Here is a 57671-nt window from a genome sequence, read left to right as displayed (position 1 = left end):
TTATTAATGTTGCTGTTGTTTATAAGACAATACAGACCAGACATTTATGACAATAACAATAAAATTACCTTCATATTTTTTAATATTCTGTTTCTTGTTTTCCTTACCTTATTGGTGCTAAGACTGGATACAGATTATGTTTACGTAGTTCCGTTGTGTATTCTGCCGTTGACTTTGAAGGCGTTTTTCGATGCGCGACTCGGTCTTTTTACTCACATGATTACTGTTTTGATTCTGGGTCTTATCGTACCCGATAGTTTTGAGTACATGTTCTTACAAATTATAGCTGGTATAGTTACCATTTTGACAGTTTCAGAATTATATAAAAGAGCTAATTTATTTATATCTGTTGTTCAAATTACGTTGGTTTATATTTTCGCTTACTTCGCTTTTAACATGATTAAAGAAGGAAGTATTGCTGAAATTAATTACAATAATTTTATTTATTTCCTCCTTAGTGGAGTAGGCTTACTTTTCGTTCAGCCTTTGATTTATGCTTATGAAAAGATTTTCGGTCTAATATCAGATCTTTCGCTTTTAGAACTTTCGGATACCAATTCCAAATTACTAAAAGAACTTGCCAATGTTGCTCCGGGAACTTTTCACCATTCTTTGAACGTGGCCAACCTTGCAGAAGCGGCCGCTAATGAAATAGGAGCTAATTCGTTACTCATTCGCGTTGGAGCTTTATACCATGATATTGGTAAAATGAAAAACCCTATCTATTTTACTGAAAATCAAACGACTTCCGTTTCCCCTCATGATGAACTTTCACCTCGGGAAAGTGCAGAAGTGATTATCAATCACAGATTGGAAGGGATCGAAATTGCAAAACGTAGGAATCTTCCAGATAGAATCATCGATTTCATAAGGACTCACCACGGGACGACTACAGTTTATTATTTCTATGCCAAGCAAAAAGAAGACGACGAAGGAGAGGAGATTACTGATAAAAAAGACTTTAGATATCCTGGTCCTATTCCTTTCAGTAAAGAAACGGCGATTTTGATGATGTGCGACTCTGTAGAGGCAGCAAGTAAATCGCTTAAAGAACCAAATACGCAGCTTATTGATGATTTTGTAGAAAAAATCATCAATAAGCAAATTCAAGAAGATCAATTTATAAATGCTAATATTACCTTCAAAGAAATTCAATCTATTAAAAAGATTTTGAAGGCTAAATTGAATAATATTTATCACCTTAGAATTGAATATCCAGATTAATATGAAATCCATCGTTATCGCCATAGACGGCCATTCTTCAACAGGAAAAAGTACCGTAGCTAAAAAGCTTGCCAGTGAACTGGGGTACAAATATGTGGATACTGGAGCTATGTACAGGGCAGTGACGCTTTTTGCGATGAGAAACAATTGGATTGTGGATGGGGAAGTCGATGATTCAAAACTCATTGATCACCTTCCTGAAATCAAAATTAATTTTGAATACAATCCTAAAGCTGGCAGCAATGATGTTTTACTGAATGGCGAAAATGTTGAAAAAGAAATCAGGACCATGGAAGTTTCAGGAAATGTCAGTTCTGTTGCTAAAATTGATGAGGTGAGAGAAAAACTAGTTCAAATTCAAAAGGAACTTGGAGAAGAAAAAGGGATTGTGATGGATGGCAGAGACATCGGTAGTGTAGTATTTCCTGAGGCAGAGCTTAAAATTTTCATGACTGCTAGTGCAAATATTAGAGCTCAGCGTCGTTATAATGAACTGAAAGAAAAAGGAGAAGACATTAACTTTGAAGAAGTTCTAAAAAACGTCCAGCACCGTGACGATATCGATTCCAATAGAAAAAACTCGCCGCTCATACAGTCGGAAGACGCAATCAAAATTGATAACAGCAATCTATCTCAAGAAGAGCAATTTGCAAAAATTTTGAATTTGGCGAAGGAAAAAATGATATCAGCTTAATTCATTTTTAAAATTAAGTCAATAAGGCGATTGCTGTAACCTCTTTCGTTATCATACCAGCCAATTAACTTGATTAAATTTCCACCAATAACAGAAGTCATTTCAGCATCAAACACACAGGAATAAGGATTTCCTACTATATCAATACTGACCAAAGGCAACTCAGAGTATTCTAAAATTCCTTTCAAATGAGTTTCTGAAGCCTTCTTAAAAAGAGCATTTACCTCTTCAATAGTAGTTGAAGTTTTCACATTTAAAGTCATATCCGTCAATGAACCATTAGGAACAGGAACGCGTATTCCACAACCTCCGATAACCTCGCTTAAGTCTGGAAAAATTTTCGTCAGAGCTTTTGCAGCACCGGTTGTTGTCGGTATAATAGATTGCGAAGCTGCTCTTGCGCGTCTCAAATCCCGATGAGGTTTATCATGCAAACTCTGATCAGAAGTGTAGGAGTGAACTGTAGAAATGTATGCCTGTTCCACTTCAAAAGCATCGTGAATCACTTTTAGCATAGGAGCTGCATTGTTGGTGGTACAAGAGGCATTTGAAATCATGACATCATCTTCTTCCAGAACCCAGTCGTTTACTCCCAAAACCACCATTTTTACAGAATCATCGCTAGGAGGAACACTCAAAATCACTTTTTTGGCTCCTGCTTCAAGATGATGTTGTAGTTGAGTCTTGGTTTTAAATTGACCTGTACATTCTATAAGGGTCTCCACATCGAATTTGCCCCAATTTAAGTCTTCAAGTTTTGGAATATTGACAAGCGGAAACAGCTTTCCTTCCACCAGAACACCTTCGTCGTTGTAACTGACTTTAAAAGGAAATTGACCGTGAACGCTATCGTATTTCAACAAATGTGATAATGTTCTCGCATCAGCAAGATCGTTGATGGCAACGATTTCAATTTGTGGGTGCTGATATAACAAACGAAAAAGGCTTCGACCGATACGACCAAAGCCATTAATTCCTACTCTTATTTTTTTACTCATTCTTATTCAAGATGTTTGTGGGCTTTGTAAGAAGATCTTACCAAAGCAGAACTTTCAACATGACGGAAACCTAATTCTTTTCCGATGGTTTCATATTTTTTAAATTGTTCTGGAGTAATAAATTCTTGTACTGGCAGATGTTGTTTACTTGGTTGTAAATATTGACCTATAGTTACAACATCTACGTCTACGCTCCTCAAATCTTTTAGAGTTTGAATCACTTCTTCCTCTTTTTCACCAAGTCCGAGCATGATTCCAGATTTAGTTCTTTTGATGCCCTGAGCCTTAAGATATCTCAAAACCTCCAAACTTTTATCGTATTTAGCTTGAATTCTTACTTCTCTGGTTAAACGTCTTACCGTTTCTATGTTATGAGAAACCACTTCAGGAGCTACTTCAATAATTCGATCTATGTTCCTGGTATTTCCTTGAAAATCAGGAATTAGTGTCTCTAAAGTAGTGTTAGGATTCATTCTTCTAATGGCATTTACTGTTTCAGCCCAGATAATAGAACCCATATCCTTAAGGTCATCCCTATCTACAGAAGTCACAACTGCATGTTTTACTCCCATTATCTTGATGGATCTTGCTACTTTTTCTGGCTCATCCCACTCCACATCTTCTGGTCTGCCAGTTTTTACACCGCAAAATCCACAGGAACGTGTACATATATTTCCAAGTATCATAAATGTAGCAGTACCTTCTCCCCAACATTCCCCCATATTTGGACAGCTTCCAGAGGTACATATTGTATGCAGGTCATATTTATCTACAAGATTCCTTAAGTTTCTATATTTCTTACCAGTAGGTAATTTTACACGCAACCATTTAGGTTTACCCGTTCTGGTTGTGGTTTTATTCTCGGTAGTCGTTTTATTTTTCTCTAATACTGCAGTCTCCATAATTTGCAATTTTGTACAAATGTAAGAAATAAAGAATAGTTTAGCTTCAGATTGCACCTCACAGACATCCAAAAACGGGAAATCTAAGACAAATTTAACCTAGGTTGATTTTTTCCTAATATCCCTGATTTTTTCTTCTGAATTTGCCATAGATAGATGAAAGAAGTAGAACAGTTTGGCCTAAACTCATAAGTAACTTTTAAGCTCCAGCTACTGAAAAATATATCATAAGAAAATGACTGAAACTTCCGAGCATCACAAATACATGCCATATCACATGATTAAAAGGGATAGATGTTTTGACATAAAAAAAAATTCCAACGGTATAAAAAAAGCCTCCAAGTAAAAGCATTGAAAGCTCAACTAATGAAAAGTTTTCAACAACTGCAAAACCATCAAAAATGATAAGCCAGCCCATAAGAAGGTAGAGCAGGAGCGATATTTTCTCAAATTTCCCAGTAAAAAAAAGTTTTAGAATTGTACCTAAAACGGCAATACCCCATACGGCATAAAATAGTAATTCTCCATGGCTATTTTTCAAAAGCGTAAGCACAACGGGACTATAGGTTCCAGCAATAAGGAAGTAAATACTAATGTGATCCAGAACTCTCAATCTTCGTTTTAATCTGCCATCCGAAACGTAATGATAACTCGTAGATGCTGCATAAAGTAAGACCAAAGACAACGCATAAAGAATTATACCTAGTGTAAGATAGTTTTCACTAAATTCAATCGTAAAAAATAATATACCAACACCAATACAAGCCAATAATAATCCAACTCCATGCGTAAGTGTATTCCAGAATTCTTCTTTTTGGGTTTGTAAAACTTCCATTGTAGGGTATGAGTCTTTGAATTTGCAAAGCTAACTCAATAAGTGATTTCATTAAAACTTCAATAGAAGATCATAATGAGATTAAAGAAATCAACTAATAAAGCTTTAAGTGAGTCTAGTAAGTGAAACAACCACAACGGTCCCTTCTGAAACGCTCCTTTGCCCTGAAATTGATCATGAACGAATGAATTCCACCATTGTATTGAGCAAAAGTAGTAATGGATGTATCATATGAGTATCCTGCCATGATCTGGTCAGTTATCCTTAGACCAATAAACGCTCCAGCAGTCACGTTATGCTCATAGTTGGCACTTGCGTAAATTTTATCTTTCCAGTCTAGGTTAAAAGAAACCAGGGCGCTGTAGGGAGCACCGTTAGCAACTCTAGCAAGGACAGTTGGTTGCAGATAGACTTCTCGTTCTAGTTCAAATCTGTAACCAGTAGTTAAATAATAATTTGGTGTCGTGTTCGCTAATGTGTTTCTAAATTCATCTATATAGCTGGTTGTTAAAAAATTTGGAATGGAAACGCCTACAAAAAAGTTTTCTCTGTGTAAAAAAATCCCTGTTCCAAAAATTAAACTAGTTCTTGACAAATCACCAAATGGATTACCAAACTCATTTGGATCTTCTATAGATAGTAATGAGTAATCTATAGCATAGTTATTTACTCCAAGTTTTATTCCTGTAGATAAAAGCCAGTTTTGAGAGAGCCTTAAGTGATAAGCTATATTTCCAACCACTCTATTTTCTGTACTCGCTCCAATTTTGTCACTCATAATATCAAATCCAGCTCCAAGGTTTGTGAGTCCTATTCTATCGTGGCCTGTCAAAATTAGTGTTTCTGGAGCCCCATCAAAACCAACCCACTGGGAGGTATAAAATCCTGTAGCACTATACCCATCAGAACTTCCTGCATAGGCAGGATTATAAATTAGGGGCGCAAATACAAAATTTGATAACTTCACATCCGTTTGAGCTTTGGCAAAAAAACCAAGACTCATACAAAGCAGGAGTGTTATGTTTTTTAGAAAGTTCATCATCTGTTATTATTATCAATTTGTACAAAACCTTTCTTGGTGTCATTTCTACACGGCGATTCATAATTCAATATGTAGAAATAAGTTCCTGTCGGTAAAAAATTTCCTTGACTGATTGTCCCTTCTACATTTGAGGCTCCTTTAAACGAATTATCTGTATTATTATATCCTGTTGTTTCCCAAACTAACTTACCATAGCGATTATAAATTTTCATTTCATTATTTGGAAATAAATCGATGTTGACAACATTTAGTTTTTCATTAAAACTATTCCCATTTACGGTGATGAAATTATTTACATCTATAATGCCTTCAATGATATTGACATCAACCCTTAAGAAATCACTGCTCAGACAACTCAGGCTAGCATCAAAATTTCTAGCGTATAAGGTTGTACTCGCCGTTATTAGATAATCTTCTGGTAGAGCTGCAGTATCGCTTGGCGATAAATACCACTTAATATCCATACCAGAAACACTGAGATCACTGACGGTGGGCTGGTCTTCAATGCAAAATTCTTGGTAAGCATCACCTGTTGGTGGAGCAATATTATTTATAAAGTCTTGTTCTATTTCAATTTTTAAAACCTGCATGCACCCATTGTCGTCCATAACTTCAATATCATAGCTGCCAGGAGAAAGACCATCAAAAAGAAAAGTTGAATCATCAGAACCAACAGATCCAAAATTGGAAGAGTAAGGAGGCGTACCGCCTTCAACAAATAAGGTTATGGTTCCATCATCAATTCCAAAACAGTTAGCTAGGGTGGTATTATAATTTACATCCAACACTTCCGGTTCAGTAATTTCCTGAACTAAATTGATTGAACAACCGCTCGCATCTGTGACATTCAAGGAATAAACTCCTTTATCGAGATTATTTAGGACGGGTTCAGAACTAGTAAATCCATCTGGACCTGACCATTGATAATTATAAGAGCCATTTGCAAATTTTCTTCCGCCCTCAACATCTACGCTTATAAAACCATCTGATGCATTGAAACAGCTTATGTTATCAGAAGTATAGTCTCCTACTAAAGCATCAACACCTTCTATTTCAACATCAATGGATATTTCACAATTATATTTATCAGTAATATTTGCAGTATAAGACCCAGGTTGCAACTGACTCAATTCTTTGCCGGATGCTCCATTGTTCCACTCTACATTGTAAGGAGCAGTTCCTCCTTCAATATCTAGTGAAATTTGACCATCTTCGCTGAAGGCGCAGGTCTCATCTCGGGAGCTAACCTCAATTTTGATAGGATCTGGCATGATCAACTCTACATCTTTTGAAGCAATGCAGGTAAGATTATCATATACATCCACACTATAAGAACCAGGACCAACACCAGTAAGATTTTTTTCTGTTGAAATGACTTGATTTACAGCGTTCTTCCATTCATATTGATAAGTAAATTCGTTTGGTCCTGTTTGCAAAGGTGTTCCTCCTTCTACAGAAATATTGATGAATCCATTAAATTCATCTCCTACAGTTTTAGAAGTTTCGTTTTTTGGAATGCTAATTTCATCCGTGCAAACTATGGCTGATTTTTCATGAACTTCGATTTCTATTGGAGCAGGTTCTGTGACTTCAAAATCTTTAACAACGGTGCAGTTATTTTGGTCTGTAGCAATGACTGTATAGTAACCTGCGCCGATATTTTCTAAATCTTGTGTTGTAGCAACCAGCATTCCGTCTTTTAGCCAAGAATAGGAGTAGTTCCCAGTGCCCCCAGTTAAAGAAATAAGAATTTTACCGGTAAATTCCCCATGGCATTGGATGTTTAGTACGGCATCTTCCGTGACAATAAGTTCTTCTGGAGCCTCAATTTCATAGCTGAAATTATAAACACAACCAAACCCATCTGTAATTTCAAGATCGTAAGTTCCTTGTCTTAAATTGAAAATATCTTCTTGATTGGAACTAAACCCGTTAGGACCAGTCCAATTATATCGGTAAGATTGATTAGCAGATATTGGCGTACCACCACTTGGACTTATTTGTATACTACCATCGTTTGCATCAAAACAGCTCGTTTGATTTCCATTGAAATTTGAAATGACCGCATTGTCAATCACCTCAGAAGGGACACTAATTGTGAACTGGGTGGTGCTTTGTCCACAAGGATCGCCACTAAAACTACTTTCTGATGTTACAGTAATGACAGCTGTTTGTGTTACACCAGTTGTATTCGTTGCAGTGAAGACCGGTATATTTCCAGTTCCATTAGCTGCAAGACCTATTTCTGGATTTGAATTTGTCCATTCATAAGACGTAATCATTGTTGGAGCAGTTGTTGAAAAGTTAATTCCACCAATCTCATCTCCTCTACACACCTCAATATCTTCAATAGGATTTATTTCAGCAAAAGGAACTACTATCAAAGTTGCAGGGTCAGAAACCACTGGTCCACAACTTGAATTATCAAAACTTACCACTGCATAATAGAATTGCTCACCAGCTACATCAGTTGGAGGTAGAAATGTAGGTTGGTTGGCGCCAGCAATAGCTGTACCCCCAATGTTACTACTTTCATCATTTTCAAACCATTGATAAGTCGGTGTTCCAAGGCTAAAGTTTAAATTAACCGATAATAAATTCGGTATTGCATTCAGACATAGTTCTTCCGACTGTGGTTGCTGATTGATTACCGGTTGTGGTTCAACTCTTATTCTTGCTGGAATACTTATAGTTTCACATCCTGCTGCCTCTTGAGAAATAACAACATAATAAAATAATATTCCTTCCTGATCTGTTGGAGGGGTGAAGCTAGAATTAGTTTCATCAGTAATCTCAGTACCAGTTGTCGTGTCTGCTGTAGTATTTACATACCATTGATAATTGAATGGTCCAACCCCACCAGAAACTTCAACGTTTAATTCGCTTGCAGGTGCATTGAGACACAATTCTTGGTTATCCAATGGTTGAACATCGATTACAGGATCTTCTAGTACCTCAACTTCAGAAACCTGACTAATCACATCTCCACATTGATCTCCTTCTGGACTTACGACTACATAAAAGAAATAAGTACCTGGAATATCAAAAGCGGGTGGGAGGTAGGTCGCATCTGTAGCTCCAGGAATTTCTGTTCCTCCGGCATTTGTTGGTGTTGTATTTCTAAACCACTGGTAAGTAGTTGAGGTGGATTCTCCACTTTCTAAACTTACGCCTAAAGGGGATATCTGTCCACCTTCACAAATCGTTTGAAAAGATTGTGGTTCTTCTTGAATAAGACCAGAGCTTTCAACAATAACTTCCACAGTAAAAGGATCTCCAACACAACTTCCAGATCGGGGAGTCACTGTATAAGTTAGGGTTGCAATATTTTCTGATGTATTTGTAACATTTTGACTGATTTCAGTTTGAGCCGAAGTCTCTGCAGCACCACCGGTAATTGCACCTGCAGGAACGCTTACAGGTTCTGTCCAGGTATAGGTAGTATTTACAGGTACTATATTGTTTCCTGTGTCTGAAGGGATAATAGAGAAGGTTCCACCTGTACAAATGCTCTCGGTAATTGGTTCAATAAAAGGTTTAGGCTCTACGATAACTTCAATAAAAAACGGCTCTCCAAAACATCCGTCATTTTCTGGCGTAACCTCATAAGTAACGACTACTTCTTCACTGCTGTTGCTTACGAGCGTTTGAGAAATTTCAGATTGTGGTGTTGTTCCTTCTGTTATGCCAGTAATTGTTCCTGGTATGGATACCGTAGGGGTTCCCCATGTGTATTGAGTTCCCGCAGGCACTCGGTTCGGTAAAATATCTTCAGGATCGACAATGAAATCTTCGTCGCTACAGATATTAAGGTTTATATTTTCAATGAAAGGTTCTGGTTTCACTTCGACATTTACTAAGAAAGGTTCACCTTCACAACCATTTAAATCCGGAGTTACTGTATAGGTAACGGTCGCAGTTTCACTGGTTATGTTTGTTAATTGCTGATCAATAGAAGTGGTGGGTAGAGATTCTGCAGTGGATCCTGTAATTGAACCTGCAGGATTCACAACTGGGAGGTCCCATTTATAAGTAGTTCCTGGCGGAATTTGATTTCCAGAAAAACTTTCATCAGGAACAATTGATAAACTTTCATCACTACAAACCTCAAGATTGATGTCTTGAACGACAGGCATATCATCAAAATTGACAGTTACTTTAAATGGATTCCCTTCACATCCTCCTAAAATAGGAGTTACTGTATATTCAATGGAAGCTGCATTAGTTGTAGAGTTTTCAATTGGCTGAGAAATACTGGTTTGTTCATTTATTTCGTCAGAACTTCCTGTTATTGATCCGGCAGGAGTTATAGATGAAACTTCCCAAGTGTAGGTCGTTCCAGTTGGTACAAAGTTTCCACCACCAGAGGTTGGCGTGTAATCAAATACATCTCCATTACACAAATCTATCGACGTGTCAAGAATAATAGGAGCAGGATTAACTGTGATGGTGAATGTCTCTGAGACTCCTTCACAACTGGTGCTGCCAGATTTGACGAATGGAGTGACAGTAACTGTAGCGATTATTGGGTCTTCAGTTAAATTCTCTGCTGTAAAACTTGGAAGGCTTCCTGTTCCTGAAAGTGGTGTCAACCCAATATTAGTGTCTATTTCCCATTCAAAATCAGTGGTGTTTGCTGTATTTGGCGAACTAAAACCAATTTCAGAAATCTCTTCGGTATTACATACTTCTAAATCTGGGATTGGTTCTACTTCACCAAGAGGAAGTACTTCTATTTCCACTGTGTCTGTTGTAGCTGGACAAGAACCAGCAGGATCGTCTGAAGTGATAGTTAAGGTAATAATACCAGTAAATCCAGCAGGAGGGGTGAAATCTGTAGATGGATCTGTTGGATCATCAAATGTGCCTCCATCCGAAGAAGTCCAGGTGATGCTGGATGCAGCACCTCCAAAACTACCATTGAGACTGATAGTACTATCTACGCATATAGGGTCATAATTTCCAGCGTCTACTTCTGGTCCACTGTTTACAGTCACTGTATGAGTGTCACTAGCTTCAGAGCATAGCGTTCCAGAATTGTCTGAGGTAAGCGTGAAAGTAATAGTTCCAACATAGCCAGCTGGTGGAGTATATGTAGGATTAAGTCCACTAGCATCTGTGGCAAAAGTTCCACCTGTAACACTTGCTGTCCAATCACCAAGCCCTGTTCCGCCTGATATGGTTCCATCCAATACAATTTCCTCATCAACACAAACTTCTGCTGGGCCATCTGCCTGAACATCTACAGGAGGTAATACTTCTATGTTTCCTGTATAAGTATTGGACCCGCATTCGTTGGTCACTGTTAAATCATAAGTATAATTACCTGGAGTATTATAAGAAATAGAGGGGTTAGGATCAGTTGAGTTTGCGATGGATGCTGGAGGAGAAGCCCCAAAATCCCAAGAATAAGTAGTTCCTACAGAGGTATAACAATCATAAACTATTGGGTCTATAGTAAAAGGTTCGTCCTGACAAACCACGAGATCAGCTAGTTCAGCTTTAGGCTTGTCTTTTATGGTGATGACTCTCTCAAAAACATCATCTCTACAGTTCTCTCCAGGTAAAATACTTTCTACAAAAACCTCTAACCGGATGGTGTAAATCCCTGGTGCATTAAATTGAAATTCTGGTTCAAAATCTTCAGGACCAGTTCCATTTGCAAATTCCCATGTTGGAGTTATAGGAGAACCAGATGGGGGACAGTCAGAATTTTCCCGTTCTACTTTCCATTCGTATTTTGGTGTAATACCGCATCCATCGGCCTGAGAGGTGTTTGTGGTAGATACAATTTGGTTGTCTTCAAAACAAGCTTCATCCTCACTTACTGTAAATTCTGATATCACTTCTGGTATAATGCATATATCTTTGGTGATTCTACTCTCACCACAAACGTTACGAGTAACTAAGGTGACTTCATAAACTCCTGGTGTATCAAAAATAACTCCGAGTACATCAGAACCTTGATTCCAATCTGTCCAGTCAATAGGATTTCCATTATCATCACCAATATTTCCATTAGCTATCGTTGTTCCTCCTACAGGACTTATTTCCCAGTATTTACCATATTTAGAATTACATTCACTTTCTGAGGTGTTTTCACCACCAAACGAATCATCAGTAAAATTAACTAGAGAGTTCACACAGGCTATAGGAGCGGGGACAATAAAATCAGCTTTAGTGGGTTCAGAAACTCTTATAGGTCCTACAGAGTTGAAATTTCCAGAAGTATCACATGGATTAGTGGCTCTTACAGTTATTGAAAAAGAATTGGGGGTTGGACTATTGTTTACCGTAGAGCTAACTCCACATGATGTGCTTGAAAAAGTATGTGTATAGGGTAAAGTAATATCGGCACCAATAGCTAAAGTATCTGAATCTATAACTATAGGAGCAGAACCATCATTTATATTAATTGTATACCTATTTCCAGGTTGATTATCTGTGATTTCAATACTGTAATCATATTTATTTGGTAAGCAATGATTATTTCCTGACAATTTAACACTTACAGATGGTGGAGTGTCCCCAACAAAAACTCTAAATATTGATGTTTCTGGGTTACTACCTGGAAGAGTTACGGTATATTTTATTGAGTATAATCCATTTGTATAGGAATGATCTTCAACTTGTGAACTGCTAGTTCCATCTCCCCATTCAAGTAGGAAAGTTGTGCCAGCAGGATAAGAACCTTCATTGGGGTCTTCAAATTTAAAATTACCTGAACCAACGTTTGTACATCTTAAAAATGTTTTTGTACCATTTTGGAAATCAACTCCATAGCCTGAAAATCCTCCTAAAGTATTTGTAATATCTAATTCTGGTGGTGCAAATGCAGACTTTGGCTGGTCGGTAAAAATTTCAAAAAAAGATTTGGGAACATCTTCTCTTTTTTCTGATTTACCTTTTCGCAACTCTGTATTTGCTGAGGCCATTTCGGTATCAGAAATGGAATTGCTATCGGAAAAGTTGTATACAGCTATCCCAACTAAAAGTGAACATCCAATTAAAAATGTAGAGAGTAGTTTTGTTTTCATTAGCTGTAGTTTTCACAAATTATTTACGGGGATGATTTCTTAAGGTTCACTTAAAACCCGCAAATAACGTGTAGAACTTAAACTACAATAATAGAAACAATAATTAAGATATTAAAGCAATATTAATGAAATTAAAAAGTGCTAATTATAAAAATGGCTTTCAATTTAATTTAATCAATTGATTTTCAATTGATTGAATTAAATGTTAAAAAAGCAAATTAAAAATAAATAACGCAATAATAATATATAAAAATAAAAATATTAAGGAACTTGTAGGGATATTACAATGAAAAGTTAATTACCACTCATTGTTTTCTTTGGTGATGTAACGGTAGAGGTTTGAATTCAAATTGTTTATAAATGCAGTAATTATAGATCGACTTTCTAGTAAATCTCTTTTGATAACATCATCTTTGATTAGATCTACATTACTTATCACCCTATATTCAGTGTAATATTTATAATATAATGCTCTTACTTCAAATCTGTATTTTTGATCTCTAAGAGAAATTTTGATATCATATTTCAGGTCCGTAGGTAGATTTTTTATTTTCAAAAATCTTATCGATTTCCCTGAAATTAGAAATGAATCTTCAGAAAGCTTTGAATTTAGAAGTGTAGATTCATTAAAATAACTGTTTATCCAGCTTCTTAAATCATCTTCAAGCTGAACTTTATCTTTATCTGCAACATCAACCACAACAGCTTTGGGGAAGTTGTAATTATCAAAATCGAACTTTGGCAAATCTTTGGTTTGGCTAGATGAATTGAACGAAATAAAAACTACCACTACTAGTAAGTAAACTTTTGCCATAAATTCTAATTGTTAAGATTGTAAATTTAAACATATATGTTGTAAGTGTTGCAGATATTAATTATTAGATAATTATTTAACGCCTGTGAATCTTGTAATATATGCTTTTCCCTTGTGAAAATTACCTTCAGTTAAGTCTATTTCCAGATCTTCTCCATGGCTTTCAGACAACTCTTTAAAATCATTTTTAATGGATGCTAAGTCGTACAGTAATTCTTTATTTTTTGGACCTCCAGACTTGTATTGTTTCTCCAACTGTTGGGGATGAAAAGCTTCTAAAATAATTTTGCCTCCGGCCTTTAAAGATTTGATGGCATTTTTGTGAAGTTTTATTCTTACTTCCGGTTTCACATGTGCGTAAATTAATACGATAAGATCATATTTTCCAGTTTCAAAATTATAATCTTCTACTTTACTCAAATCATAAGTAATTGAAACTTGCTTTAAATTACATAATTTCAGTGCCTTTTCTTTTCCTGCTTCAGAAAAGTCAAAAGCATCAACTTGCCAGCCTTTTTCAGCTAAATAACAAGCGTTTCTTCCTTCACCTTCCAACGGTAAAAGAGCATTTCCCTTTTCGTTTATTTTGCCCAGTTCGGACTTTAAGTACGAATTAGGCTCAATGCCATACACAAATTCATCCATTCCAAATCTTTCATTCCAAAACTCTTTCATAAGGTTAAATTTTAAAAAAAATAAAACCCTGAATTTGATCAGGGTTTAAATATTAAATTGAATAAAACTTTTATTTATAATTTTTCATCTCTGTTTGAAGATTATTTTCACCAGAAATCATTTCAAATGAAGTGTTTTTTGTGCGCTCAAGTTCTAAAGCATACACTAAAGCTTGGGCAACATCTTCTCTAGGAATTTGTCCCATTTTCTTCAGTTTCTTAGCAACTTCCACCTTTTCTGTGCCTTTCTCATTTGTAAGACCACCTGGCTGTACGATTGTATAGACCATATCTGATTCTCTTAAGAAATCATCTGCTGCTTTCTTAGATTTTAAATAAGTCTCTAGACCTTCAACTTTACTTGGTGCATCGGTTCCCATAGAGCTAAGCATAACAAATTTCTGTAATTTATGGGCCTTTGCTAACTCAATAGCTCTAATGGCTCCCTTCTGGTCCACAGCAATTGTTTTTTCTTCTTTAGCTCCTCCTCCAGCACCAGCAGCAAAAATGACTTTATCGATTCCCATGAAGGCACCAGAAAAATCTTCTTCTAGATCCCCAATTCTTGTTTCAATACCTTGGTTTTCAAAAAAAGGCTTTTGAATCTCTTTTCTGATCATCGCATAAGGTTTGAAGTCGGTTGAATCTCTTAAAATCTTTGATATAATTCTTCCTGTAGAACCATTTGCACCTATCACTAATATATTTTGCATTTTTTTAATTTTAAAATTCACTCAAAAATAAAGCTTTGATCCCTTTTTTTAATTAAAAAGCCTATAAATCATTTAGTAATTAAGTTAAATACTATTAAGTCATTTAAACATTGACAGGAATTTCCATAATAAGGAGCTTCGAACTTTCTTTCACGCGTATTTGTACTTCATGTGTTTTAGTAATTCCAACTGCATCCCGTCTTGATAAACTCAAATCTCCAATGTTGACTTGACCTTCCAGTAAAAAAAGATAAACTCCATTGTTTTTGTTTCTCAATGTATAAGCTACAGTAGTATCGGCATCAAATTCACCCAAATGAAACCAGGCCTCTTGATAGATCCAGACGCCATCGTCTTCTTTATTAGGGGATAAAATCTGTTGAAATTTATTTTTTGTGCTTGAAGGGTCAATCGAGATTTGATCGTATCTCGGTGTAACATTTTGCTGATTGGGAATGATCCAGATTTGAAGAAAATTAACTGGGTTTTCATTACTGTAATTAAATTCACTATGCTGAATTCCTGTTCCAGCGCTCATCACCTGGATGTCACCTTCTTTTATAATGGCTTCTCTTCCAGTATCATCCTTATGTTTCAAATCTCCTTCCAACGGAATAGAAACGATTTCCATATTTTGATGTCCATGCGTCCCAAAGCCCATGCTTGGCGATACAATATCATCATTCAAAACCCGCAAGACTCCAAAATTCATTCGATCTGGATTGAAATAGCCTGCAAAACTAAAACTGTGATGGGAGTCTAACCAGCCATGATTGGCGTGACCTCTGCTATCTGCAGTATGTAAAACTGTTTCCATGCTTTTTTTGAAATAAATTACATTACTAAAACAAGCAAGACTTTAAAATAAATGATAAAGTTTGTAACGCTAGAAGATTTCATCCCTATGGATTAAAACATGATATTAAGTTTTTTTATTTTAATATCAAATCTACCTAAACTTCTGACTTTGGTTATTCACCATAAACAAAGCATTGACAAAGAACAGCTTTCCATTCTCCCAAAAGGAACGAAACATCACATCATCTACCAAATAGATAAGGCTGCCACGGCCTAAACGCTGTTCCCCAAACACCAAAGATGTTGAAATTTTTTCCGATGCTTTTTCTCCTACAAAACCGCTTAAGCGCTGAGAAGAATCATCCAGGTAAGCCACATTGTACCCTTTTTTTAGGTATTGATAAGCAGCTGAACTCGTTTTTAAAGTAGCGTAAGATGTCCCATATCCAAAAGCCAAAGGATGGGTGTTATCTACTTTTACATCAAAAATAGCGCCTGTGATGTTATCTTGGGTTCGCTCTTTTTCAAGCTCTGCGTAAGGTGTCAAATTCACTTGGATACTGTCTTTTTCAGTCTTGACTTTTTCGAGGCCAAAGCCCTTTTTACCTTTAAAAGTAGAAAGCGCATTGGCTATGGCAATAACTTTCCCACCACTTTTTATCCAGTTGCTTAAAGCTTCTAAACCTTTTTTATCAAATATTGAAGAATACCTTCCATTGGGAAGCACCAAGACATCGTAATTTTTTAAATCGATTTTATTAAAATCGTCTGTAGAAATCGATATGATAGGATAATTTAATTCTTGTTCAAAGAAATACCAGAGGGATCCGTAGCTCAATGAAGAGGTTCCTTTTCCTCTTAACACGGCAATCCGTTGAGGGTGAATTTTCTTGACGTCGGGAGATCCAAAATCCGTCCCAGAATCTGAAAAGCTTGTTTTAGTAGCTTTCAAATCAATCTCAAATTCGTTGGCCGTTGCGACTACTAAAGAATCAAAATCAGCTTGCTTGTTATTGGTTTTTGTGATGATCAGGCTTCCTCTGTCGTAGGACTTGCCTTCAATTTTAAAAGGCTTGGTCGTTGCTCTCACATCGAGCTCATGCTGAAGTAACCTGGCTAGAAATTTAGCATCTGTCGTGCTTTTCCAGGGAGAAATATAGCCTACGGTTTCTTTTTCAACCTCAATGTTTTGGGAAGAATTTTTCTCTGACTTTGTATTTACTTTTCCATTTACCCTAAACACATCAACTCCATGAGCTAAGCCCAGATTCCATGAGGTAATATCGTAAGTGAGTGGTGTATTGAGTTTTGGGTCTGCTTCAAATAACACCTTTAGCATTTTCGCCTTGGGTTGATTGGCAGGTAATACTAACGCATTTTCAGATTCAAAAGAAGTCTTGGTATTGCTATAGGTATTTTTGCCTTTTAAGGACTTATCTGTCGCAAAACTGTACCTATACTCATGACGATCAAAAAGTTCAGCTAAAACCTTTAGCTTTTGTTCATTCCCAGCCAGGACGTAATTATCAAAGTCAGGAGAATGTTTAAAGTATTTCTTGAACTCCGAATTTAATTCTGTAGCATTTTCCGAAGAAATTTCAATTGTAGATAATCCGCTTATTACATGGTGTTTTACCCGATCTACGAGGGTTAGCTCATAATCTTCATCGGTGTTGATGCCGAGGCCAGCTCTACCATTTCCAGCCTGCTCGTAAGTCATTCCTATTGCACCGTTGTAGGTGGGATAGGTGTCGCCATAACTGGGGTAGAAAAGGTCGAATCGCTCCCGGGTAAAGTAAGACCAGGCATTTTCATCGAAAGCCTCGGCATTGTTTTTTCCGATTTTGGTTTGAAATGCTTTTTGAAAATCAGTGATGACTTCATGAAACGGCTCTGCCGCAGGTGCAAAGTAGTAAGGGGAGTTGATGCCCTGCTCATGAAAATCTACATGCACGTGAGGCATCCATTGATTGTAAAGTTTTAGGCGCTGTTGAGTCTCCACTTGTGTTGCCCACATCCAGTCACGGTTAAGGTCAAAAAGGTAATGATTTGGTCTTCCGCCTGGCCAAGGCTCGTTGTGTTCTACAGCATCTTGAAAAGGCGAATAAGGTGTCGCCTTAACTTGATTGTACCAGTTGACGTAGCGATCACGTCCATCCGGGTTTATGCTGGGATCTATAATGACCACGGTATTCTTTAGGATACCTTTACGTTTAGTGATAAGCTCATAAGCAGTAACCATCGCCGCTTCGGTACTGGAAGCTTCATTACCGTGAACGTTGTAACTTAACCAAACCACAGCGATCTCTGAAGTGGAATCGCCATCAATTATTCCGGTTTGTTTAAGGTGATTGATTCTTAAATTCTCTAGATTTCTCAGATTTTCTTCTGAAGAGACAACTGCATAGCTTAATGTTCTACGTTCGTTGGTTTTACCATAAGGTGAAAAACTTAGATTTGGGCTATTTTCTGATAAGTAATTGAAATAGTCAAGAATCTGATGATGACGAGTGAATTCTGTGCCAATTTCGTATCCCAAAAATTCATCTGGTGATAAAATTGTGTTTTGAGCCTGATTAATTCCAAAAAAGCAAAAAACTAGTAGAAAAGTAATATTGAATTTCATATGAATAGAGTTTGCTGTAAATTTAACAGAAAACTCTATACAACTCTATAGATTCAATTATAATTGAATCACTTATTTTTCAATCCGGCTTGTTTTATTTTCATTTTTTTCATTTCATCCTTGTGATAATCTACAGGACTTCCAAAAGCCATCTGAAATGCATGTTTTGCAGATTTCGCCTTGGTCATGTCTTTAAAAAGCGCAATCCATTCATGAAATACCAACATAAAAGGATTGTAGGTATCTATTGGTTTAGTAATTCCATATACTGGTTTTTCTATTTCCTCCTCAAAGGTTCCAAAAATTCTGTCCCAAATAATAAGAGTAGACCCGTAATTTTTATCGAGGTACTTTTCATTCTTGGAATGATGGACCCTATGGTGAGAAGGAGTAGTAAAAATATACTCAATAGGTTTAGGTAACTTTTTAATGTATTCTGTATGGATCCAAAATTGATAAAGCACTTCTAATTGATGAATGACCAAAAATACAAAAGGATGGAATCCCATTAAAATCACTGGAAGAAAGAATATGATTTTCAAATTCTGCGTCCATGATAATCTAAAAGAAGTTGAGAGGTTGTAATATTCTGAATTGTGATGGACAACATGCGTTGACCACCAAAAACGTTGCTCGTGAGCTATCCTGTGTGACCAGTACCTTACAAAATCTAATGCAATAAAACAGAGTATAAATGACCACCAGGTCATAGGAATGAAAAAAGGAGTAATGTTATAGAAGAATAAAAAGAAAGCAAAAACTCCAAGTTTCATCACACCATTTAGCAGGATATTGACTACTCCAATAAAAGTTGAGGCTAAAAAATCTTTTCCTTCGTATAGTTTCTTATTCTGTTTGTAACTAAAATAGGATTCTAGCGCAACCAACGAAAACATGACAGGCGCAGCAATCCAAATAATGGTTGTAAAATCTAAATTTGCAACATCTTCTAAACTCAATTTTACCTTCTCCATGTATTATTTTTTTTACAAACATAATTAATGAAAGGCATTATCAATAATTTTTATATCTATTTTACCAGCATTGGCTCAATATTTACAAATGTTTAGTTTTGAAAAAATTTAGCTTTTGATTATTTGGTGCGGAGCACAGGAAGGGCATCAATTAATTTGTTAATCTCAAGGTCTAGTTCCTTATTATAACTCACTAGATCTTTTTTTATTTTGATTTTGGACTTTTCTATACGTAATGCTGAATCAGATAACGAATTGGCTCCAAGATTGAGTGCAGTTCCTTTTACTTTATGGGCAAGTTTTTTAAGCTGATCTTCGTTTTCAATTTCTCTTAAATTTTCTAAAGCTTCAACTAGAGTATCATTAGCGAGATTTATCAGTTCATCAAAAAACTTTTCATTGTGGCCTATCATTGCCATAACTTGATTCTTATTAAAAATTTCATCCTTATTTTCATCTATACTTGTTTTATCGTCAAAGTTGGGACTTTCAACAAGTTGATTTTTTTCAGGGTTATATTTTAAGATTATATTTCTTAAAGACTCCTGCAGGATGGGTTTTGAAATATAATCGTTCATTCCAGATTCAATACATTTTTCCTTTGTTCCTACTACGGTTCCAGCTGTAATTGCAATTATAGGAGTTGTTCTTCCCTTTTTCTCTTTTCTGATAGCTTCTGCTAATTCATAACCATTCATGTTAGGCATTTGAATATCAGAAAATACAATGTCTGGTGTGTGTTTCTTGAATAACTTTAAGGCTTTAAGGCCATCTTCCGCTTCATATATATTTACCTTGGAATAAATATTTTTTAAGTAGGACTTAATCAACTCCATATTGATAAGGTTGTCTTCAGCGATAAGAAATTTCAGTCCTTCAGTTTCTTCAATAGCTGTTATTTTTTTATTATCTAAGTATAAATTGCTTTTCGGTTTATCGCCATTGGTCATAACCCTTAATAGATCATTTTTCTTAATCGGCTTTACTATTGACTGTTCAAAGCATTTTTCCAATTTTATCTCCTCAGTTTTATCATTCTCATTTGATCTTTTGAGTAGTATAAAGCATACATCCTTGGACTTGGTGTTTGTTTTTAATCTTGAAGCTAAATTACAAGAGAGTTCAAGAGAATCTTCTTGATTTACGAAAATGACTTGAGGAGATAGTTCTATAAGTCTTTTTGATGCAGTTTCTAGATCATTCGCATAATGAAGCTTCAGGTTGTAGCCTCCCAAATGGCCTCTAATGGTTTCAAAATGTTCTGAAAACGAAGAAACTACTAAAATATCTTTTACGTCTTCAATAGATTGACTTTGTGTTTTTGGATTATTTTCAGAACGCAGGGTAATTTCAAAATAGAAATTACTTCCTTGCCCAATTTTACTTCTCAATCTTAGCTTGCTTTCCATCAAGTTTAAGATCTTATCTGAAATAGCTAAACCTAATCCAGTGCCACCATATTTTTTGGTTATTGAAGTGTCTTCTTGTATAAATGCATTAAAAATTTTCTTCTGATTTTTTTTGGCTATTCCGACTCCACTATCTTCTACAGAAAATACAAGGTTTGCAAGATCATTTTTATTGTTTTTACAAGATATCTTGAATTTTACAGAACCTTTGTTTGTAAACTTTATGGCATTGTTCAATAAATTGATTAGAATTTGTTTAAATCTCACTCCATCAATCCATACATAATCAGGTACTTTTTCATCGACTACGAGAATCAATTCCAGGCCTTTTTTGTGTGCTTCATACTTTATGAGATCTACAACCTCTTCTGCAATCTTTAATAAATTTGTTCTATCGGTATCGAGTTGTAACTTTCCAGATTCAATTTTAGAAAAATCCAAAACATCATTAATCAAGTCCAAAAGAATATTGGCAGATTGGAAAACTGTTTTCATGTATTGATGTTGTACATCATTGAGTGGAGTTTTCATCAGTAAATCAGAGAATCCAATAACACCGTTGAGTGGTGTCCTTATCTCATGACTCATATTTGCTACAAATTCTGATTTAGCCTGACTTGCTTTGATGGCTTCAGTTTCAGAATTTTTCAACCTCTTCTCTATCATTTTCTGTTCTGTAAAATCTTGCAATGTAGAGATGACGATTCTTTTTCCCTTTTTATCAAAGTGAATTAGGCCGTTAATGACGACAGTGATCAAGTCACCAGACTTGGTCTTTAGGACTTTCTCAATAGGTCCTATTCTATTTAAATTCTTTAGATTTTGAATGGCCTTGCTGTCCTTGGATGTGATTTTCTTCTCTGGAGTTATCATCCAAATACTCATGCCAAGAATTTCGTCTTCAGTATATCCAACCATATCCTGCATAGCTTTGTTAATATCAAGGAATTTACCTGAAGTAAATTCAGTAATAACAATACCGACAGGAGAGAGTTCAAAGATATTTTTGAATTGCAGAACATTTTGTTTGAGATCTTTTTCTAACATTTTTTTATCTGAAATGTCCTGATGAGTCCCAAACATCCATTCTGGTTGACCATCTGCTGTCCAGGAGATGACTTTTCCTTTGTCGAGTATCCAAACCCAATGCCCTTCTTTATGTTTTAGTCTTAATTCAAACTTGTAAAAATCTGTATTTCCTTGGAAATGGTCCTCCAAAGCTAAATTGCTATTCTTGAGATCTTCGGGGTGAGTTCTATCGTTCCATGCCGATATAGAGTTATTTAATGGTATATCGTGTGTAGAATATCCCAGCATTTCTACAAACCGGTTATTGAATTTAGCTTCTCCTGTTTGTACATTCCACTCCCATGTTCCGAGGTTGGTGGCATTGATTATGTTATTGAGCCTTTCCCTTTCTTGTTTGAGTTTCTCTTTATTTTTTTTTGATTCTGTGATGTCTTGAAAAGAACCATAAACACTTACGCACTCCCCATCCACAATTTCAGGCTTTATGTTGATGAGAGCCCAAAGTGGTTTTTTTTTGGCTGTTAGGATTTCAAATTCACCAGTGTAGGAAGTATTGAAGTGAATACTTTCCAATACCTTTTCGGTAATCAGCTCTATACTTTTACCATCTTTAAAAAAAACTTTAGCTTCCTCAAGGCTCGGCTGAACGTTACTGTCTATTTCAGCAATTTTTCTCAGGATAGGAGTCCAGAACAATTCTCCTTTTTTTACATCATACCTCCATCCACCGACTCTCGCTAAACTTTCAGCTTCTTTAAATAAGTTGTTTATCAGCTTTAGTTTTTTTTCAGTTTTCTTTCGATCACTCACTTCCCGGATATCACATAAAATTTCATTATTGTGATTTTCTCTTTTTATTACATTTACATTCATGTTAAACCATCTCTGAACGCCATCAGAAAAAAGGTCGTATTCTATTGGTATGCTGGAGTTGTAGAGTGTGCTAACTTTAACGGCCAATTTAATTTTGGATGCTATTTTACTAATAGATGTTATTTCATCAATATGCTTTCCAATAAGATCTTCCTTTTCAATCAGTAAATTTTCTTCGTCTCCATAAAATTCGATGAAATTAAGATCTGAATCAAGAAGAAAAACTAAATCTCCAGTATTATTCAATAAGGTTTGGAATCTGCTCTTACCGTCCGAGATGCTTCTGTTGAGTTCTTCAAGCTCTAGTTTTTCTTTATGAGAAATGATTTTATCCATCGCTTCATCAGAAAGATCTTTAAGAATATTTTTTTGAGTTTGGGTAAGTTTTTTTGGCTCAGGATCTAATACACACAAAGTACCAATGACAATGCCTTCAGGATCTACAATAGATTTACCCGCATAAAAATCAATATTATTAGTTTGTAGATACTCAACTTTTTTATCCTTTGCATCTAGTTTTGATACATTATTTATTACTTGAAGTTCATGTGGATTTTCAATAGTGATTTGACACATAGAATCTTTTTCAGATATATCATCTAAATCAAAATTATAACTTGACTTTATCCAGAATCCCTTTTCGTTAATTATGCTCAATGTGGCATGGGAGCAATCACAAGTTTTAGCAGCCATTTCGACCAATCTATCAAAACCCCTGTCTTGACCAGAATCTAAAATTCTATATCGATCTACTGCATCCAGCTTTTTCTTATCCATGAAAATAGTATAGAATCTTAAATTTAAGATATTTATTAGAACAAACAGTTATATATATGTAATAAAGGCAATTAATATTAATTAATCACCTTTTAATGTATCTAGCTTTGTTGGAAGTCCTTCTAAATGGTTTCAAGATTTTCACTGAGTGTAGTGATAAATTTTTTGATAGGATTCTTTATCATCATTGCCATCATACTGTTGAATTCCCCTTCAAAAATAAGTTGTACTTCAGATTCGTTTTCTCCTTTTTCTTCAATCTCACCTCTAAGTGTAAAAGGAAGTTTATCACTTGCCGCAGCTAAAACTACAAGATGGTTAGCCTCAGTTTTATCTAGTTTCAATTTTATTGCGGGCATTCCTTTGAGTTGAAAAAGGAAACTTTCTTCTGAAAGTAACTCGAATTTTTCAATGCTTTCCGGCATTAATTTTTCGAAATTTTCAACTCTTTTTAAAAACTCAAAAGTTTCTTTTTGGCTCTTAGCAACGTTTTTTTTCTCGCTTTCTATATACATAATTAATAGTTCCAGTTGGCAGGATCTTTACGCCAAGTTTTTAATAATTCAAGTTCTGTTTTATTGAGGTAATTGGTTTTATAAGCTTTCTCTAAAAGAATTTCATAATTACCCAGGGTATAGACATCCAGATATTCGTTTTTAAACAAAGCTTCAGATTCTTCAAAGCCATAAGTGAAAATGGCCATCATGCCCTTTATATTAGCTTTTCCTTCGGTTTTCAAAGCTTTTATAGCATTCATACTGCTTTTTCCAGTGCTTATAAGATCCTCTATCACTACCACATTGGCATGAGGATTTAACTTTCCCTCAATTTGATTTTGACGTCCGTGTTTTTTAGGCTCAGGTCTAACATACACAAAAGGCAAACCCAAGTAGTCTGATATAATAGCACCTATGCCAATCGCTCCTGTAGCAACCCCAGCAATTGCATCTGGTTTTCCAAAAAGAGTTTCGATAGGTTTTGCCATTTCAGAAACGATATAGTTCCTGATGCTAGGGTAGGATAAAATTATTCTATTGTCACAATAAATCGGAGATTTTATACCACTTGCCCAAGTAAAAGGCTCTTGTGGATTTAATTTTATTGCGTTAATTTGCAGCAATAGCTCTGCGGTTTTGTGGGCAGTATTTTCATCTAAAATCATAGTTACAAATGTATAAAGTTTTCGTGAATGATGTGCCAATAATATTGTCAACACAAGAAAATATAGGCTCAAATTACACTAATATCCCAATTAAAAAGGCAAAAATAAAACAACTTATTCGCAAAATAGAATCTGGAGAACTTCTTTATCTTAACCTATATCACAAAAAAGAACACAAACTTTTAAAGCATTTAAAAAGGAAACTTAAGGTCATTGTTGCTGGAGGTGGTTTAGTCTACAATTCAAACAAGGAAATACTATTTATTTATCGCAATAAAAAATGGGATCTTCCAAAAGGTAAAACTGAAAAAGGGGAAGACATTGAACAAACAGCTCTTCGGGAAGTTGAGGAAGAAACTCACGTGGAAGGTCTGGCCATAGAATCGTTTCTACAGACCACTTATCATATTATCAACAGAAATAATAAATACAAGCTCAAAGTTACTCACTGGTTTCAAATGACAACAGATTACACTGGCGAGCTAGTTCCAGAACTTTCTGAAGGGATAAAAAAGGCAAAATGGAAAAACTTTGAGCAGACCCAAAAAGCCCTTAAAAAATCTTACGCCAACATCAAGCTTTTATTTCCTAAGGAATACCTAGTTCAGCACCCGAACGATAGGGTAAGTTAGATGCGCATCTTCATAGTATTTTGAGTTCTTGTGGATCCAGTCCAACTGGGCATACCAGCTTTTCCTGAATTCAGGATCACTTTCTCGTTTCTCTTCAAATTCAGTCTTTAAGTCGGGATTATTTTCAAAAATCTCCAAAGCCAAATCTTCAAACACATAAGGCGAAAAGTTTTCCTTTTGTTGTAAAATGCTATCGAAAAAATTCCAATTAAAAAATGAATCTACGGCAATAGGCTCCAAGGTTTCCAAAAGATAGCGCATTCCAGGCTGGTCGACTTCCACCAAAACATCTCCCTGAGAATACGTTTGTTTTACTTTTCTAGAGGTAACTTCAGTGTCATAATGCAAATAATGACCCTCGTAGGCAGATGTTCTAGTTTTGAAATCCTTGATTTTATATTCTTCAACTTCAATCACCGTATCATTTCCGAATCGAGTATAAGTAATGTTATTCCATTTCATCAGATCCACAACTCTGGACCACTGTTTTGGTATGATATACGCCCTAGGTATACTTACCGAATCTGTAGGTTTAAACTGATTGTAATATTTTACTTCCTCCTCAAAAGGGTGATCTCTTCTGAATTTGATTCTCGGTAGATTAGTGATTTCGCTGGTTAAATTTTCAAGCTCGTAACCAAGAAAATTGAATCGTCTGTAGTCTGTTTTATCTACCTGAAAGTTGAGAGGATAAAATTCATTATTGGAAAACATCTGAAAGTTTTGCTCTCTGGCTTTTTGGATTTCTATTTTCTGTTCATGCGAAACCTTCATCAGCGTTTTCAGCATTTCAAAAGTACCTTCCACACGTTGTGAATAAGGTTTTAGCATATGGGTTTCTATCATCAAACCAAGAGAATTCCATAATGTGGTATATCCCGAAGAATATCTGGGAGAGTCGTTGAATTGAGTAAATCCATTTTTGGGGCTCTCGTTGTTGACATTTACGTAAGGGGTGATTTCCCAGTCTTTCACACTCAATTGATCTTCAACCTCAGGAATAAATACGTTCTCCAAATGCTTACCCATTTCTCCGCCAAGTTTATTATGCTGAGTAAACAGATGTGTGAGGGTGTATTGATAATCTGCACCATTACTCACATGAGTATCTACAAATACATCTGGATTTACCTGGTGATAGATGCTATAAAATGCTTTACTGTTCTTGGTATCGGATTTTATAAAATCCCTGTTCAAATCAAAATTTCGTGCATTTCCACGGAAACCGTAAGCATCAGGACCATTTTGATTAGTCCTCGAAGTTGAGTTTCTATTCAAAGCGCCACCAACATTATAAATAGGTACGGCATACAATTCAATATCCGTTGGCAAAGACCAAACGTCATTTGACAAGTCTTTAAAGAGAAGCATGGTCGCATCAACACCATCGGATTCTCCTGGATGAATACCATTATTGATTAAAACCCTTAAAGGCTTTTCTTCAAGTTCAGAAGGGGTAAATTTTACCAAGTGAAGAGGCATCCCACTATCAGTTTCATAGACTTCTTCAAGCGTGATTCTGTCATCTGTATCTGCTAAAAACTCATAAAATTTGATGACTTCTTGATAAGTCGAGGTGGAGTCTCCATTGGAGCGTTCGTATGCAATTTTGAATTCTTCTGAAGCTTCTTCAGAAGAATCTTGTTTTGAAGACGATTCGCACGCAATGATGAGAATTGAAACAGGAAGTATGAACCAGTATTTTAACATTAGTATTTTTTTAAAATAATCCTTTGATTATTCGGTTACTTTTGAACTCTAAAAATAAGCACTTGAAACAGTTTAGCCTCATTTTCTTTTTGATTTCAGGAATAGTTTTTTCTCAAACCCAAAAAGACACCACTACATTAAAAGAAGTCAACCTTAAAACCTCGCTAAAAATTGAAAAGGCATTCCAAACGGAATCTAATATTTCTTTTTTAAAACAGGAGGAATTACTGCAATCAAATCAAACTACTATTGCGCCGATTCTGAACAAAATTCCTGGAGTTTATATGCAACAGGGAGGTGTCAACACCACTAAAATCAACATAAGAGGGATAGGGGCCAGGGCTCAGTTTGAGACCAATCGGTTAAAACTTTACTACAATAATATTCCCCTAAGTACAGCCAATGGAACTTCTATTTTACATGATATAGACCTTACTACTATTTCTGAAGTAAAGGTAATTAAAGGACCACAAGCTACTCAGTTTGGTGCTGGTCTTGGCGGAGTTATTCAATTGAAATCTGTACTGAGAGAACAAAATTATGTAGAATCTGAGTTGCTGTTTGGTAGCTTTGACCTTTTGAAGCAAAATTATTCCTTGAACGTTTCGGAGGGTAACAAAAAAGTGAACCTAACATACAATAACCTAAGTACTGGAGGTTTTAGAGATAACTCTAACTATCAGCGCGAATCTTATTTTTTAAATTCAGAGTGGGATTTATCAGAATCATCGAAGCTACAGTTGGTCGGGCAAGTTATTCAGTTAAAAGGATTTATACCAAGTTCGCTGAGTAGAACAGATCTGGAGGAAAATCCAACAAGTGCTGCCTTCACTTGGGGCCAAGCCAGGGGTTATGAATCTTACACAAGAGGGGTTTTTGGAATTAATTATTCCAAACAGTTAACCTCTAATATTCAGCAAAACACAGCTGTTTTTACAAATATTAGAGATGCTTATGAACCAAGACCATTTGATATTTTAGACGAAAAAAATATAGGAATTGGATTGAGACATACCACGGAAATTGATTTGCAATTATTTAAATTTAATTCAAAATTGAATGTTGGAGGTGAATTTTTAAGAGATGATTTTGAGGTTTCTACAATAGAAAATCGATACCGCGATAACAACGGACAAGGAGCTTTGGAAGGTGATTTACTTTCAGATTTGACTCAAACCCGGCAATATATTGAAGGTTTCGCTACATTGAATGTTTTATTTTCAAGAAAATTTGATTTAAAACTTGGGTTGGCGACGAATAAAACCTCTTATGAAATTGAGGATGAGTTTTCTAATCCAGAAAATTCTCAAACTGGAGAATATGATTATGACCAGGTATGGCTGCCGAATGTAGTTGGAACTTATTCTTTGGATGAAAATCAAAAAGTTTCAGCTTCTATAAGCAAAGGCTTTTCAGTCCCTACAGTGGAACAAAGCCTTACCGAAGAAGGTGTTTTTAACACTGAACTAGAACCAGAAAAAGGCTGGAATTATGAGATTGGCTATAAAGCCAAATGGTTTGGCGATAAATTACTTACAGAAGTAAGTGCCTACTATATGGATGTAGAAAATTTACTAGTTGCCAGACGAGTAGCCGAGGACCGTTTTGTAGGTATTAATGCCGGTTCAACCTCTCATCCTGGAATTGAATTTTCTTTCAAATCCAATTTGAACTACAACTCATGGCTCAAAATGCAACCTTATATCAACGGAAGTTTAAATTTCTATGAATTTGATGAATTCGTTGACCAGGGAGAATCGTTTTCAGGTAATGACTTGACTGGAGTTCCTTCACAGCAATTCAGTTTTGGTCTTGATGCACAGATCGGAGATAGGTTTTATTTTTATTTTCAAACTAACGCCGTTTCAGAAATTCCAGTAAATGATGCAAACACAGTATTTGCTGATTCTTATGCGTTTTCAAACCTGAAGACCGAGTATAGATTTCCTTTGTACAAATCCATTACAGCTAGAGTTAATGTTGGAGTTAATAACGCCTTCAATGAAAAATATGCCTCGAGTATCGTTACCAATGCTGTAGGATTTGGAGGTAGTGAACCGAGGTACTTTTACCCTGGCGAACCTAGAAACTACTTCGGAAGCTTTGCTTTGAATTATACATTTTAAAATCAGTAGTCTCCGGTTAGGAAATTTCAAGTCTTCCCCATTTATTTAGAAAGACCTCACGTGAGGTCTTTCTAAATATTATTAAAATATAATTGAAAATGTATCTCCCTACTTATTAAGATAATCAATAGCCAATTTGGATAAGGACTTTACACCTAAAAGCATCCCGTCATCATCGATCATAAAATCTGGTGTATGGTGAGGATAAGGTGTTGTATTTCCTGGAGTCATTCCGCCAAGAAAAAAGTAAAATCCTGGGACTTTTTCTTGAAAAAATGAAAAATCTTCTCCACCCGTCGTAGCTTTTACTAACTCAACTTTTTCTTCACCAGCTAAACTTTTTAGCGTAGGAAGCATATCTGCAGTCAACTCTAAGTCATTGTAGGTAATAGCAGTATTGTTCTGAAATTCTACTTCGGCATCACCACCATAAGCTTTTGCGAGAGCAGGAGCCATTTCCTTCATTCGTCTGATGATCATTTCACGCATATCAGGATCCAGAGTCCTCACTGTTCCAATCATCTCCGCAGACTCAGGAATCACATTGAATCGCGTACCTGAAGTTATTTTTCCAACGGTAATGACAGCGGGTTCATCGACTAACTTCGCTTCCCGACTTATAATGGTCTGTAAACCATCAATTATTTTTGCTGAAATCAAAATTGGATCTACGCCTGTCCAGGGTGCAGAACCGTGTGAACCTTTTCCTTTTACGGTAATGACAAAACGCTCAACAGCTGCCATAGTTCCTCCTGGTTTGTATCGAATTGTTCCTACAGGAGTTGAGGAATTGATATGTAAGCCAAAAATAGCATCCACATCTGGATTTTCTAAAACGCCTTCCTCTATCATCAAGCTTGCTCCACCTCTTTCTCCTGGAGGAGGCCCTTCCTCTGCAGGCTGGAATATGAACTTGACATTTCCATTTAATAAGTGCTTATTTTTGGTCAATACTTCAGCAACTCCCATTAAAATAGCAGTATGTGTATCGTGTCCGCAGGCATGCATCACCCCAGTCTCAGTTCCTAAAAAGGTGGTGACTACCTCACTTTTGAAAGGTAAATCGTTGCGTTCTGTCACTGGAAGCGCATCAATGTCTGCTCTCAGAGCAACAGTTTTTCCCGGTCGATCTCCTTTTAGTGTTGCAACGACTCCGGTATGTGCTATTCCAGTTTTCACTTCAAAACCTAAGCTTTCTAAATGTTTAGCTATTTTTTCTGCAGTTTCGAATTCTCTGTTGGAAAGTTCGGGGTGTTGATGGAAGTCATGTCTCCATTCAATTACTTGTTTCTCAATGTCTTCAATATCCTTGAGTAATTGAGAATCCATTTGAGCAAATAGGCCTAAACAAAACAATAGGCTTAAGCAGGTCATCATTGTTTTCATGAGATATATTTAAAAGTTAATAAGTTTGTAGCCCTTGTTTTGTAGCTCGATTAAGGCTGTCATTGCTGATAAAGCGATTTTGACATCGGGATGCATCATAGGTTTTGAAATGCTTCTATGTTTTGAAGTCTGTCCACACAAAACCATTTCTATATTATTTTCAGTCAAAAGGCTTAAGAGTTCTAAATTAGGATTTTTCAACCCTTCTTGATTATGATATTTTGCATATTCTTCATGGATTAACAGATCATAAATAGCTGAACCATGTAAAACCATAACGGCTTTTACAGAATTATTTTTTAGTTCTGGTGCGGAGTGTAATCTTATATATCTTGCTAAAGTCTGAAACATTCGATTTGGTTGATTTTTGGAGTCAGAAATTTTAGCAATGTCAAAAACTGCTTTAAATTCCTGATTTAAATTCACTTTAAAATCGGCTTCTTCAATTTCGTAAACAGGACCAAAGTCCTCTAAAGTTTTAGATGTTTGAGCAAACCCCAAAAAGGGAACTACTAAAATGATAAAATAAGCTAATATGTTCTTCATGAATTTAGGATTTTACAACAACAGCATCTGGCACTAAAGAGGAATAATCCCCATTATGTCGAATAACATCCCTCACAATAGAGGAGGAGATATAGCTTTTACCGCTGGAGGTGAGTAAAAAGACAGTTTCTATTTTTTCTAACTTTCTATTGGTATGAGCGATTGCTTTTTCAAATTCAAAATCTGCTGGATTTCTAAGGCCTCTGAGAATAAAGTCCACCTCATTTTCTTTGCAATAGTTAACGGTTAAGCCCTGATAGGTATCTACTTTTATTTTTGGCTCATCTTTAAATGTTTCCTCCATGAAAAACCTTCTTTCTTCTAAAGTGAACATGTATTTTTTTTCTGAATTTACTCCAATGGCTAAAATGATTTCATCAAAAAGAGTGAGGCCTCTCATGATAATATCATAATGTCCAATTGTAATAGGATCGAAGGATCCAGGAAAAACAGCTCTTTTCATAAACTAAATTTTTTCTAATATACTTAAAAGTCCCTTAGCCTTCAAAATTTTGAAGAGCAACCTCCACAGCATTGGTAAATAAATCCCGAAGTGAAATTCCCGCAGCTTTGGCTTGTTGAGGTAAAATACTAGCCTCGGTTAAGCCTGGGCAAGCATTACACTCTAAAAAATGTGGTTGATTATTATGAAAAATAAATTCTGATCTTGTTAGGCCTTTTAGCTTTAGTGATTTAAAAATTTTTACCGCTAAATCTTTGACTTCTTGTGTTTGCCGCTCATCAAGATCGGCTGGAGTTATTTCTTTGGATTTCCCCAGGTATTTGGCTTCAAAGTCGAAGAATTCATTTTCAGAAATAATTTCAGTAATAGGCAATGCTTGAATCTTTCCATTAATATTGATCACCCCTACACTCACTTCTCTGCCATCCAAAAAGGATTCAATAATAACTTCATCATCTTCTTTAAAAGAATGTTCCAAAGCTGTTAAAATATCATCTTTCTTTTTCACTTTTGAAATCCCATAACTGCTTCCAGCTCTGTTGGCTTTTACAAAACAAGGTAAGCCAACGTGATCAATAATGGCTTGTGTGTCGATATCGTCACCTTTATTGACGTAAACATTTTTGGCGGTTTGTATGCCATGAGCCCTGAGGACAGAAATACAATCTCTTTTGTTGAATGTAAGTGCTGCCTGGTAATAATCGCAGGCGGTTTGTGGAATTTTCAAGGTTTGCAAATAGCCTTGAAACAGTCCATCTTCTCCAGGTGTTCCATGGATTGTATTGAAAACACAATCAAAATAAATGGTTTCACCATCAATCGTTACAGAAAAATTGGATTTATCAATTGGAAATTCTTCTCCAGAATCTAATTTGACAAACCAATTCTTTTTTAAAATATGAGCTTTATAAACTCTAAATTTTGGATTCGTTGACAAGTGTTTGCAGACAACTTCTCCGCTTTTAAGGGAAATATCAGCTTCGCTAGAATAACCGCCCATGGCTACGGCTATAGTTTTGATCATTTTTTATTTTTTTTCAAATATAACTTTTCAAATACTAATCAAGACAAACATGTGTTCCATATTGCATCTTCCGGTGGAGCGGCTTCAAAAGTGATTCTTTCTTTCCGGACAGGATGAATTATAGTAAGATTTCTTGCGTGAAGATGAATGCTCCCGTCTTTATTACTTCTGTCAAATCCATATTTGAGATCTCCTTTTATCGGCGAACCGATTGCAGAGAATTGGCTTCGAATCTGATGATGCCTTCCGGTTTCCAAAGCAACCTCCAAAAGATGGTAATTATCCAAAGATTTGATAAGTTTATAAGAAAGTATAGCTTCTTTAGATTCTGGAACGGGCTTGATGTGAGCGTAAGATTTGTTTTGCTTGGGATTTCGTTTAAGGTAATGCACAAGCCTTGCCGAATCTTGTTTGGGCTTATTTTTAACGACTGCCCAATATGTTTTTTGGGTATCTCTATCAGCAAATGCTTTATTTAATCTAGACAGAGCTTTGGATGTTTTAGAGAAGACAATCACACCACTAGTGGGTCTGTCCAATCGATGTACGACTCCTAAATACGCTTCGCCCGGTTTGTTGTATTTTTCTTTGAGGTAAAGCTTGACGATTTCACTTAGAGGAAGATCACCAGTTTTGTCGCCTTGGACGATATCTCCAGGTCGTTTGTTGATGACTATAAGATGATTGTCTTCAAAAATAATCTGAAGGTTTTCAGGAGTAGAATTCATGAGTTATCGCATTCTGTATATTTTAGAATATTTCTTTTAGCATTTTGAAACAAAAAAACAATCCTAGCTAAACAATCTATATATTAAGCATTAATAATCACGCCTTATTTTAAGTGAACATCACAAAGAAAAGGTGCAATATATCGTAAAGTTACAATTATTCATTGTTTATAAATTTGCGGTTTTTGCGAAAGACTAAGCGGTTTTTGCGTGAAGAACATATAAAGTTTTGATAATAAGAAATATGAGTGCTGACTAGTAGGATAAAACTATTTTGTAATTTGTAAGAATCTTACTTTTTTAGCTTTGCTTTATTGTACTCATAATTCATTTGAGCAATATTCAATACTGAAATATCCTGTGGGCATTCGACTTGACAAGCTTCGGTATTGGTGCAATGACCAAAACCTAAATCTTCCATGCGGTTAACCATATTAACCGTTCGTTTACTACTCTCTTTTTTTCCTTGAGGTAATTTTGCCAATTGACTGATTTTTGATGAGGTAAAAAGAGCTGCACTTGCATTCTTGCAGGTAGCCACGCAAGCTCCACAACCAATGCAGGCCGCAGAGTCAAATGCTGATTCTGCCTCATCGTGAGAAATCAAGATACTATTAGCTTCCGGAGCCTGTCCAGTGTTTACCGATATATAGCCACCCGCTGCGATGATATCGTCAAATGCAGAGCGATCAACCTTTAAATCACGAATAACAGGAAAAGCTTTTGCTTTAAAGGGTTCAACATAAATAGTATCGCCATCTTTAAAAGAACGCATGTGCAGTTGACAGGTGGTTGTATTTTTAAGGGGCCCATGCGCAATTCCATTTATCATTACTCCGCATTGTCCGCAAATACCTTCGCGACAATCATGATCAAATTCAACTGGACGTTCCCCACGTTTAGCCAGTTTTAAGTTAAGCATATCCAACATCTCAAGGAAAGACATTTCTGCATCAACTTCATCCAGAATATAAGATTCTAAATGACCTTTAGTATTTTGATTTTTCTGACGCCAGACTTTTAGATCTATTTTCATTGCAATTTTATTATTTGTAACTCCGTTGAGTAGGCTGAACATATTCAAACTCAAGGGGCTCTTTATTCAAAACAGGAGAGGATGCTTCTCCATTCCATTCCCAGGCAGCACTGTAAGCAAACTCCTTATCATTTCGTTTAGCTTCACCATCTTCTGTTTGATATTCTTCTCTAAAGTGAGCTCCGCAGGATTCATTACGATTGAGGGCATCGATACACATGAGTTCAGAAAGCTCCATATAGTCGTTTACTCTTCCAGCTTTTTCCAGTTCGCTATTAATATCTTCTGCATCACCAGGTACGAGTAGATTTTTCTTGTATTCCTCTCTGAGGTTCTGAATTTGAGAAATCGCACTCTTCAGACCTTCTTCAGACCGAGATAAGCCACATTTATCGTATAAGATTTCACCTAATTCACGATGAAACTCTTCTGCTGTTTTAGTACCCTTTTGATTTATAAACCGGTTCAATTGCTCTTGAACTTGCTTTTCTGCTTCAGCAAAAGCTGGATGATTTGTATCTGTTTTTTCAACCTGAATATGATCGGCTAAATAATTTTGTATGGTGTAAGGAGTTATATAATAACCATCCACACAGGCCTGAAGTAAGGAATTGGCTCCAAGTCTGTTTGCTCCATGATCAGAGAAATTTGCTTCACCAATGGCAAAAAGCCCGGGAATAGTAGTCATCAAATCGTAATCAACCCAAAGCCCACCCATTGAAAAGTGAGCTGAAGGGGAAATTTTCATCGGTTCTTTGTAAGCGTCAATTCCTGTGATTTTCTGATACATATTGAATAAATTTCCATAACGCTCAGCAATCAATTCCTGTCCGTATTCTTTGATGGCATGAGAAAAGTCGAGATAAACAGCATTTTTTAAAGCTCCCACTCCTTTGCCTGCATCAATTTGTTCTTTTGCAGCTCGTGAAGCAATATCTCGTGGAGCTAAATTTCCGAAGGATGGATATTTTCGTTCAAGGTAATAATCGCGCTCCTCTTCTGGAATCTCAACTGCTGATCTTTGCTCGTTGTTTGATTGTGGAACCCAAATTCTACCGTCATTACGTAAAGATTCCGACATTAGGGTTAGCTTGGATTGGTAAGGTCCACTTTGTGGTAAACTAGTAGGGTGAACTTGAGTCCAGCTAGGATTCGCCATCAACGCTCCTTTTTTATGCGCTCGCCAAATGGCCGATGCATTACATCCCATCGCTAAAGTTGAGAGATAGTAAATTTTACCAAATCCACCTGTAGCCAAAATAACCGCATGTGCGCCGTGGCGTTCAATTTCTCCAGTATCCAAATTTCTGGCAATAATTCCTTTTGCCTTTCCATCTATAAGGACAAGATCCAACATCTCATGGCGAGTAAAAAGTTGAACATTTCCCTGTTCTTTTTGTCTCATCAAGGCCTGGTAAGAACCTAGAAGCAACTGTTGTCCGGTTTGTCCACGAGAATAGAAAGTTCTTGAAACCTGTACACCACCAAAGGATCTGTTACGTAGATAACCGCTGTATTCTCTACCGAAGGGAACGCCTTGCGCGACTGCTTGATCGATTAAGCTAGCTGAACATTCTGCAAGCCTGTACGTATTCGCTTCTCGCGATCTGAAATCCCCTCCTTTAAGTGTATCGTAAAACATACGGTATACACTATCACCATCGTTTTGATAGTTTTTCATAGCATTGACGCCACCCTGGGCAGCAACAGAATGTGCACGCCGTGGTGAATCCTGAAAACAAAAACTTTTGATTTTGTAGCCCATTTCAGCTAAAGATGCTGCAGTCGAAGCGCCTGCCAATCCTGTTCCAACAACTATGATATTGAGTTTTTTTCGATTGTTTGGACTTACGAGTTTAGCATGTGCCTTATAATTGCTCCATTTATCTTTTAAATCTCCCTCTGGAATATTAGCGTGAATTTCTTTAGCCATAACTTAAAGGTTTAAATAAATATAGAAAGGAATGATGAAGTAACCTATGGTCATCGCGACTGCGAAAATCACACCTACCGATTTGACGAGACGATTATATTTAGGATTATACAAACCAATGGTCCTAAATGCACTAAAAAAACCATGTAATAAATGAAAACCCAAAGCTAAAATGGCGATAGCGTACAAAATAACATACCACAAATCCTGAAAGGCAGCCACTACCAACCCGTAAAGATCCTTATTTCCAGCAGAATCCATTGGAAGCGCCCCAAATTTGTAGATGAACCAAAAATCTTTGAAATGAATGACCAAAAAGGCAAATACAATAGTCCCGAGTAGCATCATTTGCCTTGAATACCATTTGCTGGCTCGATTTCGTTTATCTAAAACATAAGAAGAGCCAGAGGCTTTTTTCGCTTTGATACTTAGATAAATGGAGTCTATGGTATGAGCCAGTATACTGGCGTATAACACATAGGAAATTAGTTTTACCAGAATATTATTTGACAGGAAATCGCTGTATAAATTATACTGTAATCGTCCTTCATCTGGTGGCATTAAAAGTTGCAGATTTCCAAGCAGATGAATAATCAAGAAAAAACATAGAAAAAGGCCTGTTATAGCCATCAAATTTTTTCGGGTTATTGCGTTTTTAATGAACCACACTATTTTCCAGTTTTATTTAAGTATCTAATTTACAATATTCCTAACAAGAAATAAGAGCTTTAGATATTAATTGATTGGTTTACTGAGTATAATCAGTTTTCTGATAATTAAGAATTTTGAGTAGTATTCAATAAAAAAGCCTGCAAATTCAATATTAGCAGGCTTTCTAATTTTATAAATTAAAGCATTTTAGGTTTGAATCACACCTAGATTGAAGTCTTTGGTGATAGGAGCGTGGTTAGCAACTTCTATCCCGTTAGAAATCCATTTTCTGGTGTCTAGTGGTTCTATGACGGCATCTGTCCATAATCTGGCTGCTGCATAGTAGGGGCTGGTTTGCTCGTCGTAATTGTTTTTTATTTTGTCGTAAAGTTCTTTTTCTTTCTCTTCAGTGATTTTTTCACCTTTCGCTTTTAGTCTTGAAGTTTCAATAGAAAGCAAGACTTTGGCTGCAGAGTTTCCGCTCATTACAGCAAGTTCAGCACTCGGCCAGGCAAAAATTAATCGTGGATCATAAGCCTTTCCACACATGGCATAATTTCCAGCGCCGTAGGAATTACCAATTATCACCGTGAATTTAGGGACTACAGAGTTACTCACAGCATTTACCATTTTAGCTCCGTCTTTTATGATGCCTCCGTGTTCACTCTTACTGCCTACCATAAATCCAGTCACATCCTGAACAAAAACCAGCGGAATTTTTTTCTGATTACAGTTGGCGATAAATCGAGTAGCTTTGTCGGCAGAGTCACTGTAAATAACACCACCAAACTGCATTTCACCTTTTTTGGTTTTTACAATCTTTCTCTGGTTGGCTACAATACCGACAGCCCATCCGTCAATTCGAGCGTAACCAGTGATAATGGTTTGGCCAAATCCTTTTTTGTATTCATCAAATTCAGAGTCATCCACAAGACGCTCAATAATGGGCATCATATCGTATTGATCACTTCGTTTAGCTGGAAGTAATCCATAAATTTCTTTAGGATCGAGTTTTGGTTTTTTTGGCTTTTTGCGATTAAAGCCTGCTTTGTCAAAATCTCCAATTTTGTCTACAATGTTTTTGATTTTAGTTAGCGCATCTTTATCATCAGTTGCTTTATAATCTGTAACACCACTGATTTCGCAATGCGTTGTTGCGCCACCAAGCGTTTCATTATCCACACTTTCGCCGATGGCTGCCTTTACTAGATAACTTCCAGCAAGGAAAATACTTCCCGTTTTATCCACAATCATGGCTTCGTCGCTCATGATTGGAAGGTAGGCGCCACCAGCAACACAGCTACCCATAACCGCAGAAATTTGCGTAATGCCCATACTACTCATTACTGCATTGTTTCTGAATATTCTCCCGAAATGTTCTTTATCTGGAAAAATTTCATCTTGCATAGGAAGATAAACTCCGGCACTATCCACTAAGTAAATAATTGGTAATCTATTTTCAATTGAAATTTCCTGAGCTCTCAAATTCTTTTTTCCTGTAATAGGAAACCAGGCGCCAGCTTTTACTGTAGCGTCATTGGCGACAACTATAACTTTCTTTCCAGAGACCTTTCCAATCTTCACCACAACACCACCTCCAGGGCAACCACCATGCTCTTCATACATCCCCTCACCTGCAAAAGCTCCAATCTCAATAGCATCATTGGCATCATCAAGTAGAAAATTTATTCGTTCACGGGCTGTCATTTTTCCTTTACCATGATGCTTTTCGATTTTTTTCTCGCCACCACCAAGACTTACTTTAGCAAATCTGCTTCTCAAGTCTGAAACCAAAAGTTTATTGTGATCCTCGTTTTTATTGAATTTTATGTCCATGAAATAAGTTCTAAAAATTGAGTCGCTAAAATACAAAACCAATCCAATAATCCTTAATCGTTTTCGCTAACTCTTGCTTTATTTTTATTCTGAATTTGCTGTTATTCACCTAAACTAAAACCTATTTTCTTAAAATTAAACACCTTAAATCTTCAGGACTAGCTTTGTTGTTATAAATTTGGCCTTTATTTAATTTAGTGACAAACAAGCAACCCACATCTCGATCTACTTTCAGGAAAATTCTTCGATTTACTCTTAGATTCCTTCTTATAGTTTTTATCCTTTTTATTCTACTTATCTTATTTGTAAGAAGCCCTTGGGGACAAAATATCATTATAGGAAAAGTAACTGATTATGTGAGTGAAAAGATCGACACTGAATTTACTATTGGAAAGCTTTATCTAACTTTTTCAGGTAATTTGACCTTAGAAGATCTTTATCTGGAAGACACTTCACAAGATACTTTGGTGTATTCAAAATATTTAGAAGCGAATGTGCCTTTTCGACCTCTTCTTTTTGGTAATAAAATTAAAATAGACTTGGTAGACTGGCGTGGATTAAAAGCTAACGTCCAACGAAAAGATACCGTCGAGGGTTTCAATTATCAATATATAATTGACGCATTCGCTACGCCTGAAGAAAATACAGAGGGAGCCAATGCAGAAGAAAAGCAAACGGATTCACCTCAAATATCAATCGGTCGTATTTCATTTTTAGAATTTGATTTGTCCTACAAAGACGAGGTGACAGGAATTGATACTCAACTTGTTTTAGGCAATTTAGAAGTAAAGAGTGAAGAGATTAATTTTCAAAATATGAAATTTCATTTATCTGAAGTTAATTTGAAAAACACTTCTTTGGTGTTTAACCAAAATAAAGAAGTACCACCTTCAGAGGATCAAGAAACATCGAAGTTACCGTGGATTCTAGTGGATAATTTGAGCATAAGTGAGGTTGAAATAAATTATAATTCTCAACCTCAAAGTATAACATCTGAAACATATTTCAACGATTTCACTCTGTCTGAACTGGACTTGAATCTGGATAGTCAAGTTTTGAATTTAGATCAGTTGGTCTGGAAAGATAGCCGTATGAAGTTAGAGATGGATTCTACTCAGAATACAAGTGAAGACCCTAAAGAATCTACAGAACCACAGTCGTTTTCCTGGCCGGAGTGGACTGTTTATGTAAACAAACTTGATGTTAAAAACCAAAACATTGAATTCTCCCAAAATGGGAAAAGACCAGAAAAAAATACGTTTTCTTCAGAGGCGCTTGCATTCAATTCATTCTACTTTAAGCTGAATAATTTAGAAGTTTCCAAAGACGAAAGCTTGAGATTTGATCTCAACGACCTACGATTTGAGGAAAAGAGTGGACTTTACTTGCAGGAGTTTAAAGTGGATGCGCGATTAAATTCAGAAGAAACTATTTTACAAAATCTGAGATTCAAATTGAATAATAGTTCGCTCAATGCTAACCTGAAATTGAACTATACCGATCTTGATTATTTGATTAACTCAACTGAAAAGTCACTTATAACTTTGGATGTTAGCAGCATAAAAGTTGATGTAAAAGATGCTTATGTTTTTTCTCCTGAGTTAAAGAAAAATAAACAAATTCAAAACCTTGCACTATATTCCTTTAAAGGAAAATTTAAGGCTGAAGGTGACCTTGAAAAACTCAATGTTCCAGAATTCAGCCTTGGTTGGGGAAAGAATACTAAAATTGAATTCAAAGGAAGCCTTAGTAACCTTAATGAAGTTCAGGCTTTAGGTTTTGATTTGAAAAGTTTTAAAGCAAAATCGAACCGTAAAGATCTATCTAGATTTGTTTCTGCTGAAGGTCTAGGAGTTTCATTTCCGGAAAAAGTGGTCCTTTCCGGTAATTTTAAAAAAGAAGGGAACGACTTTTCAACGAAAAGCAAGCTTGAAAGTTCATTTGGGGCTATTGAATTAGAGGGATATCTCAATTCAACCACTACTTTTAATTATGACTTAAATGCGGATTTAAAATCCATAAAACTTAGGGAGATCTTCAAAAATGAAAATCTTGGAGAACTGAGTATGCAACTTTCTTCTAAAGGAAATGGTAAGTCTATTTATGATCTTACTGCTCAGCTATCTTCCAAAATTGATAGTATAAGATTGGACGACTATGTGTTTTCTGGCCTTAAAATACAAGGTGATTTAGAAGATGGTAAAGGAGATGTAGAATTTGATTATAGTGACGATAATCTTCAATTTGATTTTGCATCAGCTTTAGAATTGGATTCTATTTCAAATAAAGTTGATCTGAACTTTAATTTAGAAGGTGTAAACACACAGGCACTTGGACTTTCCTCCAAAGACTTGAGAGCAAAAGTGTTTGCTAAAATTCAATTTGAAGGAAATCTCGAGAAATTTAAACTCGATGCTCAGTTAAATGACGGCTTGGTGGTTTATGATGATCGTCCTTATTATTTAGGTGGTTTTGATTTCTTTTCTAAGGTAGATTCGACTCAAACCATTGCAGAAATTTCAAGTAAGTTTTTGAATGCTAATTTGGCATCAAATTCAAATATTCAAGGGATTTCCAATGCTATACAAAATCATTTTAAAACTTATTCTAAAGACATAATTCAGAGTAAAATTTCGAACTCTAAGGTTAACCTGGATTTAAAACTAGATTTTGTTAATTCTCCAATTTTGTCTGACGTATTTGTAGATGGGATCCGACAAATGGATACACTTAAAGCTTTTGTCCAGTTTGAAGGAGAAAAAAATAAACTTGCCTCAAGCCTTAAGCTTCCTTATCTAAACTATCAGGACAATGAGATTTTGGGTTTAGCACTCGATCTGGAGTCCAACGGAAATTCTGCGAATTTTAGCTTTGGGTTCGAGAATATTTCTGCTGGCCCTTTGGATGTAGCTGAAACCCTGTTGCAAGGTAAGTTTGAAAATGATTTATTGAGTTTGAATTTGGATGCTTCCAAGGATGAAAAGGGCTTTTTTAGCTCTTTGATTACAGTAAAATTTGAGGAAAATGGCCTCTACAGAGTCTCTGTTTCTCCGGATCAATTGATATTGAACGCTTCTGAGTGGTCAATACCAGATAATAATGAGATCGTATACCAAAACGAGAGAATTGATGTTACTAATTTTAAATTGAATAGAAACTCTCAAACCATTGAGTTAACAGACAAGTTAGATTTTGAAAAAAGACACCTGGGAATAGTTATCGATAATTTCAAACTTTCTAATTTCACGAGTTATTTTAATCCAGATGAAAAACTGGCTGGAGGGAAATTGAGTGGTAATTTAGTTTTGATAGAACCATTTGTTTCTAATGGATTGGTTTCCAATCTCAATATTGAAGATTTACGAGTCACAGAGGTTCCTTTAGGAAACTTATCATTAATAGCAGAAGCAAAATCCGATGAGGATTATGACTTAAAATTTAGCTTGAAAGATGCGGGGATTGACCTTGATGTAAGGGGTAATTATCATGCAAGCTCAACAGAAACCAGCATCGATTTCACCATAGGGTTGAATAAACTTGAAATGGAAACCATAGAAAGTTTTGCTCAAGATTTCATCAAAAAAACTAATGGATATTTAAAAGGTAATTTTGAAATCAATGGACCTTTGGATGATTTAGGTTACAAAGGTGATTTGACCTTTAACGATGTTCAATTCAATTTAAAATTACTGAACACGCTTTACAATCTGAAAGATGAACGAATCGAATTTTCTAAGGATAAAATCAGTTTAAATGAATTTTCAGTTGTAGATGATGATGGAAATCAGCTATCTGTTAATGGGTCCATCTCTACTCAAGAACTAACTAATCCTAAATTTAATTTGGCTTTTGATGCAAAAGATTTTCAATTATTAAATACAACAGCAGAAAATAACGATTTATATTTTGGCAAGTTGGTTTTTGATGCTTCAGCAAAATTAAAAGGAGACCTAGATTTTCCGAAGGTAAATCTTGACCTATCCATAAAAAATGCAACAAACCTTACTTACATAATTCCAGAATCTCAAGCTAGCATTAAAGAAAGAGACGGGGTCGTAGTGTTTGTAAATAAGCAAAACCCAGACGACATTCTCACTCAAAAAGACGAAGAAGACTTTGAAGCAATCTTGACAGGAATCGACTTAAATAGTAATATTACCATTCAAGATAAATCTAGAGTAAAAGTTATCTTGAACAAAAGGACCAACGATAATGTAAGCATACAAGGAGGCGGAGACTTTAAGTTTTCGATTTCAAGAACTGGTAAAATGAATCTTGCTGGTAAGTATGAAGTTTCAAATGGTAGCGTTGAATTGAATCTTTACAATATTGTAAAGCGCAAGTTTGATATTGCTCCAACAAGTTCGGTGACATGGAGTGGAGATCCATATAACGCAGAATTGGATTTGAGAGCTATCTATAAAGTAGAAACATCTGCAAGTTCTTTAATGGCTTCTCAAACAGCTGGAGAAAATTCCATTACACAAAATAGATATAAACAACAGTTACCATTTTTAGTTTATCTAGGGGTTGAAGGACAGTTGATGTCACCAGAACTCAATTTTCAGCTAGATATGCCAGAAGATAGACAAGGCGCTATAAATGGGTCCGTTAATTCAAAAATTTCTCAGGTTAATCAGCAAGATGATCAGTTAAACAAACAAGTGTTTTCATTGCTGGTATTGAACCGCTTTTATCCTGAATCTGGAAGCGACGGAAGCCAGGGTGGACCAGCGACAATGGCAAGAGACAACATCAACCAGGCCTTATCGGATCAATTGAATACATTTTCAGATAAACTGACTGGGAATACGGGTATCTCACTCAATTTTGATGTAAATAGTTATACAGACTATCAAGGAGATACTTCTCAAAATAGAACTGATGTAGATGTAACAGCACAAAAGAAATTGATGGACGATAGACTTGTTGTTGAAGCAGGAAGCTCAATGAATGTGCAGGGTGAGCAGCGAGCAGGAGAAAGCCAGGCACTTGTAGGGAATGTAAGTGTAGAATACTTACTTACAGAAGATGGAAGATGGAAATTGCGAGGTTTTAGAAAAAGTGAATATGAGAATGTCATCGATGGGCAGGTTTTCGTTAGCGGTATTGCACTTATTTTTACCCGGGAATTCAATAAATTCAAAGTACTTTGGGATAAAGCTTACAGAGAATCTTTAAAAGAAGAAGAAATTGATACCAAATCAAAATCAGAACAAAACAAAGAACAGGAAACTGAAACCAATAAGGATGAGTAGCTTTTTTAAATACTTTTTGTTTGCAAGTATTGCATTTTTTGTGTTGTCTTCTTGTAGTATTCAAGAGTACATTCCAGAAGGTAAAACCTTGTACAACGGGTCAGTAATTAAATTTGAAAACAAAAAGGGGAAAAATAATGATAAATTGAAGTCCAAACTTAATTCTGCAATTTCAAGAAACACGAATACCAAGTTTCTTGGAATGCGACCAGGTTTATTCTTCAATTACAAAGCAAGTAGAGAAAAGCCAGGTTTCATCAATAAATTCTTGAATAAGCAAATTGGAGAAGATCCCTATTATTTTCAAGACATCAGCGTCTCAGAGGCGGAAAAAATTCTAAAAAACAGACTACAGAATAACGGTTACTTTGGTGGTAGTATATCTTCCATAGTAGAAATTGACTCGGCTGATGTCTCAACATCCGTGAAATACTCAATTAATTTACCAGAACCTTATAGCCTTGAATCTTACAAGCTCAATAAAACTTTTGAAGACCCTCTCCAGATTTTTAAGGATATTCAGTCTTCTTTAGAATTTACTGAAATTAAAGAAAAAAGTCTTTTCAATTTTGATGAACTCATTTCTGAACGTGAGCGAATCGATAATTATCTGAAGGATCGAGGTTACTACAACTTCAATTCAGATTTTTTAATTTTTGAAGCAGATACAAATGCTTATGATGACAGGCGATTCAATTTATATTTGAGATTGAAAACTCAGGTGCCAGAAAAGTCTCTGGTTCCTTACGTTATTGATGAGGTTAATATTCATCCTAACAGAACTTTAGCCAATAAACAGGAGACTAAAGATACAATCAATTACCAGGGTTTTAACTTTGTACAAAATGCAGAATTTATTAAGCCAAAATACTTAAAGCCTTATGTTCTTATCGAACCAGGAGAAACTTATAATCCTAAACTATCCAGATATACAAGTAGACGTTTATCATCCCTAAACACCTATAAGTTTGTAAATATCGATTATCAGGAAGTCGACACGCTTACTAATACCGGTGGTAAAAGACATCTCAAGGCAGATATTTTCTTGTCTCCTATGAACAAACGTTCCTTAAGGCTGGAGCTTCAAGGCGTAACTAAATCTAATAATTTTGCTGGTCCAAATTTGAGTGTTGTTTATTCCAACAGGAATTTATTTAAAGGAGGAGAATTGTTTAGACTTTCTCTTAGTGGAGGTTATGAGCAACAATTTTTTGGAAAAACTGGAGACCAGGGACTGAGTAGTATCCAGGTAGGATTGAATGCTTCGATTTTGTTACCAAGATTGATTTTTCCTATAGATCTTAATGAAAACTTTGCGTATGCGATTCCCAAAACTAAAGTAAGCCTTGGTCTTGACTATTTAAGCAGAACCCAACTTTACACTTTAAATTCTATTTCATCATCCTTTGGTTACCTGTGGGAAGGTAACAGCTATGTCACTCATCAATTGAAACCAATCAACTTAGAATATGTTAATTTGGGTAATACTTCAGAAGATTTTGATCAAATTCTAGATAACAATCCTTTTTTAAGACGAAGCTTTGAGCAGCAATTTATAGCTGGTCTCACTTATAATTTTACATACAACGAAATTAAAGACCAGTCGACAAGCCAGGGTTTTTATTTTGGGCTTAATTACGATATGGCTGGTAATGGTTTGAATTTATTGGGTTCACAGAACGATGCTGGACAAAATGAATTCATAGGACTTGAATATGCTCATTATTTTAAGGCTGATTTGGATTTACGCTATCACCTAAAATTAGATGAAAAAAGACAAAAGCTCATAGGAAGAATTTTTGCAGGCATGGGTCAGCCAATGGGAACGACCGAATCTTTGCCTTTCATAAAGCAATTTTTCTCAGGTGGGCCCTATAGTGTACGTGCCTTTAGAATACGTTCATTAGGTCCAGGAACTTTTTCTCCAGAAGATAATAGCAATTCGTTTTTTGATCAATCCGGAGATATCAAACTGGAAGCGAATTTAGAATACAGATTTCCTATTTCAGAATATTTGAATGGAGCATTTTTTGCAGACGCAGGAAATGTCTGGCTTGTCAATGAAAACGAAGCGACACCAGGTGGTAAATTTTCTTCAAATTTCTTAAATGAACTTGGGGCTGGAGTAGGTTTTGGTTTGCGTCTAGATATTCAAGGATTTGTCATTAGGCTAGATTTAGCTACGCCTATCAAAGAACCAACAACTTCATGGAATTTTGATTCTGCAAACCCAGTACTCAATTTTGCTATCGGTTATCCTTTTTAAAATTTAATTCTGAATTTACTCGATTAATTTATTAAGGTGGACCTAACGTATTAAGACATTAGTTAGGTTTGAATCTGCGAATAATTTAAGAAGTCGAGTCTAATACTGCTCCTCTTCGTTGGGGAATTTTTGAGCTTTTACATCTTCGTTATAATGTTGGATCGCCTTTGTCATAACCGATTCTAAATCAGCATAACGTCTTAAGAATTTAGGGCTAAATTCTTTGTTCATTCCCAACATATCGTGAAGCACAAGCACTTGGCCATCAACTCCGGCACCGGCACCAATACCAATTACAGGAACCTGAACGCTTTTTGCCACTTCCTCTGCAAGTTTAGCTGGAACTTTTTCAAGAACAATCGCAAAACACCCAATACGTTCTAACATGAGTGCATCTTCTTTAAGTTTTTTTGCTTCATATTCTTCTTTAGCTCTCACCGTATAAGTTCCAAACTTGTAGATGGATTGTGGCGTTAATCCAAGATGACCCATTACAGGGACTCCAGCCTTTAAAATACGTTTGATAGAATCTTTTATTTCGCTTCCTCCCTCAAGCTTTACGGCATGAGCTCCACTTTCTTTCATGATGCGGATCGAAGACCGTAAAGCTTCTTTTGGATCGCTTTGGTAACTTCCAAAAGGTAAGTCAACCACAACCAAAGCTCTTTTGACTGCACGTATCACCCCGGAAGCATGATAAATCATTTGATCAAGAGTAATGGGAAGTGTAGTTTCATGACCAGCCATGACGTTGGATGCAGAATCCCCAACCAAAATCACATCTATTCCAGCATGGTCAACAATTTGAGCCATGGTAAAATCGTAGGAAGTCAGCATAGATATTTTTTCAGAATTTGCTTTCATCTCGATAAGAGACTTAACCGTAATTCTTTTGTATTGCTTCTTGGCTACAGACATAATTTTAGTTTTATTTGAATTGCTAAATTACTTAATTTTAAGTTCACGCTCAAACGATTTCATAACCCGAAACTAAAACCAGCTTTGCCATGAATATTATTCTATTTGACGACCATTTACGCTCACAGTTTCTTCCCTTAACCTTTACTAGACCTATTGCAGAGCTACGATTAGGGATTTTAACACTAAAAGAAAAATGGGAGCATATTTCCAAAGCTGCTGTTTCTTACAAAACTGAATCTTATCTCACAAAAAAATATCCTGAACAGGTTGAAGGAGACAATCTTTACATCAATGCCAGATATTTAGCTTCTGAAGAATTTTTTGAACAGGTGAAAAATTTAACTAATGATGAAGTTCTGATGCATGGCGAAATTGTTTTGGCTTATCGATTATCTAAAAACGAAAGTCTTGATTTACAAACACTCATAGACTCTGAACTAAATATAGAACTGGATTGCATAGAACATGTGGCCGATTTATTTTCAAAAAATCATAAGGCGATTGAGGATGACTTTAAGTTACTTACTAGTGGAAGAACTTCTCAGCCTGTTCCTGAAACGGTAACTTGTTTCAACCCCGATTTAATCTTTATAGAAGAAGGAGCCAAACTGTATAATGGAACACTCAATGCTACTGATGGTCCTATTTATATAGGTAAAGAAGCCGAGGTGATGGAAAATTCAGCCATAAGAGGACCTTTTGCGCTTTGCGAGTATTCAACAGTAAAGATGGGTGCTAAAATTTATACAGGAACGACAATTGGTCCACATTCCAAAGTTGGTGGAGAACTAAGTAACTCTATGATTTTAGGTTATTCCAACAAAGGACATGACGGCTTTTTAGGGAATTCTGTAATCGGAGAGTGGTGTAATATTGGAGCAGATACGAACACCTCCAATCTCAAAAATAACTATGCGAATGTGAAACTTTGGGATTATGATTCTGGAAGGTTTAAAGACACAGGGCTTCAGTTTTGTGGTTTAATTATGGGAGATCATTCCAAATGCAGTATTAACATGATGTTTAACACAGGCACTATCGTTGGAGTGAGCGCCAATATTTTTGGGTCTGGATTTCCGCGTAATTTTGTACCGAGTTTTAGTTGGGGAGGAAGTCAAGGTGTGATCACTTACAAATTGAATAAAGTGTTTGAGGTCGCAGAGCTCGTGATAAAACGCCGAGGCCTGAGTTTGACTCAAGAAGATAAATCTATTTTGGAAGAGATATTTGAAAAGACGTCAAGTTATCGCCGAGATTAAAGATTATTGAGATTGATTTTATGAGGGAAATTCGCATTGAAGATTATAAGAAGCCCCAAATTTCAAATGATTTATTGGAGGAGCTTTTCAAACGAAATTGGTTCAAATCATTTGTGCCCAAAGAATTTGGCGGCTTAGAGCTTGAATTAAAAACAGCGAGTCATCACATCACTGAAGCTGCAACCCATTTTGGTGGATTGGGATGGGTGTTGAATCTTGGAGGGGGAGCCAACTGGTTTTCAGGGTTTTTTGAACCTGAAATAGCTAAAAAAATATTTTATCCTTCAGAAACAGTTATTGCTGGAAGCGGTGCAGTTAGTGGAACTTTCAGAACTAAAGATACTAAGGTGATATTAAATGGTAAATGGAGTAAATGCTCAGGAGCAGCGCATGCGAATTACTTTAGTCTGAATGCAAAAAATGAGGATACTGGGGAAGTAATGTCTTTCGTTGTTCCTGGAGATTCAGTAAAATTTGCTGAAGAAAAGTGGGAAATATTAGGATTAAAAAGCTCTTCATCTTTAACAATCCACTTGACAGATGTTGAGATTCCGAAAGATTTTGGATTTCAAATGAATACAATAAAAAATAATTCAGACTATAAAGTGCTCCACATCCCGTTTGAAGAATTTGCACGCGTTTGTATGTCCTCCTGTTTTATTGGCATTGCACTAAGTTTTTTGAATTCGTTAAAGTCAGATCAGATTTTTGATAAAAATTTTGATACAGCTACGGATTTACTTCAGAAAAAAATAGCGAGAGCCATTCTGCTTCGAGATCACTTCGCTGAAAAGATTGAAGAACATTCAAACGAGGGCAAGCTCACTAATAATATTAAAACTGATCTAAAAAATAAGCTTAGCAAAGCACATCTGTTGATCTTTGATGAAATTCAAGTCTTATTTAAAAATGGAGGAGTAACGTTGATAGAAGAAAATAAACTTTCACATTGGGCTTATCGCGATGTGTTGACAGCATTTCAGCATTACTTCATAAAACCTGGATAATCTTATTATTAATAAATTTTATAAATGTTAGCTGAAGTTGCAATGTTCATCTTTACTTTTGCAAGCATGTTTTCAGAAATAAAAAGAAGGATAAAAAAAGTTTTAGAATTAAAGTATGTGAAAATATTGGTAGATTCCATCAAAGATTTCACTTCCAACGATTCCATGAGTTTTGCTGCTGGAACCGCATTTTATACCATTTTCAGTCTTCCTGCTTTATTGATTATAATTTTGAATCTAGGAGCTAGTCTCTATGAAAGATCTGAAATAAGAGAAGAGCTTTTTAGTCAAATTACGAGTCTAGCCGGAGATGAATCGCGACAAACTTTAGAAAGTATTCTGGAAAACTTTGCCTTCAATGCTGACAGCGCTATCTCTGCTACCATTGGTATTTCAATTCTTATTTTTTCTGCAACTACCGTTTTTGTGAGCTTGCAAAGAGGTATTAATCATATTTGGCACATCAAACCTATCCCCAACAGAGGTTACGTTAAACTAGCTTTTGACAGGCTCTTAAGTTTTTCCATTGTGTTGGTTATTGGTTTTATTCTTATCGTTTCTTTAATCCTGGATGCTATTGTATCCTATTCTTTTGGTAAATTGGACAATTTGCTGCCTGATATCAATTTAGAATTGATATCTATAGCTCAAATCATAATCTCACAATTAATCCTCATTGTAATTTTTGCTTTGATGTACAAAATCCTACCAGATGCAAAAGTGCGATGGAAAGACACCTGGGCTGGAGCAATGGTTACAGCTTTGCTTTTTATTGTCGGTAAATTCCTTATTGGTCTATATATGGGGACTAACGATTTGAGTTCTACTTATGGAGCTGCAGGTTCTCTTGTTATACTGTTAATTTGGATCTACTATTCTGTGGTTATCTTCTTATTTGGTGCACAGGTGACCTACTATATAGCCCGAAATATTGGTGGTGGGGTAAAGCCTAAAAAAGAAGCTGTGAGAGTAGAAGAAGTAGAGGTTGAGGAATAGTCTCTAAAATTTTTAACTTAGGTTTTGATTTTCAATAAATAGTTGTATTTTTGCAATCCTTTTGAATGCAACACAAGAAACGTTTAAAAGGTTGATTTTAAATAATTTAATCTCTTCTGCGAGTTTTGCTTAAGTTTCTTGGACGAACAGAATACAAATTTTAAATCAGCATATGGCTGAAGACAAAACAACTAAAGAGCAACAATCAGTTGCAAGTTCTGAAGAATCAACTCCCAAAGTTGCCCCTTCTGAACAACAAGAAAATCCAAAACAATTTCTAGAAGATTTCAACTGGCACAAGTACGAAGAAGGTATTGATGAAGTTGATGATGCACAGTTAGAGCAATTCGAAAAATTAGTTGAGGAAAATTTCGTAGATACTCTTCATAATGAAGTTGTAGACGGAACAGTAGTTCACCTTACAGATCAAGATGCGATTATCGACATTAATGCGAAAAGTGAAGGTGTAATCTCATTAAATGAATTTCGTTACAATCCAGATCTAAAAATAGGAGATAAGGTAGATGTTCTTATCGACATTAAAGAAGATGCTGAAGGTCAACTTATTCTTTCACATAGAAAAGCGAGAGTTATTCGTGCTTGGGAGCGTGTTAATAAGGCGCAAGAGGACGGAACAATCGTAAACGGTTCTGTAAAATGTAGAACAAAAGGTGGAATGATTGTAGATGTTTTTGGCATCGAAGCTTTCTTGCCAGGTTCTCAAATCGATGTGAAGCCTATTCGTGATTATGACGCTTACGTAGGAAAAAACATGGAATTTAAAGTTGTTAAAATCAACCACGAATTCAAAAATGTTGTTGTTTCTCACAAAGCGCTTATCGAAGCGGATATCGAAGAACAGAAAAAAGAAATCATTGGTCAGCTAGAAAAAGGACAAGTGCTAGAAGGTGTTGTGAAAAACATTACTTCTTACGGAGTCTTTGTAGACCTAGGTGGTGTAGATGGATTGGTTCACATTACTGACCTTTCTTGGTCAAGAATTAACCATCCAAATGAAGTGGTAGAATTAGACCAAAAATTGAATGTTGTTATTCTTGATTTCGATGAAGACAAGACAAGAATACAACTTGGTTTAAAACAATTACACAAACATCCTTGGGATGCTTTAGATGAAGGTCTAAAAGTTGGTGATGTTGTTAACGGAACAGTGACAGTTATAGCAGATTACGGTGCATTCATCGAAGTAGAAGAAGGTGTTGAAGGATTGATTCATGTTTCTGAAATGTCTTGGAGTACTCACTTGAGATCTGCACAAGACTTTGTGAACGTTGGTGATAAGATAGAAGCAAAAATTCTTACTCTTGATAGAGAAGATAGAAAAATGTCTCTTGGTATCAAGCAATTAACTCCAGATCCTTGGACTGATATTACAAACAAATATCCTGTTGGATCTAAGCATGTTGGTGAAGTAAGAAACTTTACAAACTTTGGAGTGTTTGTAGAACTTGAAGAAGGAATCGATGGTCTAATTTATATTTCTGATTTGTCCTGGACTAAGAAAATAAAGCATCCATCAGAATTCTGTAAAGTTGGAGATAAACTTGACGTAGTCGTATTAGAACTTGATGTTGAAGGACGTAAATTGAGCCTAGGACATAAGCAAACTGAAACAAATCCATGGGATAAATATTCTGATGAATTTGCAGTGGGTACTAAACATGCCGCATCTATCACTGAGATAGTTGATAAAGGCGCAACTGTTGAGTTCAATGAAGATGTTACAGCTTTTGTACCTCAACGTTACCTTGAAAAAGAAGATGGTACAAAACTTACTAAAGGCGAAGCAGCAGAATTTATCATTATTGAATTCAATAAAGAATTCAAACGTGTTGTTGCTTCACATACATCTATCCATAGAGAAGAGGAAGCTCAGATCGTGAAGAAGGCTGCTAAGAAGTCTGAAGACGAATCTAAGAAAACTACTTTCGGAGATGCCAATGCAGAACTGCAGGCACTTAAGGATAAAATGGAAAATAAATAATTTTAATTTATTATAGATTTTGAAAACCCTGCTTTAAAAAGCAGGGTTTTTTTATGAATATAGTTTAAGGTTAATTTTTTTTTAATTCAATTTCAACATTTATGATTTGTTTTACCTTAGAAAGAAAACATTTATGAGCGAATTAAATACATCTTCACTGGAAAAATCAAAAGCCATAAAACTAGCTTACAATGATTATGGAAGTGGTCAGCCTGTTATATTAATTCATGGATGGCCTTTAAATCGTGCTATGTGGGAATATCAAATTGATAGTTTGGTAGCCAATGGCTATAGAGTCATTTCTTACGATCGCAGAGGATTTGGTGAAAGTTCGAAGCCCTGGAATGGATTTGATTATGATACCTTAGCAAGTGATCTTAAAGATCTTATTGAGACATTGAAACTTGAAAATATTATTCTTATTGGATTCTCTATGGGTGGAGGAGAAGTAGCCAGATTTATTGGAAACTATGGAACTTCGTTAATTGATAAAGCTGTTCTCGTTTCCGCTGTAACACCATTTATGCTAAAGACAGAAGACAATGATGCCGTAGATGCATCTGTATTTGAAGGCATGAAAGAAGGCATATCAAAGGATAGGCCTCAGTTTTTTAAAGAGTTTGGTAAAAACTTTTATAATTACGATACCTTTAAAAATGACCGAATATCAGATTCATTTCTAGAATTTACCTGGAATCTCGCTATGCAAGGTTCTAGAAAAGCAACTTTAGACTGTGTGGACAGTTTTGGAAAAACTGATTTTAGAAAGGATTGTAAAAAAATTGATATCCCAACACTTATTGTACATGGAAATGGAGATCAAATTGTTCCTTTGGAAGTTTCAGCAAAAAGGGCAAATGAATTAATATCAAATTCTAAATTAGAGGTTATTAAGGATGCACCGCACGGTTTAGTGACTACTCATCACGAGGAGTTTAATTCTATATTACTTGACTTTTTGAAATAGATTTTTTGACCATATTATACAAAATTAAAAAAGCCACTCTTAAGTGGCTTTTTTAATTTTACTTATCAGTTTACTTGTCAGACTTTGATTTCAATAATTCTGAGAATCTTACTTTGAATCTGGTAAATCTAGGAATCGATACATTTCTAATATAAGGATTATTTGGATTATTGACCTTATAGTCCTGATGGTACTCTTCTGCCATCCAGAATTTATCAAATTCTTGAATTTCTGCTGCTATTGACTTATCATATTCTTTTGATAATTCTTTTATCTTATTATCAATCACTTTCTTCTCATCGTCATTCTGATAAAAAATGATAGAACGGTACTGAGAACCTATATCTGGACCTTGTCCATTTTGCTGAGTGACATTTTGTGAACCGAAATAAACATCCACAAGAGTTTCAAAAGTTACTACCTCTGGGTCATAAATAACCTCAACAGCTTCAGCGTGACCAGTTCTACCAGTATTGCTTGACTCGTAGGTTGGGTTTTTTGTATGACCGCCAGAATAGCCAGAAAAGACTTCTTCTACACCTTTTACGCTTTCGTAGATGGTTTCTACACACCAAAAACAACCGCTGGCAAAATAAGCTCTTTCATAAACCTTATCATCAAAACTTGATGAAGCCTTCTCACTCGGACTCGCGGAGTTTTGAGCTTTAGTACAACTTACAAAGAAAATGAAAAGTAGAATTAAACTAAAAAATGATTTCATGTTTTTTGCTGTAAAATTAGGAGTTAAATTGGGGGACATCAATTAAGGTGACGTTAAATTTATTCATCTTGAGTTACGATATTAATGTTTTAAATACAAAAAAAGCTCGAAGTTTCCTTCGAGCTTTTAGTAAATATTAGTTGATAAAAGAAGTTAAGAAAGTTTTGTAAACATTTTCTCCATTTTTTCTTCTTCTTCTCGAGCTAGTTCCTGGTCTACTAGGATTCTACCACTATGTTCATCGATAATGACTTTACGTCTGGCAGCGATTTCTACTTGAACTTGTGGAGGTATCGTAAAAAATGAACCACCTGAAGCACCACGCTCAATAGTTACAACGGCCATTCCATTTTTTACATTTTTACGAATTCTAGTATAAGCCTTAACCAAACGCTCCTCAATATCTTTTTTGAATTTGTCGGACTTTTCAGTAAGAGCAGTTTCCTCTTTTTGAGTTTCGTTTAAGATATTGTCAAGTTCAGACTTTTTGTGATCAAGGTGATTTTGTCTTTCGGCTAGTTTCTCTTTGGTTTCTTCTATAACAGCAGTTTTGTGCTCAATTTGCGCACTATATTCTCTGATGTGCTTTTGAGCCAATTCAATTTCCAATTCCTGGAATTCGATCTCTTTAGTCAACGCATCAAACTCTCTGTTATTTCTAACATTGTCTTGCTGACCTTTATACTTCTTGATCATAGCTTCTGCATCCACTATGAACTGTTTTTTCTCCTTTATCTTCTCTTCTGTTACCTTCAGATCAGCATCAAGCTTTTCAATTCTTTTGGTAAGACCTGCAACTTCATCTTCCAAATCTTCAACTTCAAGAGGTAGCTCACCTCGCATATTTCTTATTTCGTCAATACGTGAGTCTATTAGTTGTAAATCGTATAGAGCTCTTAATTTCTGCTCTACTGTAACCTCTTTTTTCTTTGCCATAATCAATAGTATTGAATTGGATTGGTATTAATGTTAGATAAAACGAGTGCAAAATTAGGGATTTTTTTCGTAAGATAAGCATGTATTAATTCTTTTGTATACTGCTCACTTTCATAATGTCCTATATCGACCAAAAGAATCTCATTTTCAGCCTTATAGAAGTCATGATATTTTAAATCTGCTGTTATATAAATATCAGCTTTTGCAGCTTTAGCGCGTTCTATGGCAAATGCGCCGCTACCTCCCAATACCGCAACTCTTTTAATAGGTTTTTCGTTAAGTTGAGAATGCCTTATAGCTCCTGTTTTAAAAACAGCTTTTATATGTGATAAAGCTTCAGAATGGTCAAGAGCTTTATCAAATTCTCCGACCATTCCTATTCCGCGATCCTGATCATTATTTTCCAGTGTTTCAATTTCATAAGCAACTTCTTCATAGGGATGGCTTTCGAAAAGAGCTTTTAGTATTTTTGACTGCAGATGTGCGGAGAAGGTCATATTGATTTGAATTTCTTCCTCAAACTGAGTCTTTCCAGGCTCTCCAATAGTTGGATTGGAATTTTGATTTCCGTTGAAGGTACCAGTGCCTTCAATATTGAAACTGCAAAAGTCATAATTTCCAATGCTTCCGCCACCAGCATCAAAAAGTGAATTTCTCACGGCTTCAGCATTAGCTTTTGGTACATAGGTGGTTAGTTTCTTTATGGTTTTTGGTTTAGGAATAAGCACCGAGGTGTTTTTCAATCCTAGTTTTTCACAAATCATTCCGTTTACGCCTGTAGACACATTATCCAGAGCAGTATGCATGGCATAGATGGCGATATCGTGTTTGATGGCCTTGTGCACGACACGTTCAACGTAAGTTTTATTATTCAGCTTTTTTAATCCTGAAAAAATGATGGGATGAAAGCTTATGATCAAATTGCAATTATTATTTATTGCTTCATCAACTACTGATTCTAATGTATCAAGTGTTATCAGTGCTCCAGTCACTTCCATATCTTGTTCCCCAATAAGTAATCCTGTATTATCAAAATCTTCAGCATAATAAGAAGGAGCAAGTTCTTCAATTATATCAATAATATCTTTTACAATCATCTGTATGGTTTTAAAGTCTAAATTTAAAAATTATAATTTTGCAGTCATGAAATACCTAAGATATTTACTCTTTCCTTTTTCAGTTCTTTACGGCTGTGTCATGGCTGTTCGGAATTTTCTCTACAATGTAGATATCTTAAAATCGAAATCTTACTCAACTCCCATTATCTGTGTGGGAAACCTCAATACTGGTGGTACTGGAAAATCACCAATGATAGAATTGCTAATTAAAGTACTTAAAGAAAATTACAACCTAGCCACTTTAAGTAGGGGTTATAAGCGCGTGACCAGTGGATTTTTAGAAGTAGAACTATCACACACTACTTCAGAGGTAGGGGATGAGCCACTTCAGTTCAAAACTAATTTTCCAGAAGTATTCGTAGCTGTAGATGAGAATCGACAGCGAGGAATATCAAAGCTACTCAGCACACATTCAAATTTGGATGTCATCTTGCTTGATGATGCATTTCAGCATAGAAAAGTTAAACTAAGCCTATCCATACTTCTTACAACCTACGGAGACCTTTATACTCAGGATTTCATTCTTCCTACTGGAAATCTAAGGGAATTTCAAACTGGAGCTAAAAGAGCAGAACTCATCATCGTGACCAAATGCCCAAACACACTTTCAATTGATGAACAGAAAAAAGTATTTAGACACTTAAAACTAAAATCTTATCAAAAACTGTTTTTCTCTACGATTGTTTATTCTGAACTTGTGACAAGTAAGACTGAACGTATAGAGATTGCAAACTTCGATGATTTTACTTTAGTCACTGGCATAGCAAACCCTAAACCGCTAGTGAACCATCTAAAGTCAATTGGTAAAACTTTTGAACATATTCAATTTCCCGATCATTATGAATTTTCAGAAAGCGATCTAGAGCATCTTAAAATACAATCTAAAATCCTGACTTCACAAAAAGACTTCATGCGATTGAAATCAAAGCTTGAATTAAAAAATTTATATTATTTGCCAATAGAAACTCAAATATTGAATCAACCCCAATTTTTGGAAGATTTTATTAAAGTTCATATATCTTGAAACTTTTAAATATTATATTATTAATTCATTTTTTTGTTTGTGTAATATAATCTTTTGATTAAATTTGCAACCTGAAATAAATTAGTAAAGACGTTACGATGAAAAAAGGAATACATCCAGAGAATTATAGATTAATAGCATTCAAAGATATGTCTAACGATGATGTATTTTTAACTAAATCTACAGCACAAACCAAAGAAACCATCGAAGTTGATGGAACTGAATATCCTTTAATAAAACTTGAGATTTCAAGAACATCTCATCCTTTTTATACTGGTAAAACTAAACTCGTTGATAGTGCAGGACGTATTGATAAGTTCAAGAACAAATACAAGAAATTTAAAAAAGAAGAAAAATAAGCTAAATTATATTTATAAAAAAAGCCTTCCATTGAGAAGGCTTTTTTTATGATTATACTGTCCCGTCCTAATATAGCGATACACTAAAATCAAGTGTATATGGAATCACCAACAAATAAAGGGTATGTAAAGCGAACCCAAAAAGATTATTCGCTTTCTTTTAAGCTTCAGGTAGTCGAAGAAAT

General features: G+C 35.6%; 41 protein-coding genes (1 of these 41 running past the window's edge). 13 read left to right on the top strand and 28 right to left on the bottom strand.

The features are described 5' to 3' along the window. Window positions 1–1224, top strand: the 3' portion of a protein-coding gene (locus LB452_RS09180; protein WP_224461442.1) for an HD family phosphohydrolase. Its footprint begins 825 nt before the window's first position; the window shows 1224 of its 2049 coding nt (coding positions 826–2049); its start codon lies off the left edge, out of view; the stop codon is at window positions 1222–1224. A 1-nt stretch (window position 1225) separates the two neighbouring features. Continuing rightward, window positions 1226–1918, top strand: coding sequence for a (d)CMP kinase (gene cmk, locus LB452_RS09175; protein WP_224461441.1), 693 nt, complete (start codon window positions 1226–1228; stop codon window positions 1916–1918). Here cmk and gap read toward each other — a convergent pair. The 14 genes from gap to pyrE all read right to left on the bottom strand — a co-directional run bounded on the left by gap (window position 1915) and on the right by pyrE (window position 24581). Continuing rightward, window positions 1915–2916, bottom strand: coding sequence for a type I glyceraldehyde-3-phosphate dehydrogenase (gene gap / locus LB452_RS09170; protein ID WP_224461440.1), 1002 nt, complete (start codon window positions 2914–2916; stop codon window positions 1915–1917). The two genes, cmk and gap, sit on opposite strands and share 4 nt — an antisense overlap. Window positions 2917–2918: 2 nt before the next feature. After that, entirely contained in the window at window positions 2919–3818 is a 900-nt protein-coding gene (gene lipA, locus LB452_RS09165; RefSeq protein ID WP_224461439.1) for a lipoyl synthase, read from the bottom strand. A 199-nt stretch (window positions 3819–4017) separates the two neighbouring features. Then, on the bottom strand, window positions 4018–4653 hold the full coding sequence (trhA, locus tag LB452_RS09160; RefSeq protein ID WP_224461438.1) for a PAQR family membrane homeostasis protein TrhA: 636 nt from the start codon (window positions 4651–4653) through the stop codon (window positions 4018–4020). A 115-nt stretch (window positions 4654–4768) separates the two neighbouring features. Continuing rightward, window positions 4769–5695, bottom strand: a complete 927-nt coding sequence (locus tag LB452_RS09155; RefSeq protein WP_224461437.1) for a PorP/SprF family type IX secretion system membrane protein — start codon at window positions 5693–5695, stop codon at window positions 4769–4771. Continuing rightward, entirely contained in the window at window positions 5692–12732 is a 7041-nt protein-coding gene (locus LB452_RS09150) for a PKD-like domain-containing protein (RefSeq protein ID WP_224461436.1), read from the bottom strand. Before LB452_RS09150 ends, LB452_RS09155 begins: the two co-directional genes overlap by 4 nt. A 298-nt stretch (window positions 12733–13030) precedes the next feature. Continuing rightward, window positions 13031–13546, bottom strand: a complete 516-nt coding sequence (locus tag LB452_RS09145; protein ID WP_224461435.1) for a DUF4468 domain-containing protein — start codon at window positions 13544–13546, stop codon at window positions 13031–13033. 72 nt (window positions 13547–13618) lie between these two features. After that, window positions 13619–14221 carry a class I SAM-dependent methyltransferase gene (locus LB452_RS09140; RefSeq protein ID WP_224461434.1) on the bottom strand — a complete coding sequence of 201 codons (603 nt, stop codon included), beginning with the start codon at window positions 14219–14221 and terminating at the stop codon, window positions 13619–13621. Between the two features lie 70 nt (window positions 14222–14291). Continuing rightward, window positions 14292–14933 carry an SDR family oxidoreductase gene (locus LB452_RS09135; protein WP_224461433.1) on the bottom strand — a complete coding sequence of 214 codons (642 nt, stop codon included), beginning with the start codon at window positions 14931–14933 and terminating at the stop codon, window positions 14292–14294. A gap of 103 nt (window positions 14934–15036) precedes the next feature. After that, window positions 15037–15750, bottom strand: a complete 714-nt coding sequence (locus tag LB452_RS09130) for a pirin family protein (protein ID WP_224461432.1) — start codon at window positions 15748–15750, stop codon at window positions 15037–15039. Window positions 15751–15882: 132 nt separating this feature from the next. Further along, window positions 15883–18357 (bottom strand): M14 family metallopeptidase, encoded by a 2475-nt coding sequence (locus LB452_RS09125; RefSeq protein ID WP_224461431.1) that lies wholly within the window; start codon window positions 18355–18357, stop codon window positions 15883–15885. A gap of 68 nt (window positions 18358–18425) precedes the next feature. Then, window positions 18426–19331 carry a sterol desaturase family protein gene (locus tag LB452_RS09120; protein ID WP_224461430.1) on the bottom strand — a complete coding sequence of 302 codons (906 nt, stop codon included), beginning with the start codon at window positions 19329–19331 and terminating at the stop codon, window positions 18426–18428. Window positions 19332–19450: 119 nt separating this feature from the next. Further along, a complete protein-coding gene (locus LB452_RS09115; RefSeq protein WP_224461429.1) occupies window positions 19451–23419 on the bottom strand; it encodes a PAS domain S-box protein in 3969 nt (1322 codons plus the stop codon). A gap of 122 nt (window positions 23420–23541) precedes the next feature. Continuing rightward, window positions 23542–23934 (bottom strand): SRPBCC family protein, encoded by a 393-nt coding sequence (locus LB452_RS09110; RefSeq protein WP_224461428.1) that lies wholly within the window; start codon window positions 23932–23934, stop codon window positions 23542–23544. A 2-nt stretch (window positions 23935–23936) separates the two neighbouring features. Continuing rightward, window positions 23937–24581 carry an orotate phosphoribosyltransferase gene (gene pyrE / locus LB452_RS09105; protein WP_224461427.1) on the bottom strand — a complete coding sequence of 215 codons (645 nt, stop codon included), beginning with the start codon at window positions 24579–24581 and terminating at the stop codon, window positions 23937–23939. An 8-nt stretch (window positions 24582–24589) separates the two neighbouring features. Between pyrE and LB452_RS09100 the strand changes: the two genes are divergently transcribed. Next, a complete protein-coding gene (locus LB452_RS09100) occupies window positions 24590–25213 on the top strand; it encodes an NUDIX hydrolase (RefSeq protein WP_224461426.1) in 624 nt (207 codons plus the stop codon). On the opposite strand, the gene LB452_RS09095 is transcribed toward LB452_RS09100, so the two are convergent. After that, window positions 25181–26923, bottom strand: a complete 1743-nt coding sequence (locus LB452_RS09095) for a M14 family metallopeptidase (protein WP_224461425.1) — start codon at window positions 26921–26923, stop codon at window positions 25181–25183. The genes LB452_RS09100 and LB452_RS09095 overlap by 33 nt on opposite strands. A 62-nt stretch (window positions 26924–26985) precedes the next feature. On the opposite strand from LB452_RS09095, the gene LB452_RS09090 reads away from it, so the two are divergent. Continuing rightward, a complete protein-coding gene (locus LB452_RS09090; protein ID WP_224461424.1) occupies window positions 26986–29049 on the top strand; it encodes a TonB-dependent receptor in 2064 nt (687 codons plus the stop codon). A gap of 108 nt (window positions 29050–29157) precedes the next feature. Here the strand turns inward: LB452_RS09090 and LB452_RS09085 are convergent, their stop codons facing one another. The 9 genes from LB452_RS09085 to LB452_RS09045 form a co-directional block, all read right to left on the bottom strand. Beyond that, window positions 29158–30435: an amidohydrolase gene (locus LB452_RS09085; protein ID WP_224461423.1), complete on the bottom strand. Its 1278-nt coding sequence runs from the start codon at window positions 30433–30435 to the stop codon at window positions 29158–29160. Between the two features lie 9 nt (window positions 30436–30444). Then, window positions 30445–30981 (bottom strand): DsrE family protein, encoded by a 537-nt coding sequence (locus LB452_RS09080; RefSeq protein WP_224461422.1) that lies wholly within the window; start codon window positions 30979–30981, stop codon window positions 30445–30447. A 4-nt stretch (window positions 30982–30985) separates the two neighbouring features. Further along, a complete protein-coding gene (coaD, locus tag LB452_RS09075) occupies window positions 30986–31444 on the bottom strand; it encodes a pantetheine-phosphate adenylyltransferase (protein WP_224461421.1) in 459 nt (152 codons plus the stop codon). Between the two features lie 34 nt (window positions 31445–31478). Beyond that, window positions 31479–32468 (bottom strand): D-alanine--D-alanine ligase, encoded by a 990-nt coding sequence (locus LB452_RS09070; RefSeq protein WP_224461420.1) that lies wholly within the window; start codon window positions 32466–32468, stop codon window positions 31479–31481. Between the two features lie 38 nt (window positions 32469–32506). Continuing rightward, window positions 32507–33196, bottom strand: coding sequence for an RluA family pseudouridine synthase (locus LB452_RS09065; RefSeq protein WP_224461419.1), 690 nt, complete (start codon window positions 33194–33196; stop codon window positions 32507–32509). A gap of 292 nt (window positions 33197–33488) precedes the next feature. After that, entirely contained in the window at window positions 33489–34232 is a 744-nt protein-coding gene (locus LB452_RS09060) for a succinate dehydrogenase/fumarate reductase iron-sulfur subunit (protein WP_224461418.1), read from the bottom strand. A 10-nt stretch (window positions 34233–34242) separates the two neighbouring features. Further along, the gene (locus LB452_RS09055) at window positions 34243–36165 is read right to left on the bottom strand and encodes a fumarate reductase/succinate dehydrogenase flavoprotein subunit (RefSeq protein ID WP_224461417.1); all 1923 of its coding nucleotides are present in this window, start codon (window positions 36163–36165) and stop codon (window positions 34243–34245) included. 3 nt (window positions 36166–36168) lie between these two features. Next, window positions 36169–36825: a succinate dehydrogenase cytochrome b subunit gene (locus tag LB452_RS09050; protein WP_224461512.1), complete on the bottom strand. Its 657-nt coding sequence runs from the start codon at window positions 36823–36825 to the stop codon at window positions 36169–36171. Between the two features lie 198 nt (window positions 36826–37023). After that, entirely contained in the window at window positions 37024–38652 is a 1629-nt protein-coding gene (locus tag LB452_RS09045; protein ID WP_224461416.1) for an acyl-CoA carboxylase subunit beta, read from the bottom strand. 356 nt (window positions 38653–39008) lie between these two features. Between LB452_RS09045 and LB452_RS13580 the strand changes: the two genes are divergently transcribed. Next, entirely contained in the window at window positions 39009–43910 is a 4902-nt protein-coding gene (locus LB452_RS13580) for a translocation/assembly module TamB domain-containing protein (RefSeq protein WP_224461415.1), read from the top strand. Beyond that, the gene (gene tamL / locus LB452_RS09035; RefSeq protein WP_224461414.1) at window positions 43903–46176 is read left to right on the top strand and encodes a translocation and assembly module lipoprotein TamL; all 2274 of its coding nucleotides are present in this window, start codon (window positions 43903–43905) and stop codon (window positions 46174–46176) included. The genes LB452_RS13580 and tamL overlap by 8 nt, the downstream gene beginning before the upstream one ends. Window positions 46177–46275: 99 nt before the next feature. Here tamL and panB read toward each other — a convergent pair whose 3' ends face one another. Then, complete coding sequence (gene panB / locus LB452_RS09030) at window positions 46276–47094, bottom strand: 3-methyl-2-oxobutanoate hydroxymethyltransferase (RefSeq protein WP_224461413.1); 819 nt, start codon at window positions 47092–47094, stop codon at window positions 46276–46278. Window positions 47095–47183: 89 nt separating this feature from the next. Between panB and LB452_RS09025 the strand changes: the two genes are divergently transcribed. The 5 genes from LB452_RS09025 (at window position 47184) to LB452_RS09005 (ending at window position 53328) form a co-directional block, all read left to right on the top strand. Further along, window positions 47184–48356, top strand: coding sequence for a GlmU family protein (locus LB452_RS09025; protein ID WP_224461412.1), 1173 nt, complete (start codon window positions 47184–47186; stop codon window positions 48354–48356). A gap of 20 nt (window positions 48357–48376) precedes the next feature. Further along, a complete protein-coding gene (locus LB452_RS09020) occupies window positions 48377–49363 on the top strand; it encodes an acyl-CoA dehydrogenase family protein (protein WP_224461411.1) in 987 nt (328 codons plus the stop codon). A 24-nt stretch (window positions 49364–49387) separates the two neighbouring features. Next, window positions 49388–50359 carry a YihY/virulence factor BrkB family protein gene (locus LB452_RS09015; protein ID WP_224461410.1) on the top strand — a complete coding sequence of 324 codons (972 nt, stop codon included), beginning with the start codon at window positions 49388–49390 and terminating at the stop codon, window positions 50357–50359. A 172-nt stretch (window positions 50360–50531) separates the two neighbouring features. Then, entirely contained in the window at window positions 50532–52361 is a 1830-nt protein-coding gene (gene rpsA, locus LB452_RS09010; RefSeq protein ID WP_224461409.1) for a 30S ribosomal protein S1, read from the top strand. Between the two features lie 133 nt (window positions 52362–52494). Beyond that, window positions 52495–53328 carry an alpha/beta fold hydrolase gene (locus LB452_RS09005; protein ID WP_224461408.1) on the top strand — a complete coding sequence of 278 codons (834 nt, stop codon included), beginning with the start codon at window positions 52495–52497 and terminating at the stop codon, window positions 53326–53328. Between the two features lie 70 nt (window positions 53329–53398). Here LB452_RS09005 and msrA read toward each other — a convergent pair whose 3' ends face one another. From msrA to LB452_RS08990, 3 genes are all read right to left on the bottom strand, one after another. Beyond that, on the bottom strand, window positions 53399–54049 hold the full coding sequence (gene msrA, locus LB452_RS09000) for a peptide-methionine (S)-S-oxide reductase MsrA (RefSeq protein WP_224461407.1): 651 nt from the start codon (window positions 54047–54049) through the stop codon (window positions 53399–53401). A 153-nt stretch (window positions 54050–54202) separates the two neighbouring features. Continuing rightward, complete coding sequence (locus LB452_RS08995; protein ID WP_224461406.1) at window positions 54203–54985, bottom strand: zinc ribbon domain-containing protein; 783 nt, start codon at window positions 54983–54985, stop codon at window positions 54203–54205. A gap of 2 nt (window positions 54986–54987) precedes the next feature. Beyond that, a complete protein-coding gene (locus LB452_RS08990; protein ID WP_224461405.1) occupies window positions 54988–56082 on the bottom strand; it encodes a Nif3-like dinuclear metal center hexameric protein in 1095 nt (364 codons plus the stop codon). 46 nt (window positions 56083–56128) lie between these two features. On the opposite strand from LB452_RS08990, the gene lpxK reads away from it, so the two are divergent. Together lpxK and LB452_RS08980 are read left to right on the top strand one after the other, a co-directional pair. Next, complete coding sequence (lpxK, locus tag LB452_RS08985) at window positions 56129–57127, top strand: tetraacyldisaccharide 4'-kinase (protein ID WP_224461404.1); 999 nt, start codon at window positions 56129–56131, stop codon at window positions 57125–57127. A gap of 98 nt (window positions 57128–57225) precedes the next feature. After that, window positions 57226–57486, top strand: coding sequence for a type B 50S ribosomal protein L31 (locus tag LB452_RS08980; RefSeq protein WP_224461403.1), 261 nt, complete (start codon window positions 57226–57228; stop codon window positions 57484–57486). The last annotated feature ends 185 nt before the right edge of the window (window positions 57487–57671 follow it).

This window comes from Psychroflexus longus (assembly GCF_020164595.1).
Lineage (GTDB): Bacteria > Bacteroidota > Bacteroidia > Flavobacteriales > Flavobacteriaceae > Psychroflexus > Psychroflexus longus.
Note: the sequence above shows the minus strand (reverse complement) of the source record. Positions and strands in the feature narration are given on the sequence as shown.

Excerpts from the sequence above, each read along its gene's own strand:
- cmk (WP_224461441.1), top strand. The coding sequence starts at position 1,226 with ATGAAATCCATCGTTATCGCCATAGACGGCCATTCTTCAACAGGAAAA.
- gap (WP_224461440.1), bottom strand. The coding sequence starts at position 2,916 with ATGAGTAAAAAAATAAGAGTAGGAATTAATGGCTTTGGTCGTATCGGT.
- lipA (WP_224461439.1), bottom strand. The coding sequence starts at position 3,818 with ATGGAGACTGCAGTATTAGAGAAAAATAAAACGACTACCGAGAATAAA.
- trhA (WP_224461438.1), bottom strand. The coding sequence starts at position 4,653 with ATGGAAGTTTTACAAACCCAAAAAGAAGAATTCTGGAATACACTTACG.
- LB452_RS09155 (WP_224461437.1), bottom strand. The coding sequence starts at position 5,695 with ATGATGAACTTTCTAAAAAACATAACACTCCTGCTTTGTATGAGTCTT.
- LB452_RS09150 (WP_224461436.1), bottom strand. The coding sequence starts at position 12,732 with ATGAAAACAAAACTACTCTCTACATTTTTAATTGGATGTTCACTTTTA.
- LB452_RS09145 (WP_224461435.1), bottom strand. The coding sequence starts at position 13,546 with ATGGCAAAAGTTTACTTACTAGTAGTGGTAGTTTTTATTTCGTTCAAT.
- LB452_RS09140 (WP_224461434.1), bottom strand. The coding sequence starts at position 14,221 with ATGAAAGAGTTTTGGAATGAAAGATTTGGAATGGATGAATTTGTGTAT.
- LB452_RS09135 (WP_224461433.1), bottom strand. The coding sequence starts at position 14,933 with ATGCAAAATATATTAGTGATAGGTGCAAATGGTTCTACAGGAAGAATT.
- LB452_RS09130 (WP_224461432.1), bottom strand. The coding sequence starts at position 15,750 with ATGGAAACAGTTTTACATACTGCAGATAGCAGAGGTCACGCCAATCAT.
- LB452_RS09125 (WP_224461431.1), bottom strand. The coding sequence starts at position 18,357 with ATGAAATTCAATATTACTTTTCTACTAGTTTTTTGCTTTTTTGGAATT.
- LB452_RS09120 (WP_224461430.1), bottom strand. The coding sequence starts at position 19,331 with ATGGAGAAGGTAAAATTGAGTTTAGAAGATGTTGCAAATTTAGATTTT.
- LB452_RS09115 (WP_224461429.1), bottom strand. The coding sequence starts at position 23,419 with ATGGATAAGAAAAAGCTGGATGCAGTAGATCGATATAGAATTTTAGAT.
- LB452_RS09110 (WP_224461428.1), bottom strand. The coding sequence starts at position 23,934 with ATGTATATAGAAAGCGAGAAAAAAAACGTTGCTAAGAGCCAAAAAGAA.
- pyrE (WP_224461427.1), bottom strand. The coding sequence starts at position 24,581 with ATGATTTTAGATGAAAATACTGCCCACAAAACCGCAGAGCTATTGCTG.
- LB452_RS09100 (WP_224461426.1), top strand. The coding sequence starts at position 24,590 with ATGTATAAAGTTTTCGTGAATGATGTGCCAATAATATTGTCAACACAA.
- LB452_RS09095 (WP_224461425.1), bottom strand. The coding sequence starts at position 26,923 with ATGTTAAAATACTGGTTCATACTTCCTGTTTCAATTCTCATCATTGCG.
- LB452_RS09085 (WP_224461423.1), bottom strand. The coding sequence starts at position 30,435 with ATGAAAACAATGATGACCTGCTTAAGCCTATTGTTTTGTTTAGGCCTA.
- LB452_RS09080 (WP_224461422.1), bottom strand. The coding sequence starts at position 30,981 with ATGAAGAACATATTAGCTTATTTTATCATTTTAGTAGTTCCCTTTTTG.
- coaD (WP_224461421.1), bottom strand. The coding sequence starts at position 31,444 with ATGAAAAGAGCTGTTTTTCCTGGATCCTTCGATCCTATTACAATTGGA.
- LB452_RS09070 (WP_224461420.1), bottom strand. The coding sequence starts at position 32,468 with ATGATCAAAACTATAGCCGTAGCCATGGGCGGTTATTCTAGCGAAGCT.
- LB452_RS09065 (WP_224461419.1), bottom strand. The coding sequence starts at position 33,196 with ATGAATTCTACTCCTGAAAACCTTCAGATTATTTTTGAAGACAATCAT.
- LB452_RS09060 (WP_224461418.1), bottom strand. The coding sequence starts at position 34,232 with ATGAAAATAGATCTAAAAGTCTGGCGTCAGAAAAATCAAAATACTAAA.
- LB452_RS09055 (WP_224461417.1), bottom strand. The coding sequence starts at position 36,165 with ATGGCTAAAGAAATTCACGCTAATATTCCAGAGGGAGATTTAAAAGAT.
- LB452_RS09045 (WP_224461416.1), bottom strand. The coding sequence starts at position 38,652 with ATGGACATAAAATTCAATAAAAACGAGGATCACAATAAACTTTTGGTT.
- tamL (WP_224461414.1), top strand. The coding sequence starts at position 43,903 with ATGAGTAGCTTTTTTAAATACTTTTTGTTTGCAAGTATTGCATTTTTT.
- panB (WP_224461413.1), bottom strand. The coding sequence starts at position 47,094 with ATGTCTGTAGCCAAGAAGCAATACAAAAGAATTACGGTTAAGTCTCTT.
- LB452_RS09025 (WP_224461412.1), top strand. The coding sequence starts at position 47,184 with ATGAATATTATTCTATTTGACGACCATTTACGCTCACAGTTTCTTCCC.
- LB452_RS09020 (WP_224461411.1), top strand. The coding sequence starts at position 48,377 with ATGAGGGAAATTCGCATTGAAGATTATAAGAAGCCCCAAATTTCAAAT.
- LB452_RS09015 (WP_224461410.1), top strand. The coding sequence starts at position 49,388 with ATGTTAGCTGAAGTTGCAATGTTCATCTTTACTTTTGCAAGCATGTTT.
- rpsA (WP_224461409.1), top strand. The coding sequence starts at position 50,532 with ATGGCTGAAGACAAAACAACTAAAGAGCAACAATCAGTTGCAAGTTCT.
- LB452_RS09005 (WP_224461408.1), top strand. The coding sequence starts at position 52,495 with ATGAGCGAATTAAATACATCTTCACTGGAAAAATCAAAAGCCATAAAA.
- msrA (WP_224461407.1), bottom strand. The coding sequence starts at position 54,049 with ATGAAATCATTTTTTAGTTTAATTCTACTTTTCATTTTCTTTGTAAGT.
- LB452_RS08995 (WP_224461406.1), bottom strand. The coding sequence starts at position 54,985 with ATGGCAAAGAAAAAAGAGGTTACAGTAGAGCAGAAATTAAGAGCTCTA.
- LB452_RS08990 (WP_224461405.1), bottom strand. The coding sequence starts at position 56,082 with ATGATTGTAAAAGATATTATTGATATAATTGAAGAACTTGCTCCTTCT.
- lpxK (WP_224461404.1), top strand. The coding sequence starts at position 56,129 with ATGAAATACCTAAGATATTTACTCTTTCCTTTTTCAGTTCTTTACGGC.
- LB452_RS08980 (WP_224461403.1), top strand. The coding sequence starts at position 57,226 with ATGAAAAAAGGAATACATCCAGAGAATTATAGATTAATAGCATTCAAA.